We start from the raw sequence: 56,595 nt of genomic DNA on the forward strand, positions 1-56,595 counted from the left end.
TCCTCAAGACGGTCCGGAAACAGCGTCACCTGATCCCGGTCTACCCCTTCAATGAAACCTGACATAAATGCACTCCTGTATCGCAGGAAGCATACCATATCTGGAGGTTTTCACACAGCCTCGGCCCGTCTGCGAAGGTTTCATGACATTCGGGCCGGACTTGATCTGCGTCATCTTCGATCGGCGTGCCCTGCGGCCTGATGGACCCACACCCGAATCGAAGGAACCGTCCGATGCAGCAGAGATCCCTTTCGGCTTTGCACCACGCTGCGGCACAAGCCGCGCCGCCGGATCGGCAGCCCCCGATCATCGAGGTGCGCAACCTGAACGTCTGGTACGATACCACCCACGCGCTGACCGATGTCAGCTTTGACCTGTACCCGGGCGAGGTTCTGGCCTTCATCGGCCCGTCGGGCTGCGGCAAATCCACCGCCTTGCGGTCGCTGAACCGGATGCTCGACGACATCAGGGAGATCCGGATCGAAGGCTCGATCCGCATGGGGGGCCGCGACATCTATGCACCGGACATCGACCCGCCGGTCCATCGCCAGCGGTTTGGCTGGGTGGCGCAAAGCCCGAACCCGTTCCCCAGCAGCATCTATGAAAACGTGGCCTACGGCGCGCGCATCCACGGGCTGGCGTCGCGCCCCGGCGAGATGGACTCGCTGGTCGAAAGCTGTCTGCGCCGCGCCGATCTGTGGGACGAGGTAAAAGATATCCTGCATGCCGAGGCGGGTGGACATCTGTCGGTCGGCCAGCAGCAAAGGCTGGTCATCGCCCGCGCATTGGGGTTCGACCCCGAGGTTCTGCTGATGGACGAACCGACCGGCTCGATCGACCCGATCGCGACGAGGCGGGTCGAGCAACTGATCCTTGACCTGCGGGGCACCCATGCGATCATCGTGGTCACCCATTCGATGATGGAGGCGCGGCGGATCGCCGACCGGGTGGCAATGTTCTATCTGGGGCGTCTGGTCGAGATCGGGCCCGTCGCGCAGATGTTCGACCATCCGCGCGCGGTGCAGACGCAGAACTTCATCCACGGTCGCACGGGTTAGCGAGGCGCTGGCGCAGTCTAAAGCGCAGTCTCTGGCCAAGACTTCAACGCGCGCAAGGTGGGCGTCTTCTTGGACTGGTTTTCCGAAAAGGTGCGGAACATCCGGTCCAGAACCGCCACCGCTGCGGGCTGATTGGCGCCCTTGTTCAGCATCACACATTCGGCCTGGGTCGCGTTGGCGGCATCGGTCATTTCGCTGCGGGTGGGCAGACCATCCTGCACCAGCCCTTCAAGCACCTGCGTCGCCCAGATCGCCGGAACCTGAGCCGCTTCGCACAGCCACAGGATCTCTTGCTGGATTTCTGCGACGCGTTCAAACCCGATCTCCACCGCCAGATCGCCACGCGCGATCATTACCGCGAACGGTTGCCGCCCGGCCCCCTGCACGATGATGTCGGGAAGATTGCGCACCGCCATCGGGGTTTCGATCTTGGCTATCAGACCAAGGGTTTGCCAATCCGGCCGCCGTGCTGCCAGTTCCGCCTGAAAATCCGCGACCTGAACTGCCGTCTCGACAAAGGACATGCCCACAAGGTCTGCATTCAGTGCCACGAAGTCGAGGTCGCAGCGGTCTTTTTCCGTCAACGGGTCAAGTCCCAGATCGACACCCGGAAAGTTCATCCCGCGCTCCGGGGTCAGCTTGATACCCTTCAGTCGCCCGGACGTTATCGCGATCAGCACACCTTCCGTGGTGCGCGCGGTGATGCTGCCGCTCAGCTTGCCGTCATCCAGCGACACCAGATCGCCGATGGACAACCGGTCGATCACGCCTGACGGGGCGCAAGTGGCCTGAAACGGGTCGGACCTGTCGCGGTCAAGCCGATTTGCCAGCCACAGCGTATCGCCGACGTTCAGTCGGTTGGTCTTGGCCGGGGTGATGACATCCAGCGTGCGCACCTTGGGGCCTGCGATGTCCATCAGGACACGCAGGGACCGCGCCGAACCTGCCGCCCGCGCGTTGGCGATCATCCGCGCCCATTCGGCGGCGTCACCATGCCCGCAATTGATGCGCAGCACATCAGCCCCGGTCGCCACCAGACCCGCTATGATGCCCGGATCATCCGCCGCATTGGTGCCCAGGGTGGGTGTTGAGGCAGGTTAGCGTTGATACGCCCTGTCGCGCCGATAACGGTCACGCAACCGGAATTGCTGACCCATATCAAGACGGCGTGCACGGCTTTGCTGCAATCTGTGACGACTGGAAGCCTTCATCAGACGGCACTGGCGAAACACCGAGTGCGCGAAACGTAAGGCGAACGGGGGTTGGATTTGGGACCAAACTCGCAACGTCGGCGCCATCTGCTCAGAACGTGCGCCATGACTCTGGGGGCGGCCGCGCTTGGGTTTGGCGCGGTCTTGCGAGCCTTTAGTCCCGGTGCGCCTGCAGGGCTGCTGGACGCCGAAGGTCGCCCCATTCTCGGAAGCCTGTCTGAAAAGGTCTTTGTCCAGATCAATGGCACCCGGCAAGGTATGATCATCCAGAGCATGGATGTCACCCACCCCGTCCTTCTGTTTCTGCATGGCGGCCCCGGCATGCCGGAGTTTTTCCTGAACACCACGCATCCCGCCGGTCTGGAACGGGATTTTACTGTCGTCTGGTGGGACCAGCGTGGTGCGGGCCTGTCCTATGATCCGGACATTCCACCGGACAGCATGACCGTAGCGCAGATGATCGCAGATACCGTTGCGGTCACGCAGTATCTGCTGGGGCGGTTCGGGCAGGAGAAGGTCTATCTGCTGGGCCACTCCTGGGGCAGTTTTCTGGGGCTTCAGGTCGCAGCGGCGGCACCGGAGCTGTTTCACGCCTACATCGGCATGGGTCAGGTGTCGTTTCAGTTGCGCTCGGAAGTCGCAGCGCATCGGATCATGACGGACCAGTATCGGGCGCGCGGCGACGAAAACATGGTGCGAAGGTTGGAGGCGGCTCCGGTCAGCATGGCGCAGGGACTGTCAGCGGCCTATCTGCACTTGCGAGACGACGCGATGCACGGGCTGGGGGTGGGAACCACGCGGGACATGGCATCGGTCATCAGCGGGGTTTTCGTGCAGGTCTGGCAATGCCGCGCCTATACCTTGCGCGAAAAGATCGGGATCTGGCAGGGCATGCGGTGGTCGCGAAACCTTCTGTGGGAGGACTTCATTGCAACCGATCTGTCAACAAGGGTTCGCGCGCTAGCAGTGCCGATGTATTTTTTCACCGGCCGCCATGATCTGACGGCGAACCATAACCTAGCGGCTGAGTTCTTTGACAGGATCGACGCGCCGGTGAAGGGGTTCTACACCTTCGAAAATTCCGCCCACAGCCCGGTGTTCGAAGAACCGGCGCGCGCCCGCGAAATCCTGCGGACCGACGTTTTGGCCGGAAAGACCAGCCTTGCCGACCCCAGGCCCGGGAATTGACGGGCAATGCTCGTACCAAAACGGCCCCTGCCTGATGTGCATCAACGACGGATGCCCGGCGTCTTGTCATGTTCCGCCTGAACCATACAAGGGATTCCGCCATGCTCCGCTCGCTGATTCTGACCGGCCTGTTGCTGGCCGCACCGGCATTTGCCGAAACCACAGCCTTGACCATCGCACAAGACCGCTATGAGGCGGGAAGTGCCTTGCGCTTTGACGGACCCGAGGTCGCCGATCTGTTCATGGCGGGCAACCGGGTGGTAGTGGCAGCCCCGGTTGGCGGCTCGGCGCATCTGGCCGGGCGGCGGGTCACAGTTGAATCGGCGGTGGCTGGCGATCTGTTTGCTGTGGGCTATGATGTGACCGTCAGCGGCGCGGTGGGCGGCGATGCGTCGGTCAGCGGATACGAGATCACGCTGGGCGGCGTGACCGGCAACCTGCGCGCGGCGGGGGCCGAAATTCAGGTCGGCGCGGTCGGCGGCTATGCCCTGATCACCGGGGCAGAGGTGACCCTGCAAGGCGCTATCGCCGGCGATGCGGTACTGGTGGCCGACGAGATCGACTTCGGGCCGGGCGCATCGGTGGCGGGGGCGCTGACGATCTACGCCGAAGACCCGGCCAATGTAACCGTCCCGGAAAGCGTCGCCCCCGCAGCGCGGGTCAAGATCGAGACACTCGACAGCTATGACACCGGCGATTGGGAGCACCGCATGCCAGTGCGGGTGTCGTTCTGGAGCGTGGCTTCCGGGTTCCTGATGGGCGTGCTGATCTCGGGTCTGATCGCGGCGCTGGTCATCGCGGTGGCCCCCAAGGCCGTGCAGGACCTGCGGCAACTGGCGCTGGCGCATCCGGGGCGGGCGATTTGGTCAGGGTTTCTGGTGACCTCGGCGCTGGCCGGATCGGGCTTTGTGCTGATGCTGACGATTGTCGGCGTGTTCCTGCTGCCGGTCATGCTGGCGATCACGGGACTGGCGATCGTTGCAGGCTATGCGTTGGGATCCTATATGCTGGGGGTCGGGCTGTGGCTGGCCGGCGGTTGGAAAATGCCCGACGGCGTGCCGGGCAAGTTCGGTCTGGCGTGCCTCGGGGCTGCGGTCGCGGGGGCAGCCTGGGCGGTGCCGGTGGCAGGCTGGTTTTTTGTGTTGGGCCTGACCATGCTGGGCATCGGCACGCTGGCGGCCTTTGTGTTGCCGGGCAACCTGCTGTTGCGCCGCGCGGCGGTGATGTCGTGAACCGCCGCCTGTTGATCGGCGGGGCGGCGGCCCTCGGCCTGACAGGTGCGGGTTGGGCAGGGTGGCGCCAGATGGGGACGGCCTCGGACATGGCCGGTTTTGCCGCGTCGCTGCGACAGGACCTGCCCGCAACGCCCGGCGCGCGCGATCTGATCCGCTATGCCACGCTCGCCGCAAACAGCCACAACACGCAAGCCTGGCGGTTCCGCGAAAGTCCGTCGGGCATCGACATTGTGCCCGACGCGGCACGGCGCACCCCGGTGGTGGACCCCGACGATCATCACCTCTTCATCAGCCTCGGGGGCGCTGCCGAGAACCTGACCCTTGCGATGGCGGCGCGCGGTCAGGGCGGCGAGGTGATGTTCGACCCGACATCTGGCTCCCTGAGCCTGCCTTACGGCACCACGCGCACACCCGATACCGCGCTGTTCGACGCAATCCCCGCCCGGCAATCCACCCGGTCCGACTACGACGGCACCCAAATCAGCCCGGCCGATCTTGGCCTGCTTGCCGCTGCGGCGACAATGCCGAGGGTCGATCTGGTCCTGATCACGCAAGCAAGCCAGATCACCCGCCTGAGTGATCTGGTCATCGCCGCCAACACCGCCCAGATCGCCGACCCGGCCTTTGTGGCGGAACTGAAACACTGGCTTCGCTTCAGCCCGCGCGCGGCGATGACTTCCGGCGACGGCCTATATAGCGCCGCCAGTGGCAGCCCGGCGCTGCCCGATTGGCTCGGCCCGCGCCTCTTCGATGCCGTGTTCACCGCCAGATCCGAGAACGCAAAGGTCGCACGCCAGATCGCGGCATCCGCCGGGATCGCGGTGTTCGCAGGGGCGGCCGCCGATCCGGCGCACTGGGTGCAGGTCGGCCGCGCCAGCCAGCGCTTTGCCTTGCAGGCGACGGCACTCGGGCTGAAATGCGCCTACCTGAACCAGCCGGTCGAGGTCGCGGACTTTCGCGCCGAGCTTGCCGATCTGGTTGGTCTGCCCGGTCGCAGACCCGACCTGCTGATGCGGTTCGGGCGGGGACCGATGATGCCCTATTCCGCCCGCAGGCCGGTCGGGGCCGTGATGACATGACCCGGCGCGGCCGGACGCCCGCTGTCGTCGCGGCAATGGCGTCCGGGGCCTGTCTCACAGGGTGGCAGTTCGGGGTGAAGCGAAGCCGACCGTTCCGACCCGGAGACAGATGATCCCTGACGACCCCAATCACCCTATTGCCAACTGGCGGCGGGACTTTCCCGAACTGTGAACCGAAAGTATTCCCATGATCGCCACCACCGAAACCCGTCCCGAAATTCCCGTTGAAGTTCGCGACCTTGCTCTGCGGCTCGGTGCCGATCCGGTGCTGGGGAACCGGACGGTTTCCTTGGCCCAGAGCGGCCAGATGCGGCTCAACCTGACATCAGACCGCTGGTTGGCCTTCACCGCACGACAAACGATCTCGATCACCTCCTGCGATTTCGACTGGCAGGCGCGGTTTCAGCCGCTTGGCCTGCTGCGGGTTGTCGATGCGCTGCAAGATGGCAAGGGCCGGCTGGAGGCAACGGCGCTCGGGTTCATTCCCGTGATGCGGGCAAGGCCCGGCCCTGCGCTGACACGGGGGGAACTCATGCGCTATCTTGCCGAACTGGCGTATGCGCCCGACGCAATGCTGCACAATCCCCACCTGCGCTGGCGTGTAGAAAATGCCGACACCCTTCATGTTGCCGCGGGCTCCGGCGATACCGCCGCCGAAGTCAGGCTGTCGCTTGGCCCGGACGGCCGCATTTCAAGCATCTTCGCCGCGGAGCGGCCGCGGTCAGCAAAGCCTCCTGTCCTGCCGACGCCGTGGCTTGGTGCCTTCTCGGACTATCAGCAACGCGAGGGCCGGTGGGTTCCGTTTTCCGGTCAAGTTAGCTGGCAGATCGATGGGACGGAAAAGGCCTACTGGCGAGGTCGGTTGACAAAATGGAGTCTTTGCCAATCGCCTTTGCCTGACTGACGCTGGCGTTTCAGAACTCAGGCAACGGGGTTGCATCGCGGGGACTGTGAATTGTCTTTCGCAAAAAGCCTTGTCCGTTAGACCGGGGCTCAAGTGCAGCAATGCAGAGTCAGGCGCGAAAGACCGCTTTGGCCAAATGCCGCAACGCCGCTGCCGCGCTGCCGTCAGTCAGCAATCCGCCCACTGCGTTGATGGTTACTTGGCGAAGGACGCTCTGAAGATGCGCTACATCAGCTGATGGGTCGGGAGACCGGGCTCTTGTTTAGCACCTGTTCGATGTTCTGGCTCCACGCCGCTTTGAACGCTGGATCCGAGGCAAACAGCTTATAGAGCTCCAGCTCGTCCTTCCGCCTTTTCAGCATCACGTCCTGCAGCATCTTTTCCAATGCGAGGCCACGATTGTAGGGGTCAGCATTGTCCTCGTACTTGGCGGTGTAGTCCGGGTGAGCGCGGATGCTGTTGACGATATTGACGAATTTCACGCGTTGCTCCTCTGGCGTCGCACTCCAACCCTGAAACCACCGCTCGTTGAAGCTGCGAATGATGTCATCAAGATGGTCGGTTTCCGGATCGCCGTCGCGGTTGCCACGCGGGTTGGGGTTTTGCGGAGTCAGTTCCGTATCGGACGCATCAAGACCGATTTCATGGTTCAGCTTTGTGCGCTCCAGTCCGTAGGATGACAGATCAACAGCCTCCAGCAGTTCATCAAGCATGTCTTGGTTGGGATCCTTGATCTTGAGTTTGGGGATCAGGAACTTCAGCAGCCAGAACAGCTTTTCCCATTCCAGCACTTCAAACGGGATGATCGACGCCATCTGACCGTAGATTTTCACGAACTGTTTGGCCTTGATCTTGAAGTCGATCTTCTCGGCGTCAGGCAGCTCCAATTCGGCGTTGAAACGGTTGGCCGCGATATCGATGATCGGGCTGAGGGTCTGGGCATCTTCACCGGCAAAATATCGGGTCACGAAGTCTTCGACCTCCTGCCACTCGTACACCCCCACCTCGTCCAGTGCGTCCTTCAGCTCGTGCAACACGTTGACATCGGTCGCCTCGGACAGCGTGGTCACGGTGTAGAATGGGTCGAAGGCCGTCTTGATGTCATCGACGCTGTTGAAAAAGTCGAGGATGAACAGATCCTCCGTCCGCTTGCCCAGCTTCGGGGCCGAACGGTTGAGGCGGGACAGTGCCTGGACGGCCAGCACGAACTGCAGCTTTTTGTCCACGTACATCGCGGTAAGCTTGGGCTGGTCGAACCCAGTCAGATGCTTGTTCGCCACGATCAGCAGCCGATAATCGTCGGTGTCGAACTTGTCCCGCGTTTCGCTTTCGGGAAAGCCGTACATGTCGGCTTCGGTGTATTTCACACCATCGACGGTCTTTTCGCCCGAAAAGGCGATCAGCGCCTTGAACGGGTTTCCTTGCGCATCAGGCAGCTTGGTCACCGCCTTGTAGTAGCGGATCGCGGCTTCGATGTTCTGGGTGATGATCATCCCCTTGGCCTTGCCGCGCAGCTTCTTCGTGTTCACGACCTGCGGGATGAAATGGTCCAGCATGATCTCGGCCTTGGTGTTGATCGTGTGCTGGCTGCGTTCGACATAGGGGCCGTCGCCGACCGGGGCGGGCGCGCCTGCAAGCTCTTCGGTCGTATGGCCGGTCAGGTGTTTCTGAATGGCCTGTTCAAGTGCGACTTCGCGTGTGTTGCTGACCATGCTACCCCCTAAATGACTTTGATCTTGCCGGTGACGGCCGCGTTGATCAGGCTGGTCTTGAATTCCTTGAGCGCCGCGATCTGGCGTTCCTTGATCGCGATGCCGTCTTCGATCTTCTGGGACGCTTCATCAATATGCGCGACAATGGCCCGTTGTTCTTCGATTGGCGGCACTATAATGAACATTTTACCAAGGTGAGATGGGCCATAATGCGCAATGGTGCTTCCAGCTTTAAGCAGTTCAACCTGTGTGTCGAATGAAGGAGAAGCAAGAAAGTGCTCGAAGAATCGCTTTAGAAGTAAATCCATATCCCTTATTCGTAGTCTCATAAGGCCTGTGTATAGAACAGAACCCGCAGCCTCTTTTCCTACCTCGGCAACCAATCCAGAGGATGCGCTGCCGCTAATTACCAGATCACCTTCCTCAATCAGAAAGTGATTCCATTTTCGGCGCACTTTTGCTGGGTCTAAATAGTTACACCCTTCAAGTGTTACGACGCTTGTTTTTGCGCCAGAAATTCGGATTAGCGGCACTCCGTCATTATGGAAATCAACCGCCATGATTCCCGGACCCTCTTGGACAAAGACTTCCTTGGTGAAACGCTTGATTTCCCAATGCGCAGGGATTTGGCCGATCCAGTCGATGCCGCTGTCTTTCATCGGGGCAGCGGGGTTCAGGCCGCGGGTAACGGCGTCCTGGATGATGATCTGCCGTCGCTCGCGCAGCAGCGCGATCTGGTCTTCCTTGATCTTCACCGCCCCGTCGATCTTGGCGCATTTGTCATCAAGGAACGCCGCGATCGCACGCTGTTCCGGAAGCGGCGGGACCAAGAGGGGAATTTCCCGCATCCGTGACTTGTTCAGATCCCACTGACCGATACGCACACCATCTGATGCTGACCCGAAAAACGAGACATAAAGCTTGCTCCGGATCGCACGGTTGAAGAAACCCGGGTCTATCTCTTTGATGAAGTCGAAAATGAAGTAGGCGGGGCTGACGATTCCGGTGTGTTGGGAAACGCCGTATGACCCTTGCCAGGCCTTCATTTTGTTCATGTCGAACTGTCCAGCGCGCAACACCTTGTAGCCGCTGAGGTCGTCTGGAATGAAGTTGTGGTTGCTCTCCTCGTCATCGAGATCGCGCTCGATCACAGTCGCGATGACTTGTGGTTCATCAACAAAGATGTTGCGTGTAGCCGCTCCGGACTGTTCATGTTCATGTTCATGTTCATGTTCATGTTCATGTTCATGTTCATGTTCATGTTCATGTTCATGTTCATGTGAGCTGAGGAGCACGCACCGTCGCCTGCAAAAATTAAAGGTCATAAATATTGACCTATTTGCGATGGGTAAAGCCCGGCCCCCGCAACCTTCCCCCGACCTGCGGGGAAGGTCCCTTCGCTGCCACGCCTTGTATCCGCGCGATACCTTTTATCGGGGGCCAGCCGCCTTCCCTCGGGCTTTTCACCCGACCCGCTTCCCGCTGTTCGGCACTGGCGGTCCCCGGTAGCGTTTGCGGTTGCTCGCGCGTCGCAATTCTCCGGTGGGTTTTAGTTGTCGCGTTTCTGAGTGGGTCCAGAAGGAGCCGAGTCCACTCGGGATGGGGTAGTCCCCAAGACGTCATCACCCACATTTTTCGGGGAGGGGCAGCCCCGTGGATCAGAGATCCCCCGCTTGTCGTGCCCGCGGTCATAGGCTTTGGCCATCTTCATGCGCGAGGCCGGAATGATCCACAGGCCTGCACGAAGGTCGAACTCCTCCCATCGTGCCTCGCGGACTTCACCGGACCGCGCAGCCGTCAACACAAGAAATTCAAGAGCCAGCTTTGTTGAGCGGCTGTCTTTGCCCTCGATCCGTTCCCCGGCGCGGAGTTTTTCAAGCACGTTATACATCGCCGTCAGCGTCAGCTTGGGGTGTTGCGCCTGCTGCCGCTTGCGATGCGCGTCAAGGTCTTCGCCGAGTTGGCGGAGGCGGGCTTTGAGGGGTTCGGAGGGGGTTGGGAAGGGAAAGGGGTCGAAGCATACTGAATGATTGTAAACGGGCCTATCTTCGAGTGTGCCACCGGACGCCACCGCCCACAGAACATGGAAGCGACTAGATAGCACTGATAAAATCCATGCGTCTTCACATGCAATAATTCTCAATTTTTGGTCAGGCAACAACGCTCCCGGCAGAAAGCTAAATGTGCGATGTTTTGAAGTTTCAATGGTCGCAATGAAGCGAGAAAGACCTTTCTGGGCATTCCGAAGGTCCATGTTGCTGCGGCGATGCAGCCACCATTTTTCGCGCAAGTCTTGATCGCGATTTGCGGCTCTAAAGGGCTTCACCGTATCTGAAAGCCATTGATACACGGCAGGCGCAGACTTTCTTAATTCTACCTCTGTCATAGGAAACGCGTCGATCACAAAGCGATTTAGTTTCCCTTGAATAAGTTGTTTGCCGTTGCTGTAAGGGCGCAAAATTGAGTTGGGCACATAGTCATAGGGCGAGATTTTCCGCGCAGTTTCTTCGGACACAACCATTCCCTCGCCATGTGGAATTACGCCCATGAAGCCAAGCTGATGATTGCTTTGTAGCTTTTTGCTACCAGATACATCCGTACCCACCTGAAGGTTAGAAAATACTGTTCCGCGCTGCATATTCAGAGACACGTCGCGGCCCTCATTTGCGTCGGCAGTTTTTGACTCGGTCGCCACGGTGAACAGGCGGCCCTCATCGCGACCTTTCTCAGCCACCGTCATTGCAATCCGAACGGCAGCGCCATCGCCAGCATCAACCCAAGGGTGGTCGGGGATCGCAAAGATCAGGCTGGCCGGGTTTTTGGGATCGCTCAGATGCGTCTCCAGCACTTTACGATTAAAAGCCATAGTGATTGAGTTGGTGGTGATCAGCCCAAAGCGACGGCAACCTTTTCCCTTGGCGGGGGCGAAGGAACGGGCGGCCAAAGCGGCCTTTTCCCACCAATACATCACGAAATCAGCGGATTCCGGCATCCTAAGCGTCAACACCATGCCGACAGAGCCGCGATTGGCGACAGCGCCTCAACTCGGCAGGATTTCGTCTCACAGATGGCGAAACCAATGAAAAAAGGGCTGTAGCAATGCCTCAGCCCTCAGCGATTGGTGATGGTGGTGGAGTGTCAGGCGGGCGGGCGGCGCTAAACCAATTCTGCGGCGGTCCCCCATGCAAGCGAGACGTTGACCAATCGTGAAATGACAGCATTACTCGCCGCATCGGTATGCGAGGGGCTTTCATGACGCCGCAGGACTTCATTTCCAAGTGGCGCAACGTCGAACTGAAGGAACGCACCGCCAGCCAGTCGCATTTCCTCGACCTCTGCCGTCTGCTGGAGATCCCCGACCCGGTATCCGCAGACCCCAAAGGCGAATGGTTCACCTTCGAGAAAGGCGCATCCAAGACCACGGGGGGCGAAGGCTGGGCTGATGTATGGCGGCGTGACTGCTTCGCCTGGGAATACAAGGGCAAGAACAAGGATCTCGACCGTGCCTTTGCCCAGCTTCAACAATACGCAATTGCGCTGGAAAATCCGCCGCTGCTGATCGTGTCCGACATGGATCGCATCCGCATTCACACCAACTGGACGAACACCGTCCAGAAGGTTCACACCATCGCGCTGACAGACCTGACCGATGCGGCAACCCGTGATCTGCTGCGGTCCTGCTTCCTTGACCCGGAACGCCTGAAACCTGCCAAGACCCGGCAGGTGCTGACCGAGGAAGCCGCCCAGCGGTTCGCGACCCTCGCCCAGCGCCTGCGCGGACGGGGCCATGACCCGCAGCAGGTGGCGCATTTTGTCAACCGGCCGGTGTTCTGCATGTTCGCTGAGGACGTGAACCTGCTGCCGGGCAAGATGTTCGCGCGGATGATCGCCGCTGCCCGCCCCAAGCCCGAAACCTTTGCGCTTCACGCCAAGACCCTTTTCGCTGCCATGAAGACCGGGGGCATGGTGGGGTTTGAGCCCGTCGAATGGTTCAACGGCGGCTTGTTCGATTCCGATGATACCCTGCCCCTGACATGGGAAGACCTTGATGACCTGATCCGCGCCTCAACCCTCGACTGGTCCGATATTGACCCGTCGATACTGGGCATGCTTTTCGAGCGCGGACTTGATCCGGACAAGCGCAGCCAGCTGGGCGCGCATTATACCGACCGTGACAAGATCATGCAGATCGTGCGCCCGGTGATTGTGGATCCGCTGGTGGCCGAATGGGAGGAGGTCAGGGGCCGGATGGCTGACCTGATCGAACAGGCGCCGCGCACCACAAAGGACAAACTGCTGGTGGGCCGCGAACTCGCCGCCCGCACAGTCGCGTTCAATCAGGCCGAGGCGCTGCACAAGAGTTTTCTGGAACGGCTGCGCGCCTTCCGCTGGCTTGATCCGGCCTGCGGTTCCGGCAACTTCCTGTATATCGCGCTGCTGGAACTGAAGAATATCGAACACCGCTGCAATCTGGAGGCCGAGGCGCTGGGCCTGCCGCGTGCCTTTCCCACTATCGGCCCCGAGGCGGTGCTGGGGATCGAGTTGAACCCCTATGCGGCGGAACTGGCCCGCGTGTCGGTCTGGGTCGGCGAGATTCAGTGGATGCGCCGCAACGGGTTCGAGGCGGCAAAGAACCCGATCCTGCGGACGTTGGACACGATTCAGAACCGGGATGCGGTCCTGGGGCCGGAAGGTGGCCCCGCTGAATGGCCGCGCGCCGATGCGCTGGTCGGCAATCCGCCCTTCCTTGGCAACAAGAAGATGATCGCGGGTCTGGGTGAGGCCTACACGCTGGCCCTGCGCCGCGCCTATCCGGATGTGCCGGGTGGGGTCGATCTGGTCGCCTATTGGTTCGCCCGCGCGTGGCAGCAGATGCAGGCGGGGCAGGTGACGCGGGCGGGTCTGGTCTGCACCAACTCGATCCGGGGCGGGGCGAATCGGGCGGTGTTGAAGCCGATTGTGGAGGGCGGGCGGATTTTCGAGGCTTGGGCGGATGAGGCTTGGACCCTGGACGGCGCGGCGGTGCGGGTGTCGATGGTGTGTTTCGACGGCCAAAATGGGGGAAGCGCGAGGATGGACGGAACTGTCGTTGTGCGCATTTTTTCAGACCTAACTGGCCTACAGGACGATCTGACCGCATCATCCCAAGTCGAAAACAACTCGGACCTCTGTTTTCAAGGCATGAAATTTGTTGGACCATTTGACGTGCACGCACCTCTCGCAAGACAGTGGCTTCGAATGCCGAGTAATCCAAATGGGCTTTTCAACCAAGAGGTTGTTCGCCGCTGGAAGACCGGGATTGATTTGACGCGACGCCCAGTAGAGCGGTGGATCGTTGATTTTGGGACTGAACTGACCGAGGTCCATGCAGCACTCTTCGAAGCCCCCTTTGAGTATGTGAGAGAAAATGTGAAGCCGAGCCGATTGCGGGTCGCTGACGATGGAGAGTTTGAAGTTCGACGGGAAAACCACCGACAGAATTGGTGGCGCTACGGTGAAGCAAGACCGGGGTTGAGGAAGAAAATCTCTGGATTGGAGCGCTACATCGCCACTCCGGAAGTGTCAAAGCACAGGTTCTTTGTCTTTCTTGAGTTAACGGAGGTTCCGGCAGGTTCAATTTACGCCATCGCCCGAGATGACGACACGACCTTCGGCATCCTTCATTCCCACGGTTTTGCGTAAGCTATGGGGCCCAAAAGCAGGCAATCCGGCAGAGGTGAAGGCCGTTTTCGTCACTTCACGGATTTTGCCCGCGTTGCCATAAATCTCGCGCGACAGGCCAAGACAGGCAGCCTTGGGGATCGCATCGTTTACCTGACCCCGCAATAATGGAAAACTCAGCAACCCCACCCCTGACACGCCTGCCTGAAATGGCGGTCCGATGGCTGGGATCACGCTGCGCCCAAACGTCCATCGGCACGCGGTTGCGCGTGCGGGGGCGAAGGGCCAGCTTGGCGACGCTTTCTTGCCGCGCGCCAATGTGACGGCCGCCACGGTTCGAACACCAAGAACCGGGTCGGCAAACTGGATGCGGGCCGCGGTATCGGCAACAACCTCTGGCGGCCAGAACACACCTATGGGCGGCTGAACGAGGCAGCAGGATGTGCCCGGTTCAGCGCCGCCCGCAGCGCGGCGATATCCTCGCGCATCACCGCATGGCCCGCGCCCGGATAGACCTGCACCTGCACCCCGGCCCCCATGGCGCGCAGGGCGGTGGCCGTATCCTCCACCCGTTTCAAGGGGATATGCGGATCGCGCTGGTGCACTGACAGCCAGACCGCTGTGCCATCACGCCTGCCCGGATAATCCAGCACCTTCGGCCCATGGCCATACAGCGCCGCATCCGCCCCGCCCGGTGCATCCTCCACACCCACCAGCCCGCCGGAAAAGCCGAACACACCGGCCAGACCGTCACCATCGCGGGCAAAAGCCTCCAGCGCCAGACAGGCGCCCTGGCTGAAACCGGCCAGCCAGATGCTGCTGCGGGGCAGGCCGTCAGCCTCCAGCGCCGCCACGGCGTCGCGCACCACGGCCAGACCGCGCGCCAGATGCGGTTCCATCTGTGCCGAGGGGGCCAGAAAGCTGGACGACCACCAACTGTTGCCCTGCGCCGTCGGTGCCACGGCGGCCACATCCGGCAGCGCCGCATGGGTCAGCAGGCCAAGGATGTCCTGCGCATCCCCGCCCCGCCCGTGCAGCAGCACAAGCCCCGCCTGTGCCGCCGCGCCCTTTGCCCCCGAACGGATCACGAGGCCACCTTCAGCGGCGGCAGCACCTGTTCGATCCGGCCCCGGTGCGCCTCATATTTCGGCGGCAATTTCAGGGCCTGCCCCAGCGTCGCTACCGGCTCGTCCACCGCAAAGCCGGGGGCGTCGGTGGCAATTTCGAACAGCACGCCGCCGGGCTCGCGGAAGTAGATCGCGTTGAAATACTGCCGGTCGATCACCTCGGTGGTGCGATGGCCCACGGAAGCCAGCTTTTCCTGCCAGCCGTGCTGTTCGTCCTGCGTGCGGGCGCGGAACGCGATATGGTGGATGGTGCCCGCGCCCGGGCGCCCCGGTGCCGCGGCATCCTTGCGGATGATGTCCACGATATTGCCCGCCGCATCGCCGGTGGCGATCAGGCGCAGCCGCTCGCCACCCTTGAACGCTTCGGTCCCGCCATCGGCATAGCCGAACACATCGCTCAGCAGCCGCGCCGTGCGGCTTGGGTCTTTCTCCCACAGCGTCACGGAATGAAACTCATGCGGCACAGCGCCCGGGCGGGCGGTTTCCACCAGTGCCACCGGCGCGCCATCGGGGTCGCGCAGCGTGATCACCCGCTGGCCAAAGCGAACCTCAGGCCCGGCAAAATCCACCGCCGCCAGCGCCAGCCCTTCCATCACCGCATCAAACCGGCCCTCGGGCACGGCATAGGCGAATGCGCTGGCCATGCCCGGCCCGGCGCGGCCCGACCCCGCATCGGCAAAGGGGAAAAACGTCAGGATCGTGCCGGGGCTGCCGGTCGCGTCGCCGTAATACAGGTGATAGGTGCCGGGGTCGTCAAAGTTCACCGTCTTTTTCACCAGCCGCTGTTGCAGCACGCGGGTGTAAAAGCTGACATTGGCCTGCGCCGGGCCGGAAATGGCCGTGACGTGGTGGATACCGGGAATGCGGGTCATGATCTGCCCTTTCTGGGTGTGACCGAAGTGGGGGGGGCGGGAAAGCCGCCGTTATTCTGCTTTATCTGGGGCCTGTGGCGATTCCTGCAAGTTTGCACTGGCATCCTGTGGCGGACAGTCATTGTGCGCCAACGCACGGAACTCGGGATTTCCCGCCCACTGGACCGGCGCAGGGCAGGCGGCTATAAGGCCAACATGCTGCATCAAACCGCGATCCTTCATCGAATTACCGGCCCGGCGCGCTGACACTGTTCAGCCGCCGGGACTGAATGCTTGGGCGCTTGACCCCGCGTCGCGCCACCCCATCCCTTCCATCAAGGACCGCATCCGATGTGCGCCGATACCACCACGCCCGAAACTTCTGACGTTGATTACCGCGACACCGTTTTCCTGCCGGAAACCGATTTTCCCATGCGCGCCGCCCTGCCGCAGCGTGAACCCGAATGGCTGGCGCGGTGGGAACAGATCGGCGTCTACGACCGCCTGCGCGAAAAGCCGGGCCGCAGGCCGTTCACGCTGCATGACGGCCCCCCCTATGCCAACGGTCATTTGCACATCGGCCACGCGCTGAACAAAGTGCTGAAGGACATGGTGGTGCGCAGCCAGCAGATGATGGGCAAGGACGCCCGCTATGTGCCCGGCTGGGATTGCCACGGCCTGCCGATCGAGTGGAAGATCGAGGAGCAATACCGCGCCAAGGGGCTGAACAAGGACGATGTGGATATCGTCGCCTTCCGCCAGGAATGCCGCAAATTCGCCGAAGGCTGGATCGACGTGCAGCGCGAGGAATTCAAGCGGCTGGGCATCACCGGCAACTGGGCCGATCCGTATCTGACGATGGACTACCACGCCGAGGCGGTAATCGCGGCGGAGTTCATGAAGTTTGTCATGAACGGCTCGCTCTATCAGGGCTCCAAACCCGTCATGTGGTCGCCGGTCGAGAAGACCGCGCTGGCCGAGGCGGAGGTGGAGTATCACGACCACACCTCGCATACGGTGTGGGTGCGGTTTAAGGTAGTGCAGACCGGAGCCTCTGGCGGCAACCTTGATGAAGTGAACGCGCGGGCGTCCAACTTGTCAGGGGCTAAAGTTGTCATATGGACGACAACTCCATGGACGATCCCACAAAATCGCGCTGTTTCCTACGGACCGAGCATCCCCTACGGGCTATACGAGGTTATAGGCCGCCCGGAGCAGTCCACGGCCGTTATCGGAGAACGCCTTGTCTTGTCTGACGCGCTCGCAGTTCAGGTCATGGCGGCAGCAAAGCTCGACGATACCATGTATCGCCGCATATCCGATGTAACACCTGATGAATTGGGGCATGTCACCCTCGCCCACCCCTTCCGCGCCATCGAAGGCGGCATGGGCGAATGGGATTTCGACGTGCCGATGCTGCCGGGTGATCACGTCACCGACGATGCGGGCACCGGCTTTGTCCACACCGCCCCGAGCCACGGCGATGACGACTATCAGATGTATCTGAAGTTCAAGGACGATTACCCCGACTTCAAGCTGACCTACAACGTCGAACCCGATGGCTCCTACCGCGCCAACCTGCCGCTGTTCGGCGGCCAGGCGATCCTGACGCCCGAGGGCAAGGAAGGCCCGGCCAACGTGTCGGTCATCAAGCAACTGGCCTACACGGGTGCCCTGTTCGCCAAGGGCAAGCTGAAACACAGCTATCCGCATTCCTGGCGCTCCAAGGCCCCGCTGATCTACCGCAACACCCCGCAATGGTTCGTTGCCATCGACAAGCCGCTGGATGACGGGCTGACCACCTACGGCGAAACCATCCGCAAGCGCGCGCTGATGAGCATCGACCAACTGGTGCAATGGACGCCGCAGACCGGCCGCAACCGCCTCTACTCGATGATCGAAGCCAGACCCGACTGGGTTCTGTCAAGACAACGCGCTTGGGGCGTGCCGTTGACCTGTTTTGTGAAGAACGGCGCGCAACCCACCGATGCCGACTATGTTTTGCGCGATGCGCAGGTGAATGCCCGCATCCTTGCGGAATTCGAGGAAAACGGCGCGGATGTGTGGTATGTGCAAGGCTTCAAGGAACGCATCCTTCAGGGCCTGCATGATCCTGCCGCCTATACGCAGGTGTTCGACGTGCTGGATGTGTGGTTCGACTCTGGCTCCACCCACGCCTTCGTTCTGCGCGACCGCAAGGATGGCAGCGAGGACGGCTTGGCCGACCTCTATCTGGAGGGCACCGACCAGCACCGCGGCTGGTTCCATTCGTCAATGCTGCAAGCCTGTGGCACCAAGGGCCGCGCGCCCTATCGCGGTGTTCTGACCCACGGTTTCACGCTGGATGAAAAGGGCATGAAAATGTCCAAATCCCTGGGCAACACCGTGGCCCCGGAAGAAGTCATCAAGGAATACGGCGCCGATATCCTGCGGCTGTGGGTGGCACAATCCGACTACACGATCGACCTGCGCATCGGGAAGGAAATCCTGAAAGGCGTGGCCGACAGCTATCGCCGCCTGCGCAACACAATGCGTTTCCTTGTGGGCAACCTCGCGGGTTTCACCGATGCCGAAAAGGTGGCACCGCAGGACATGCCGGAACTGGAACGCTGGGTGCTGCACCGCCTGGCCGAACTGGACCGCGAGGTGCGCAAGGGTTACGCGGCCTACGACTTCCAGGGCGTGTTCCAGAAGCTGTTCACCTTCGCCACCACCGATCTGTCGGCGGTCTATTTCGACATCCGCAAGGACGCGCTCTATTGCGACGCCCCGGGCAGCCTGCGCCGCCGTTCCACCCGCACGGTGATGGATATCGTGTTCCACCGGCTGACGACCTGGCTGGCCCCGGTTCTGGTGTTCACGATGGAGGATCTGTGGCTGGCCCGCTTCCCCGGCGCGGATTCGTCGGTGCATCTGCAAGACATGCCCGACACGCCCGCCGACTGGCTGGATGAACCGCTGGCGGCCAAATGGGCGCAACTGCGGCAGGTCCGCCGCGTGGTCACGGCGGCGCTGGAGGTGCAGCGCACCGCCAAGGTCATCGGCGCAAGTCTGGAGGCCGCGCCGGTGGTGCATGTGGCCGATACCGCGATCCTCAGCGCCCTGAAATCGCTGGATTTTGCCGAGCTTTGCATCACCTCGTCGCTTCAACTGACCGCCGATCCGGCCCCGGACGAGGCCTTCCGCCTGCCCGATGTGCCGGGCGTGGGCGTGGTGTTCGAACTGGCCGAGGGCGAAAAATGCCAGCGCTGCTGGCAGATCCTGCCGGATGTGGGCACGCACAAGCACCCGCATACTTGCGCGCGCTGCAATGACGCCCTCGGATGAGGCGATAGCCGCGGCGCTGATGGATATGGCACACCGGCGGGGCAGGGGGAAAACCTTCTGCCCCTCGGACACCGCCCGCGCATTGGCGGCAGACTGGCGGCCCCTGATGCCCGACGTGCGCCGCGTGGCGGGACGGCTTCAGCAAGAGGGATCGTTGCAGGCGTCACAGCGCGGCCGACCGGTTGATCCGCAATCGGCATCGGGGCCGATCCGGCTGTCATTGCCCTGAAGCAATTGCTCCAGATCATCCCGCATCAGGCCGATGTCGCGCAGCAGATGGTCATCGGCGCGGTGCAGCAACGGCCCAAGCGACTGGTGGCGCTGCCACAGGGCACAAAGGCGGGAAAGCGCGAACATGGCAAACCTCCGGCAAAGAAGCCCCATCTGCACCCGGCGCTTGACATAAGACAAACGAATAGCACTGATAGGATCCATCGCCTCCGTTGATGGCATGCCATGACCATTCCCCTCGACAGCGACCTGATGCGCGCCTTTCTGGCCGTTGCCGATACCGGCAGCGTGACCGGGGCCGCTGACCGCATCGGGCGCACGCAATCGGCGGTGTCGATGCAGATCCGGCGGCTGGAGAACAGCCTTGGCCAAAGCCTGTTCCTGCGCCTGCCGCGCGGTGTGGCGCTGACCGCCCGGGGGCAGCAACTGTTGCCCTATGCCCGCCGCGTGGTGGGCCTGCTGGACGAGGCAGCCGTGGCGCTGCGGGTCAAACCGCTGACCGGCCCGGTGCGGGTGGGCATTCCGGACGAATATTCCGGCTCTGTCCTGCCGCGCGCCCTGGCCGCCTTTGCCGAACGCCACCCCGGGGCCCAGGTGTTCATCCGCTGCGACCACTCCGCCCCGCAGTTGCAGGCGCTGGCACGCGATGAGATCGACCTCGCCGTGGTCTATGACTGGCATTATGTGGAGGAGGGCGAACTGCTGGGCATCGATCCGACGGTCTGGGCCACATCCGTTGCCCATGGCCAGCATCTGCGCAGCCCGGTCCCGGTTGCCATCTACTTCCGGTCAGACTGGTGCCGCGATTTTGCGCAACGGTCGCTGGATCAGCAGGGCCTGCGCTGGCGGGTGGCCTTTGAATGCGACGATGCGGGGGCCATGCGGGGCGCGCTGCAAGGCGGGCTGGCGATTGCGCCGATCTCGCGCAGCACGATCCCAGAAGGCTGCCGGGAACTGACGGCGGCAGACGGCTTTCCCGGTGTGGATTCCGCGCGCGTGGTTCTGCGCCGCAACCCGAACGGGTCATCCCCGGCAATCGACGGCATGGCCGACATGCTGCGCGCGGCGTTCCGCCCCTTGGCACAGGCCCCGCGATGAGCCCGGGCCCCGCGATGATCCGGCAGGCCAGCTTCGCCAGCCCCTTCGGCCCCCTGACCCTGACAGAAGAGGACAGCCGCCTGACCCGCCTGCGCTGGGCTGGCGATGGTGCCGATACCTCGCCCCTGCTGGACGATGCCAAGGTCCAGCTTGCCGCCTATTTCGCGGGGCGGCTGACGGAATTTGCCCTGCCGCTGGCCCTGGGGCAGGGGTTTCAGGCGCGGTTTCTGGCCGCGCTCTGCGCCATTCCCCATGGCGAAACCCGGCGCTACGGCGATCTGGCAAAGGAATTGGGCGTGTCCGCGCAGGCCATCGGGCAGGCCTGCGGGGCCAACCCGCTGCCCATCCTGATCCCTTGCCACCGGGTTCTGGGGGCGCAGGGCCTTGGCGGCTTTTCCGCGCCCGGCGGGATCGAAACCAAGGTGGCCCTGCTGCGCCATGAGGGTGCGGCATCGCTTCTGCTCTGACCCCTTCCCTCATTTTCTGTCCACAAATATCCCACGGGAGGGGTCGGGGGAGGGTGTGAAACCCTCCCCCGCGGCCGGCCAGGGCCGCGCAACAGGCGCGGTCGCAGCACGTGGGCCTCGCGCAATTGCTGTCCGGGCCAACACGCTGGCCCTTGGTTGCCGCGGTGGTGGTGATGTGCGAAATCCCGGTCCTCTTCGCGGTGCGACGGGCGTTCGGCGAAGGTCTGTCACCGAAAAAGGCCATGCATGCGGGGCTGATCGTGGCGGGAGTGTTCCTGCCGCGTCTGCATCACCTGTGCATCATCGGTGCACGGGAATCACGCGGTCTTGCGCGGCGGGATCAGCTGCTGCGCCACCCCCGCGACACAAAGGTAGATCGAGGTGATCACCAGCCCCCAATGCGCCCAGCTTTGCGGGTGGAAATCCACCCAGGCCGCCCAGCCCGCGCAGACCACCCAGGCCAGCGCCATGGGCAATGTCACCCACCGCCAGCGCGCCGTGCGCACCGGATGCACGAATTTCAGATTGGTGAACATCGCCACGGTCAGCGCCAGCACGATGCCCAGGATCACCGTTTCGGACGGGGTAACGGCAAACAGCACCAGCACCACCATGTTCCAGCAGGCAGGAAAGCCCGCAAAGGAGTAATCCTTTGTTTTCATGCGCGTATCGGCAAAATAGATGACGGACCCATAGACGATGACGATGATGGCGATCCAGCCTTCCCAGCCGTCCAGCAGGCCGGATTTGAACAGCGCATAGGCCGGGATGAACACATAGGTCAGATAATCGATGATCAGATCCAAAAGCACGCCGTCATAGGTGGGCCAGTTGGTGCGCACGTCATAGCGCCGGGCCAGCGGGCCGTCGATGCCATCGACAATCAGCGCAAGCACCAGCCACAGGAACATCAGATCCCATTTGCCCTCGACCGCGGCCAGCATCGCCAGCATCGACAGCACCGCGCCGGTGGCGGTCAAAAGGTGGACGGACAGGGCTTTCAGGCGTGGTGTCATCACGGGCTATTGATCCGATTCAGTAGAAATTGCAAGCTGTTAGGCGCGGGGATGGGCGCGGGCGTAAACCTCCATCAACCGGGCGGTATCGACGGCGGTATAGGCCTGGGTGGTGGAAAGCGACGCATGGCCCAGCAGTTCCTGAATGGCCCGCAGATCGCCGCCCGCGTTCAGAAGATGCGTGGCAAAGGAATGCCGCATCGCATGTGGCGTGGCCGTGGCGGGCAGGCCCAGCTGGTTGCGCGCCTTTTCCATCACCAACGCAATCTGGCGCGGGTTCAGCGCGCCGCCGCGCGCCCCGCGAAACAGCGGTTCACCGGCGGCAAGGTCAAAGGGGCAAAGGGCGGCATAACGCGCCACCGCGGAACGCGCGACCGGCAGCACCGGCACCAGCCGTTCCTTGCCGCCCTTGCCGGTGATGCGCAGGGTGTCGGGCAGCGGATGGGCCGCGCCGGTCAGGCCCAAAGCCTCGGATATGCGCAGGCCGCAGCCGTAAAGCAGGGTCACAACCGCTTGATCGCGCGCGGAAATCCAGTCTTCCGCCCCTTGTTCGCCCACGGTGCCGATCATCGCGCGCGCCGCATCGACGGCCAACGGGCGCGGCAGCTTGCGGCGGAACTTCGGGCTGCGGGTGGACAGGACCGCCGTGGCATCGGCGCCGTCACGTTCCGCCAGCCAGCCGGTAAAGCCCTTCACCGCCGACAGTGCCCGCGCCAGCGACCGCGCCCCCACACCCCGGGCGCGTTCATGCGCCATCCAGGCCCGCAGATCGGCATGGGGCAGGGTGATCAGCGCGGCCAACCCCTCGGCCCCGCCGCGATGCTGGGCCATGAAAGCCAGATACCCCGTGATATCCGTGGCATAGGCCTTCACGGTGTTTTCTGCCGCGCCATTCAGAACACGCAGATGGTCCAGCCATTCCGCCATGGCGGCCCGTGCGGCAGGCGCGATGGCAAGGCTCACGACAGCCAGCGGCGCATTGTCCGCTCGAACACTCCGGCGAAAAATGCCAGCAGATCCGTGCCTTGGGTGGGTTTGAAATGATGCGGGTCTTCGGCCCCCATCACCAGCATGCCGGGCAACCGCCCCTTGCCGAAATCCAGCCGCATCAAGGCCTCGGACCGGATCCACGCCGCACGGTCGCCATAGATCTGGTCGGAACTGGGGATGGTCTGGCGCAGCGTCACGGGCCGCAGCGGCACATTGCGCCCGCCCGCCAGATACTCGGCCACAAAGCCCGGCTCGGCCACGAACAGCACATCACCCAACCGCCTCAGCGTCGGGTCTTCGGCGCTTTGCACCGATTCCAGCACCAGCCGGATGCAATCCACCCGCAGGGTCTGCGCCACCTCGCCGCCCAGCGAGATCAGGAAATCCTCGAAACTCAGCGGGTCCAGCATCTGCAACAGCGCGCGGTGGACCTGATTGGTGCCGGCAAGGTTTTCATAGGCGGCGGCGATGACGGAACGGTGCGTATCCTCCAGCCGGTCAAGGCGGCTTTCCAGCCGTTCCATCGCGATGCCGCGCAGATCGACGATATTGCTGCCCATCGCACGCTCGTTCGCGGCGATCAGCGCGCGCATCAGATCATGATCCTCAAGGATCACCTCGGGTTCGGCAAGTATGCGGTCTCGCAGGTCGGGTTCGATCATGGGGCCTACCGCTTGTTCAACTGCGGGTGACAGTATCAAGACTGTGACGGAATATCTTGTGCTTTTTTCGCAATGCGCTGTGGCCGAAACAGTCAGGTGTGGCAATCACCCCGCACCGCCACCAGCCCGGCCCCCGCCGCCAACGGAACGGCCCGCCCTTTGCAGGCGGGCCGCAGGGTGTTTGCAGGCGACCGGCAATCGGGTGTCAGATGATCTTCTGCCCGGTCTTGGCCCAGTCTTTCATGAACTGTTCCAACCCCTTGTCGGTCAGCACATGGCTGGCCAGCCCCTTGATGACGGCGGGCGGCGCGGTGATCACATCGGCGCCGATCAGCGCGCATTGCGTGACATGGTTGGCGGTGCGGATCGAGGCGGCCAGGATCTGCGTCTTGAAGTCGTAATTGTCATAGATGGTGCGGATGTCGCTGATCAGGTCAAGGCCATCAAGGTTGATGTCATCAAGCCGCCCGATGAAGGGGCTGATGAACGTGGCCCCGGCCTTGGCTGCCAGCAGCGCCTGATTGGCGGAAAAGCACAGCGTCACGTTGACCATGAACCCGTCGTTCGACAGTGTCTTGCAGGTTTGCAGCCCGGCCCAGGTCAGCGGCACCTTGACGGTGATGTTCGGCGCGATCTCGGCCAGTTTGCGGCCCTCGGCGATCATGGCATCTGCCTCCAGCGCCACGACCTCGGCCGATACCGGGCCGGATACGATGGAGCAGATTTCCTTGGTCACTTCCAGAATGTCGCGGCCCGATTTCAGGATCAGCGAGGGGTTGGTGGTGACGCCGTCCACCATGCCCAGATCATTCAGTTCCGCAATCGCGGCGACATCGGCGGTATCGACAAAGAATTTCATCGGGCGTTCCTATCCTCGGCAGGGGTGTTGCGGCGGGTGCCGGGGGTGTAATAGCGCAACTGGCCGCGCGGGGAAAGACTTGTGCGGCCAGACGGGCGGTGCGGCGACAGGCGGGAAAGCGAGGCGCGGGTGACGGGGCAATTTGCCGAAGGGGCGCTGGTGGGCGTGCTGACCACACAGCCTTTGGGCCGCGTGCTGGATTACCGCGCGCCCGAGGGCGGCTGCGCGCTTGGCGATTTTGTCGAGGTGCCGCTGGGGCCGCGCCGCGTTCTGGGCGTGGTCTGGGGCGGGCCGCAGGGCGGGTTTGACCCGGCGAAATGCCGCCCCATCGGACGCGTGCTGGATGCTCCGCCGATGCGCGATGAGATGCGCGCCTTTCTGGCACGGGCCGCCGACTATACGCTGACGCCGCTGCCCGCGATGCTGCGGCTGGCCACCCGCGCACCGGGGCTGGGCGACCCGCCCGCCACGCGGCGCGTCTACCGGCTGGGGGGCGACGTGCCTGCGCGGGCGACCGAGGCGCGGCTGCGGGTGCTGGATGTGCTGCGCGCCTATGGCGGGGCGGCGGTGACGCTGGCCGAACTGTTGGCCGAGGCCGGGGTGGGGGCCTCGGTGGTCAAGGGGTTGGTGAAAACTGGCGCGGTGGTGGAGGAGGACGCCCCACGCGATCTGCCCTATCCGCCGCTGAACCCTGACCGGCAGGGGCCGCGCCTGATGGGCGATCAGGTGATGGCGGGCGATGCACTGGTGGCGGCGGTGGCGATGGGCGGCTATGGCACGACGCTGCTGAAAGGCGTCACCGGGTCTGGCAAGACCGAGGTATATCTGGAGGCGGTGGCCGAATGTCTGCGGCAGGGGCGGCAGGCGTTGGTGCTGTTGCCCGAGATTGCCCTGACGGCGGAGTTTCTGGAACGGGTGGAGGTGCGGTTCGGTGCCCGCCCCGCCGAATGGCATTCCGGCGTGACGATGACCGAACGGCGACGGCTGTGGCAGATGGTGGCGGCGGGGCAGGCGGGGTTTGTGGCGGGCGCGCGGTCGGCGCTGTTCCTGCCATTCCGCGACCTGGGGCTGGTGGTGGTGGATGAAGAGCACGACACCTCCTACAAGCAGGAAGAAGGGGTGCTTTACCATGCGCGCGACATGGCGGTTCTGCGGGCGGCGATTGCGGGCTGTCAGGTGATCCTGGCCTCGGCCACGCCATCGCTGGAAAGCTGGGCCAATGCCGAGGCGGGCAAATACACGCGGCTTGATCTGGGCGCGCGGTTCGGCGTGGCGGAACTGCCCGACATGCGGGCCATCGACATGCGCGGCGAAAAACTGCCTTCCGACCGCTGGATTTCCGAACCCCTGGCGCGGGCGGTGGATGCGCGGGTGGCGGCTGGCGAACAGGCGCTACTGTTTTTGAACCGCCGCGGCTATGCGCCCGTCACCATCTGCCGGGCCTGCGGGCATCAGGTCGGCTGCGACGATTGCGATGCGCGGATGGTGGAACACCGGTTTCTGAAACGCCTTGTCTGCCACCAGTGCGGCGCGACCAAACCGATGCCGCTGGCCTGCCCGTCCTGCAAGGTGGAGGGGCGCATGGCCCCGGTCGGACCGGGGGTGGAGCGGCTGGCCGAAGAGGTGGCGGCGCGGTTTCCCACGGCGCGGGTGGCGGTGCTGTCGTCGGATCTGTTCGGTTCCGCGCGGGCGTTGAAGGAACAGATCGGCGCGATTGCGGCCGGCGGGGCGGATATCATCATCGGCACGCAGATCGTGGCCAAGGGGCACAACTTTCCGCTGCTGACGCTGGTGGGGGTGATCGACGCCGACCTTGGCCTGCAAGGGTCTGACCTTCGCGCGGCGGAGCGCACGTTCCAACTGATGCGGCAGGTGGCGGGCCGGGCGGGGCGGCGTGACAAGCCGGGGGTGGCATTGCTGCAAAGCTATCAGCCCGAACACCCCGTCATCCGCGCCATTCTGGGCGGCGATGAAGAGGCCTTTTGGCGGGCCGAGGCGGATGAGCGCCGCATTGCCGGTGTGCCGCCCTACGGGCGGATGGCAGGCATCATCCTGTCCTCGCCCGATGTGGCGCAGGTGTTCGATTTTGGTGCCGAACTGGCGCGGCGCGACGGGCCATTGCGCCGGATCGGGGCGCAGGTGTTCGGGCCCGCCCCCGCGCCGATTGCCCGGGTGCGCGGGCGCCACCGGGTGCGCCTGCTGGTGAAGGCCGACAAGGGCGCGCCCTTGCAGGCGGCGCTGGCCGAATGGGTGGCCCAGTTGAAACAGCCCGCCAACCTGCGGCTGGCCATCGACATCGACCCGCAGAGTTTTCTGTAAGGGTTTCGCCGCAACCTTGGGCGTTGGGCCAAAAATTTCCGGAAATTTTTGCAAGATTTTTTCGAAAAAATCTTGGGTGCCCGTCCTGCAAGTGCCACGCTCAACTCTTGCGTTATCGAACTGGCGGGGTGCGGCGGGCTGCCCTATATCTGGTCGAGCAACGGAGGGTCTGACATGTTCCTGCTGAACCGCAAGAAATCTGAAATGGTGACGGCCGAGGCGGCGCTGAAGGGCCGCGCGATGCCGATCCCCACGGCCGCCACGCATTTCCTGTCGGGCCTGCCGCTGAAATCGCCGGTGCCCGAGGGCATGGCCGAGGCGATGTTCGGCATGGGCTGTTTCTGGGGGGTGGAGCGGAAGTTCTGGCAGGCGCCGCGCGGCATCTGGCTGACCATGGTGGGCTATGCGGCGGGACATACCCCGAACCCGACGTATCAGGAGGTCTGCACCGGCCAGACCGGGCATAACGAGGTGGTGCGCGTGATCTATGACCCCGCCGTGCTGCCCTATGAAGGTGTGCTGAAACTGTTCTGGGAAAACCACGATCCCACGCAGGGCATGCGGCAGGGCAATGACATGGGCACGCAATATCGCAGCGGCATATACACCTACTCGCCCGAGCAGGCGGCGGCGGCTGAATCGTCGCGCGCCGTGTATCAGGCGGCGCTGAGTGCTGCGGGCCGCGACCGGATCACGACCGAGATCATTCCCGCGCCGGAATTCTACTATGCCGAGGATTACCATCAGCAGTATCTGGCGAAGAACCCCGGCGGCTATTGCGGGATCGGCGGCACTGGCGTGACCTGCCCGATCGGCACCGGCGTTTCCGCCTGAGCGCGCCGCCCCGGGTGCTGGATGTCATCATCATCGGGGCGGGGCCTGCGGGCGCAGCGGCGGCGGTGACGGCCTGCCGCAAGGGCCTGACGGTGGCGCTGATCGACAAGGCGCGCTTCCCGCGCGACAAGCTGTGCGGCGGTGGCATCACCGGGCGCAGCCGCGCCTATATCCACGAGATTTTCGGGGCAACCCTGCCGCCCGGCATGGCGCTGGAATCGCGCAGGGTGCGCATCATGGCGGGGACGGTGGTGCTGGGAGATCTGGCGGATGCACCTCCGCTGCATCTGACCATGCGGGTGGATTTTGACGGCTGGCTGCACGGGCTGGCCATTGCCGCCGGCGCGCAGGACTTCACCGGCCAGCGCATCGCGCGCATTGACCCTGCCTTGCCTGCGGTGACGCTGGAGGATGGCCGCCACCTGACCGCGCGGGTGCTGATCGGGGCGGATGGCGTGAATTCGATCACCGCCAAGGCGCTTCATGGCCGGGCCTATGACCCCGACCGCATCGGTTTTGCGATGGAGGCCGAGGTGCCGCATGATGCGCCCCCCGCCGACCCGGTGGTCGAGATCGACATGGCGGCGGTGGCCTGGGGCTATGGCTGGTCCTTTCCCAAGCGCGGCAGCGTCACGCTGGGCGTGGGCGGCGTGCATGGCCGCAACCCGAAAATGCAGGCGCGGCTGGCGGATTATCTGGCGCTGCACGGGCAGGCGGCGGATGATCTGCGCTGCAAGGGGGCGTTTTTGCCCTTTGGCGATGCGCGCCAGCCTCCGGGCCGGGGGCCTGTGCTGCTGGCGGGCGATGCGGCGGGGCTGGTTGATCCGCTGACCGGCGAGGGCATCGCCTGGGCGATGAAAAGCGGGCAACTGGCGGGGCGTGCGGCGGCGGCGGCGATTGCGGCGGGCCATCCGGGGCAGGCCTTTGCGCGCTATGATGCGGCGCTGGCCCCGGTGGCGGCGGAAATGCGCCACGCCCGGCGGTTGCGCGCGCTGGTCTATCATCCGCTGTTGCGGGGGCGTTTCCTGCGCAGTCTGGCGCGGCAGCCGGGCGTGCAGCGCCGGTTTCTGGCCTTGCTGGCGGGGGAACGGGATTATGCCGACATGCGCTGGTCCAGCTTTGCCCGCCAGATCCTGCGGGTGATCACCGGGGGGCGGGCGCTGCCGCGCGGGTGACAGCCCCGGCAGGCTTGACGCCAGCCGGGGCGGGGGCTATCGCCGCCCTGCCACGCCCCCTGACAGGATATAGCCATGCCCACCTATTCCGCGCTGACCACCCTGCCGGGGCAGGATGCCGCCGAAGGCCTTGCCGAAGCGATGGAGCGGATGGTGCCCGAACCCACCGGCGTGGGCGTGTTCGAGATCGAGGACGGGTCGGGCCTGTGGGAAGTCGGCGGCTACTTTCTGGAAGCGCCGGATACGGTGACGCTGGAACTGCTGGCCATGGCCTTTGGCGCGCGGCCCTTTGCCCTGTCGGAACTGCCCGAGATTGACTGGGTGGCCAAGGTGCGGCGCGAATTGTCGCCGGTCGAGGCCGGGCGTTTTTATGTTTATGGCAGCCATGATGCCCATACCGTGCCCGAAGTGCTGGCGCAGGGTGGCCGCGTGCCCTTGCAGATCGAGGCGACGGTGGCCTTTGGCACCGGGCACCACGGCACGACGCTGGGCTGTCTGCGGGCCTTTGACCGGCTGGCGGATCAGGGTTTCAGCCCGGCAAAGGTCGCCGATATCGGCTGCGGCACGGCGGTGCTGGGCATGGCGGCGGCGGCCATTCTGCCCGATGCGCTGGTGATCGCATCCGACATCGACGAGGTGGCGGTGGATGTGGCACTGGCCAATGTGGCGATCAACGCGCTGGAGGGCCGGGTGGAGTGTTTCGAGGCTGCGGGTTTTCAGCACCCGCGCTATGCCGAGGTGACGCCCTTTGATCTGGTGTTTGCCAATATCCTGAAAGGCCCGCTGGTCGAACTGGCCCCCGACATGGCGCGGCATGTGGCACTGGGCGGCATTGCCATTCTGTCGGGCCTGCTGGTGGTGCAGGCCGAGGCGATAACGGCGGCCTATGCCGCTGTCGGCTTCACGCTGGATCACCGCGAGGATCTGGGCGAATGGGCGGCGCTGACGCTGCGGCGCGGCTGACCCTGGGTCAACCGACGGGCAAAATGCCCTAGAATCGCCATTTTTCGGGCGTATCAGCGCCTTTGGCGGGGGCCTTACGCAATCCGGGTGTCGATCATGTCCGATCCCAATCTGCGGGATTTTTACGGGCGCGTGGCGCGTATCGAACAGGCCCATTCTGCCGGCATGGGGTTCGAGGCCGAAGGGGCGCTGGGCCGCTCACATTACCGCCGTCCCGACCGCTCGCGCCGCGGTTTTGTGAAACCGTTGCTGCTTGTGCTGCTGTGCGGGTTCGGCATGAAGGCGACGATCCACTACAAGGTGGGTGCCGCCAGTTATGACGCGCGGGTGACGGCGCTGAAGGCGGGCGAGGGGTTTGACCTTCTGGGTGCCGCGCTGATGCAGGCCGATCCGGTGACGGTGTTTCTGTCAGCTCAGATCGCGCGGGGTGTCGCGGCGCTGGAGCGGCAGGCAGGGGCCTGATGGAGCCTGAAATCAAAAGGCCGCCCCGGTTTCCCGCTGCGGCCCTGATCGGCTGATGTGTTTCGCCCTTTGGGGCGCGACAGGTCAGATGCTGTCGATGTCGCCCCGGCACAGGCCGATGTCGTCCAGTTCGCGGTCCGACAGTTTGCACAGCGCATTGCGCGTCACGCGGGCGTCGTTCCAGGCGGCGAGGGCGGCAAAGGTGCCACCGACGATTTGGACAAAGCGGAAGGTCGAGATCGCGCCGAACGGCGCCGGGCGGGTCGTATTGACGGCGGCCATGGCGGTTATCCTTTTTAAACTGCGTGTTTTTGAAGCGTTCCTGCTTCGTGATTGCCAAATAGGCGTGCTGGGAAAGAATCACAATCCACAGTCGCAGCATGCCCGCCCTGCGGAAAACGCATGCCTCGGTTTCACAAAAATGCCATGATTTCAGGGGTTTTCAGCCGATCACGCGGAATGTGTCGCAATCCGATCGGCGAGTGTCGCCTTTCCTTTGCGGCCGCAGCCTGCAAACCCGCTGTGCGTGATAGGGCGCGGAAAGAAACTGGCGGATGTTCTTGCTTCGTGCTAGTTGTGAAAAAAGAACAGGGGGCAGGATGCGCGTTTTGGGAATTGACCCGGGTTTGCGCAACATGGGTTGGGGCGTGATCGACGTGGCGGGCGCGCGGCTGACCCATGTGGCGAACGGCATCTGCCATTCGGAAACTGGCGATCTGGCCGGGCGGCTGTTGAGCCTGCATGCGCAGTTGACCGCCGTGCTGGCCCGCTTTGCCCCCGATGCGGCAGCGGTGGAGCATACGTTTGTGAACAAGGACGCCGTGGCCACGCTGAAACTGGGGCAGGCGCGGGGCATTGCCCTGCTGGTGCCCGCGCAGGCCGGGCTGACGGTGGGGGAATATGCGCCGAATGCGGTGAAGAAAACCGTGGTGGGCGTGGGCCATGCTGCCAAGGTGCAGGTCGATCACATGGTGCGGCTGCATCTGCCCGGCGTGGTGATAGCCGGGCCGGATGCCGCCGATGCGCTGGCGGTGGCGATCTGCCACGCGCATCATGTGCAATCCTCGGGGCGGCTGGAGGCGGCTGTTGCGCGTGCGGCGGTTTCAAAGGTCGGGGGGGCGCGGCGATGATCGGCAAAATCTCGGGCCGGATCGACTATCGCAGCACCGACCATGTGCTGATCGACGTGCGCGGGGTGGGCTATCTGGTCTATGTGTCCGACCGCACGTTGGCCAGCCTGCCGGGGCCGGGCGAGGCGGCGGCGCTTTATACCGAGCTGATCGTGCGCGAGGATCTGTTGCAGCTGTTCGGCTTTCCCACGCTGCTGGAAAAGGAATGGCACCGCCTGCTGATGACGGTGCAGGGTGTGGGGGCCAAGGCGGCGCTGGCCATTCTGGGTGCCTTGGGGGCCGAGGGCACGGCGCGGGCCATTGCCTTGGGCGATGCCCGGGCGGTGCAGGCCGCACCGGGGGTAGGGCCGAAGATCGCGCAGCGCGTGGTGCTTGAACTGAAATCCAAGGCGCCCGGCGTGATGGCGCTGGGCGGTCGGATGAGCGTGGTGGCCGAAAACGACGATGTGGTGGAGCCTGCCCCCTTGGCGCCCCGCCGCGCCGCGCCCAAAGCCACCCCCGCCACCAATCGCGCGGCCTTTACCGCCGATGCCTTGTCGGCGCTGACCAACCTTGGCTATCAGCCCGGCGATGCGGCGCAGGCCGTGGCGCAGATTGCGGCGGAAACCCCCGAGGCGGATACGGCGACGCTGATCCGCCTGTCGCTGAAACTGCTGGCACCGCGCAACTGACAGCGCGGTGAGCGCCGCTTGCACCACCCGGCCCTGCATCCCATATCGCGCCTGACGGGAATGGAGGCGGCAATGGGTTACATGCGCACGGCAATTCTGATGGCAGCGATGACGGCGCTGTTTCTGGGGCTGGGGATGCTGCTGGGCGGCACGACAGGCGTGGTGATCGCCTTTGCCGTGGCGGCGGCGATGAACGCCTTTGCCTTCTGGAATTCCGACAAGGCCGTGTTGCGCATGCATAATGCGCGGGCGGTGGATGCGCGCAGCGCCCCCGCGCTGGTGGGCATGGTGCGGGATCTGGCGGCGCGGGCGAACATGCCGATGCCTGCCGTTTACATCATCGACACCGACCAGCCCAACGCCTTTGCCACCGGGCGCAACCCGGAAAACGCCGCCGTTGCCGCCACCACCGGCCTGATCGCCCGCCTGACGCCCGAGGAACTGGCCGGTGTGATGGCGCATGAACTGGCGCATATCAAGAACCGCGACACGCTGCTGATGACCATCACCGCCACCTTTGCCGGTGCGATTTCCATGCTCGCGAACTTTGCGCTGTTCTTTGGCGGCGACCGCGACCGGCCCGGCGGCATCATCGGCACGATCGCCCTGATGATTCTGGCCCCGCTGGCGGCGGGTCTGGTGCAGATGGCCATCTCGCGGTCGCGCGAATATGAGGCTGACCGGATCGGGGCCGAGATTTGTGGCCAACCATTGTGGCTGGCCGCGGCTCTGGGCAAGATCGAGGCCTTTGCGCAGCGCATCGACAACCACGCGGCGGAACGCAACCCGGCCACGGCCCATATGTTCATCATCAACCCGCTGCATGCCCATGCGCATGACCGGCTGTTTGCCACGCATCCCAACACCGCCAACCGGATTGCCGCTTTGCAGGCGATGGCGGGGCAGGCGGGGCCGCGCATGACGCAACCGGGGGCCGCACCCTCGCGCATTCCGGCGGTCAGGCGCCGCCGTTCCGGGCCTTGGACCTGATACGCGGCACCTGACACTTCGCCCCTTGCGCGGCGGCGCGCGTTCGGGGATTGTTCCGCCATGACAACCCCTGACCCTACCCTGCGCGCCGAGGCGCTGCCCGAAGATGCGCCCGATCTGGACCGCGCTTTGCGCCCGCAATTCCTGTCGGAATTCGTGGGGCAGGCCGAGGCGCGGGCGAATTTGCGCGTGTTCATCGAATCCGCCAAGATGCGGGGCGAGGCGATGGACCATACGCTGTTCCACGGCCCGCCGGGGCTGGGCAAGACCACGCTGGCGCAGATCATGGCGCGGGAGCTGGGCGTGGGGTTTCGCATGACATCCGGCCCGGTGCTGGCCAAGGCGGGCGATCTGGCGGCGATCCTGACCAATCTGGAACCGCGCGATGTGCTGTTCATCGACGAGATTCACCGCCTGAGCCCCGTTGTGGAAGAGGTGCTTTACCCGGCGCTGGAGGATTTCGCGCTGGATCTGGTGATCGGCGAGGGGCCTGCGGCGCGCACGGTGCGCATTGATCTGCAACCTTTCACGCTGGTGGGCGCCACCACGCGGCTGGGCCTGCTGACCACGCCGTTGCGCGACCGTTTCGGCATCCCGACCCGGCTGGAATTTTACACCGAGGATGAACTTGACCTGATCGTCACGCGGGGCGCGCGGCTGCTGGGCATCCCGTCGGACCCCGAGGGCACGCGCGAGATTGCCCGGCGCGCGCGGGGCACGCCGCGCATCGCGGGGCGCCTGTTGCGCCGCGTGGTCGATTTCGCGCTGGTCGAGGGCGACGGGCGGCTGAGCCGCGCCATCGCCGACCGTGCGCTGACCCGGCTGGGGGTGGACCATCTGGGGCTGGACGGGGCCGACCGGCGCTATCTGACGCTGCTGGCCGAGAATTACGGCGGTGGCCCGGTGGGGGTGGAAACCATCGCCGCCGCTCTGTCGGAAAGCCGCGATGCGGTGGAAGAGGTGATCGAGCCTTTCCTGCTGCAACAGGGCCTGCTGATGCGCACCCCGCGCGGGCGGATGCTGGCGCAAAAGGCCTGGCGGCACCTGGGGCTGGAGGCACCGCGCGGGCAGAACGACCTGTTCGGCTGAGGGGTTTGCACAAAACTCTTCGAAGAATTTGCAAGGATTTTCAATAATCCTTAGGCTCCGCCTGGGGGCATTGCTGCACGCGCAGATCGTGGCGGTTGAGGTTGCGGGAAAAATTTTCTATGCCTCTGGCGGGGATATCATTGCCAAGATGAAAGGGCCGCCCATGACGCCGGACAAGGTTCAGGCGCTGTTTACCCGCAGCGATGGCAGCTATCTGTGCGCGCGCTGGGGGCGGCCCATCGTGCCGGTGATCTTCGGGGTCGAGGATGCCACGCTGTCGGTGTTCAAGGGCGCGATCGAGGCGGTGGTGACGCTGGCCGGGCACCGCATGGCCGAGACCGACCCCGAACTGGGGGCCAATCTGATGGTGTTTTTCTGCCGCGACTGGGCGGAACTGGCGCAGGTGCCGCATCTGGACCGGCTGGTGCCCGATCTTTTCGGGCTGTGCGCGCGGCTGGAGGATGCCGATGCCAACCAATACCGGATTTTCCGGTTTGAGCCTTCGGGGGCGATCCGCGCTGCATTCGTGTTCCTGCGGATGGATGCCCATCTGGCCGCCGTGCCCGCCGAGGCGCTGGCGCTGAGCCAGGCAGTGCAGGTGATCCTGCTGTGGTCGGACCGCGCGTTCACCGATGTCTCGCCGCTGGCGCAGGCGGGGGAAACGCTGATCCTGCGGCCCGAGATTGCCGGGATGATCCGCGCGGCCTATGACCCGGTGTTGCCGCCGGTGGCGCAGGACGCCAGCCATGCGCTGCGACTGGCCGCGCGGTTGGGGCCGGGGCCGCACTAGCCTTCGCACGTTTCTGGCCTTCGTGAAACCGACGTGAACAGGCGCTATCACCTGACGCGAACGACCGCGATCCGCCATCAGCTTGGGACGCGGGGCGATGTGTGCAGAGGGAAGATCATGGCGGGCGACACTTCACTTGGCATGGCGTTGGCTGCAATGGCGCCAGCCGATCACAAGGCCCAGCCTGCGGGTGGCGCCGATCCTGATCACTCCCATGCGGCGGAACACGGAAAGGCGTTGGGCGATGTGCTTGCAGCCCTGCGGGGCAGCGCGCCCAGCGGATCCCGGACAGAACCCCGGATATCCGACTACCTGCTTGGGCCGATGCTGTTTTATGCCGCGCTGACGCCGGATGCCTCTGCCGCCAACATGTTGCCCGGTGTGCAGGGCTGGTGCGACCTGATCCGCGCAGATGCCGCAGGCCGGGCCGCCGAACCCGCCAACAACTGACCGCAGCGGGCGGCAACACGGCTCTTGCAGGGCGGAAAGGCTGGGCTTAGGCAGGCGTCACCTCAGTCGCGGTGCCACCATGACCCACAGCCTGACCCTGCGCGTCTACTACGAAGACACCGATCTGGCGGGCATCGTCTATTACGCCAACTATCTGAAGTTCATCGAGCGGGGCCGCAGCGAATGGTTGCGCCGGCTGGGGTTCGATCAGGCGCGGCTGAAGGCCGATGCGGGGTTGGTCTTTGCCGTGCGGCGGCTGGAGGCGGACTATCTGCGCCCCGCCCGGTTTGACGACCTGCTGGCGGTGGACACCCGGCTTTTGACCCTGACCGGCGCGCGGATCGTTCTGGAGCAATATGTGCGGCGCGGTGATGAGCGGCTTTTTGCCGCGCATGTCACGCTGGCCTGCCTGAATGACGCGGGTGCGCCCGCCCGGATGCCCCCCGCCCTGCGCGCTCTGCTGGCACCGCCCGCCGCCTGAGGCCAGCCCTGCTTGGCCCCGGGCGCGGTAATCCGCCCATTGCGGCAGCAGCAGGGCCGATATGCGGCCATGGATGGCCATGTTGCAGAGTTGTGTTGGCATTCCCCCTAAAAACCGGATAGAATCACCTGTAAGAACGGCCCCAGAACGGCCCAAACAAGAGCAGGCATATGGAAACGGAAACCCTTGCGATGGCGCAGGAGATTGATTTCTCCCTGCTTTCGCTTTTTGCGCGCGCCACCTTGACTGTGCAGGTCGTGATGATCCTGCTGATGGTCATGTCTTTCTGGTCATGGGCGATCATCATTCAGAAGCACATCGCCTTCCGGCTGGCCCGGCGCGAGGCGGCGGTGTTTGATCGTGCCTTCTGGTCGGGCGACCCGCTGGACGAACTGTTTGAAAAGATCGGGCCAGAGCCCTCGGGCGCGTCGCAGAAGATTTTTGCAGCGGGCATGCTGGAATGGCGGCGCAGCCACCGGCAGGATGGCGGGCTGATTGCGGGCGCGCAGGCGCGGATCGACCGCAGCATGGATGTGGCGATCAACAAGGAATCCGAGCGGCTGAACAACGGTCTGTCGTTTCTGGCGACCACCGGTTCCACCGCGCCCTTCATCGGGCTGTTCGGCACGGTCTGGGGCATCAAGCATGCGTTCGAACAGATCGCCATCAGCCAGAACACCAACCTTGCCGTCGTGGCCCCCGGCATTGCCGAGGCGTTGCTGGCCACGGGCATCGGCCTTGTGGCCGCTATCCCGGCGGTGGTGTTCTACAACAAGCTGAACTCTGACTCCGAGCGGATCATCGGCGGGTATGAGGCTTTTGCCGACGAATTCGCCACCATCCTCTCGCGCCAGCTGGACGCCTGAGATGGGGGCCGGGGTCGTCAAGAAATCGGGCGGGGGCGGGCGGCGCGGGCGGCGGCGCGGCCATTCCGCCGCGATGTCGGAAATCAACGTCACGCCTTTTGTGGATGTGATGCTGGTGCTGCTGATCATCTTCATGGTGGCGGCCCCGCTGTTGACCGTGGGCGTGCCGATCCAGTTGCCGGAGACGGCGGCCTCGGCGCTGCCGACCGAGCAGGAAGAACCGCTGACCATCACAATGGTGGCCGATGGCCGCCTGCTGATCCAGAACACCGAGGTGGTGGAAGGCGAGCTTATTCCCAAACTGCGCGCCATCGCGGCGGAACGCACGTCGGACAAGGTGTTTCTGCGGGCTGACGGGGCCATCCCCTATGAGCGTGTGGCGCAGCTGATGGGTGCGCTGAACGCGGGCGGCTTCAACAGCATCGGTCTGGTGACGGATACCGACGGGCCGAGCTTCGGCGGCGACGGCGGCTGAGGCGGCATGAACACGGGCACTCTCCTCTCCGGCATCGGGCATCTTAGCCTGATCCTCTGGGCGCTGTTTGGCGGGCTGTTCCTGCGGCCCAACGATGCGCCCGAGGTGGCGGTGTCCGAGGTTTCGCTGGTCACGTCTGCAGAGTTTGATGCTTTGTCGGGCGCGGCCCCCGCCGTGCCGACGCCATCACCGACGCCTGCCGAAGAGCCCGCCGAAGCGGCGGTAGAGGCCCCCGCCCCGGTGGAGCCAGAGATCGAGGCCCCGGCCCCGGTGGAACCCGCGCCAGAGCCTGAACCCGCGCCAGAACCCGAACCTGCCCCCGCGCCCGAACCTGCCCCCGAACCTGCGCCGGAGCCCGAACCCGCGCCCGTGGTCGAGGAGCCCGCCCCCGCGCCCGAACCAGCCCCCGCGCCCGAAGTGGCCCCGCAGCCCGAGCCCGAGGTTGTGGCCGTGCCAGAGCCGCCCGCGCCCCCCGCTGCGGTGGACCAGCCGGTGCTGGCCCCCAGCGCCAGCGTGCGCCCGCAGCCGCGCCCCGCGCCGCGCGTGGCCCCCGTGCCCGCCGAGGCTCCCGAACCCGATGCGCAGGTGGCCGAACAGCCCACGCCTGCGGTGACACCCGATGCGACGCCCGACACGCCCCCCGAAGTTGTCGAGGAAGAGCGCCCCGAAGCCGCCCCGGAAGAGGCCACGACCGAAGTGGTGACAGAGGCGACCGAAACGGAAGAGGTGGCCTCACTGGCCCCCACATCCTCGACCCGCCCGCGCGCCCGGCCCGCCCGGGCCGCAGCCGCCCCTGAACCGGATGAAGAACCCGCCGAAGACACGCCGCCCGCCGATGATACGGCAGAGGCCGATCGCGCTGCCGCCGAGGCCGAGGCGCGCGCAGAGGCTGAGCGTGCAGAGGCCGAGGCTGAAGCCCGTGCAGAAGCCGAGGCTGCGGCCCGCGCTGAAGCCGAGGCGGATGCACAGGCGCAGGCCGTGGCCGAAGCGGCAGCCGCCGCTGCTGCTGCCGCCGCGGCCGAGGCCGCCAGCACCCCCGCGCCAACCGGCCCGCCGATGACATCGGGCGAAAAGGATGCGCTGCGCGTGGCCGTGCAGGCCTGCTGGAACGTGGGTTCTTTGTCGTCCGAGGCGCTGCGCACCACCGTTACCGTGGCCGTGACCGTGGCGCAGAACGGCATACCCGATGCCAGTTCGGTGCGCATGATCGAATTCGAGGGCGGGACCGAGGCCGCAGCCCGACAGGCTTACGAGGCCGCCCGGCGCGCAATCATCCGCTGCGGGGCCTCGGGCTTTCAGCTGCCGCCCGACAAATATGACCAGTGGCGCAACATCGAAATGGTGTTCAACCCCGAAAGGATGCGTGTGAAGTGACCCGCCGCATCGCCCTCCACAGCCTTTTTCCGGCCCCCGAAACCCGGGGCCGGTCTCGCGCGTTACATAGACGGCCTATACCCGCCATGACCCCCGCCACGCCCAAGTGGCCCTCACCAGAGAGCATGAGGATCCGATGACCCTGTTCCGAACCCTCACCCCCGCGTTTCTGCTGGCCTGCGCCCTGCTGACGGGGCAGGCCGGTCTGGCACAGGCCCAGAACGGCCCGCTGCGCATCGAGATCACCGAAGGCGTGATCGAGCCCTTGCCCTTCGCCGTGCCCGATTTCATCGCCGAAAACGGGGCTGCGGGCGAATATGCCGCCAATATTGCCAGGGTGATCGCATCAGATCTGGCGGGCACCGGGCTGTTCCGCGAAATTCCGGCCTCGGCCCATATCTCCCGCGTCACCAGCTTTGACGCGCCCGTCGCCTATGCCGACTGGAAGGCGATCAACGCGCAGGCGCTGATCACCGGCGCGGTTTCAGCCTCGGGCGACCGGATCGTGGTGAAGTTCCGGCTGTTCGATGTCTATTCCGGTCAGCCGCTGGGCGAGGGGCTGCAATTTGCGGGCACCACGCAAAGCTGGCGGCGCATGGCGCACAAGGTGGCCGATGCCGCCTATTCGCGCATCACTGGCGAAGGCGGCTACTTTGATAGCCGCGTGGTGTTCGTGGCGGAATCCGGGCCGAAGAACCAGCGCGCCAAACGGCTGGCGGTGATGGATTACGATGGCGCCAATGTGCAGTATCTGACCGATTCCGCGTCACTGGTGCTGGCCCCGCGCTTTTCGCCCACCGGCGACCGCATCCTGTTCACCTCCTACCAGTCTGGGTTTCCGCGCATCTATGTGATGGATGTGGCATCCGTGCAGGCGCGGGGGCTGGATGAACAGCCGGGCACCATGACCTTTGCCCCGCGTTTTGCCCCCGACGGGCGCACGGTGGTGTTCAGCCTGGAGCAGGGCGGCAACACCGACATCTACACGCTGGACAGCCAGACCGGAAACCGCCAGCAGCTGACCAATTCCCCCGCCATTGAAACCGCGCCCAGCTTCTCGCCCGATGGCAGCCAGATCGTGTTTGAATCCGACCGTTCCGGCACCCAGCAGATCTATGTCATGCCTGCGGGCGGGGGCGAGCCGCGCCGGATTTCCGGCGGGGCGGGGCGCTATGGCACCCCGGTCTGGTCGCCGCGCGGCGACCTGATCGCCTTCACCAAACAGAACGAGGGCCGCTTTCACATTGGCGTGATGCGCACCGACGGGTCGGAAGAGCGGCTGCTGACCGCCTCGTTCCTGGATGAAGGCCCGACATGGGCACCGAACGGCCGAGTGATCATGTTTACGCGCGAATCCGCAGGCGCAGGCGGGCAACCGGCACTTTATTCGGTGGATATCTCTGGCCGCAACCTGCGGCAGGTCAGCACCAATGGCCCGGCATCCGACCCCGCATGGTCGCCCCTGCTGCCGTAACGCCTTCCGCGCGCCCTGATTTTCAGGGCGGCGCAAACCTGTTATCCTGCGGGCCAACGCGGACCGCGCTTGAAAAGGACGCCATTCATGACCCTTCTTCCCAAAGCCCTGCTTCTTGTCGCGGCCCTTGGCCTTGCAGCCTGCAACAACCCTGACCGTTTCGGCGCGGGCGGTGCCGGGGGGGCCGGTGGCGCAGGTGGCGGTCTGGGCGCAGGCGGGATCGACAGCACCGGCCTTGGCGGCGCGGGCGACCCCACCTCGGTGGCCTATTTCCAGCAGACGCTGGGCGACCGGGTGTTCTTTGCGGTGGACCAGTCAAGCCTTTCCGACACTGCGCGCACCACGTTGCTGGGGCAGGCGCAATGGCTGCAAACCAACAACGATTATGCCATCATCATCGAGGGCCACGCGGATGAGCAGGGCACCCGGGAATACAACCTTGCCCTGGGCGCGCGCCGCGCATCTGCGGTGCAGGATTTCCTGATCTCGCAAGGTGTTGCGGCGGGCCGGATGCGCACCGTCAGCTATGGCAAGGAACGCCCGATCGAAGTCTGTTCCACCGAAGACTGCTATTCGCGCAACCGCCGCGCCGTGACGGTGCTGTCGATGGGCGCGGGGGCCTGACCGGATGACCCTGCTGCGCACGATCTTGCTGCTGCTTGTGCTGCTGCCCGGCGCTGCGCTGGCGCAGGACCGGGCGCAGACCCTGGCCGACATCCGTGCCGAGCTGACGGCGCTGAACGCCGAGTTCAACGCGTTGAAACAAGAGCTTGTGACCACCGGCGCGGCCACCAGTGGCGCAGCCGGCGGTTCGGCCCTGCAACGCATGGACACGATGGAGGCGGCGCTGACCCAGCTTACCGCCAAGACCGAGGCGCTGGAGTTGCGGCTGAACCGCGTGGTCAGCGACGGCACCAACCGGATCGGCGATCTGGAGTTTCGCGTGGTGGAACTGGAGGGCGGCGATCTGGCCGCGGTGGGCCAGACGCCGCCGCTGGGCGGCACCGATGGGGTCATACCCTCGCCCATCACCCCGCCCGCAACGGGTGGCGCGGAGCTTGCCGTTGGTGAACAAGCCGATTTTGACCGGGCCAGGGAGGTGCTCGGTCAAGGTGACTTTCGCACCGCCGCAGACCTCTTTGCGGCCTTTGCTACGACCTACACGGGCGGCCCCCTGACCTATGAGGCGCATTTCCTGCGCGGCGATGCGCTGTCGGCGCTGAATGAAACCGCCGCTGCCGCCCGCGCCTATCTGGAAAGCTTTTCGGGTGCCCCCAGTGGTCCCCGAGCGCCAGAGGCGTTGCTGAAACTGGGGCAGGCTTTGGGCAGGCTTGGCCAGACGCCCGAGGCCTGCGTGACGCTGGCCGAGGTGGGCGTGCGTTTCCCCGGCGACATCAGCGCGACCAACGCGCAGATCGCCATGCAGGGGCTGGCGTGCCAGTAAAGGGCGACTGGCCGCTGGATCAGGGCCGCGATGTGGATCTTTTGCTGGCGGCGCGTGATGCGTTCCCGACGCAAGGGCATGAAACGGTTGCAGTTGCAGTATCGGGCGGTGGAGATTCCATCGCCCTTTTGCATCTGATGCACCGCGCCGCACCCCATGCCGGGTGCAGCGTTTGCGCCATGACCGTCGATCATGGGTTGCGGGCAGAATCGGCGGCCGAGGCGGACGGGGTGGCGCGGTTCTGCGCCACGCTTGGCATCGCGCATCGCACCCTGCGCTGGGATCATGGGGCCATTGCGGGCAACCTGATGGATGAGGCCCGCAAGGCCCGCAAGCGGTTGATGGCCGACTGGGCCGCGGCGCATGGGATTTCGCGCATCGCCCTGGGCCACACGGCGGATGACGCGGCAGAGACTTTCCTGATGGGGCTGGCGCGCGCGTCGGGATTGGACGGTCTGGCGGGCATGCGACACCTTTGGCGCGAGGATGGCGTGCAATGGGTGCGTCCGCTGTTGGGCCACAGCCGGGCAGAATTGCGCAATTACCTGCGCCGCCATGGCATTTCCTGGGTCGATGACCCCACCAATGAGGATGACACCTACACCCGCATCAAGGCGCGCAGGGCACTGGTTGCATTGGCACCGCTGGGGATCACGGTCAAAAGCCTGACACAGACGATGGAAAACCTGTCTCTGGCGCGGCATGCGCTGCGCGACACGCTGCATGCGGCGGTCAGGGCGCATGTGACGGTAAGTGCTGCGGGGGCCGTGGAGATTGGCCGCGCGGCGTTTGACGCCTTGCCGATCGACCTGCAAAGGCGGTTCTTGCAGGCGGCGATCGGGTGGCTGTCGGGTGATGTATACCCGCCACGCAGCGCCAAGCAGGCCACGTTGGTGCTTGCCCTGCGGCAGGGTCGCGATGCCACGCTGAACGGTTGCCGCTTTCGCAGCACATCCGATGCGATCCAGATCCTGCGGGAACCAAAAGCCGTGGCAAGCCTGACCGGCGATACCGTCGCATTGTGGGACAACCGCTGGCGCCTTGACGGCCCGCATGCGCCGGGTCTGGTGGTGCGGGCGCTGGGCACCGACGGCCTTGGCCAGTGCAAGGACTGGCGCCATACCGGCCTCAGCCGCGATGTGCTGCTGGTCACGCCCGGTGTCTGGCAGGGCGAGACGCTGCTGGCCGCCCCGCTGGCCGGGCTTGAAAACGGCTGGAAGGCGCGCATTGTCGCGCCCTTCGCCAGTTTCGTGCTATCGCATTGAACCCGCCGCGCTAATCTCTATGTTGTAGCCAAGGCTGCGGCAGGTCCGCGGCACGGCACCGTAAGGGAGAGATTCGTGGGTAACGCACGAAACATCGCATTCTGGGTTGTCCTGTTCCTGCTGGTTCTGGCGCTTTTCAACCTGTTCAGCGGCGGGCAGACCACCAGCGCCTCGCGCAGCATATCCTATTCCGATTTCATTCAGCGGGTTGATGCGGGCGAAGTCGCCTCTGTCACGCTGGATGGCGAGCGGGTGATGGTGCGCGGCAAGGACGGCAACCAGTTCGTCGCCATCAAACCCGAGGGCGAGGAAATCACTGACCGGCTGATCGCCCAGAACGTCGAGGTGCGGGCCGAAGCGCAGGAGCAATCCGGCTTCTTCTCGCTGATCTCGCTGTGGCTGCCGTTCCTTGTGCTGATCGGCATCTGGATTTTCTTCATGAACCGCATGCAGGGCGGCGGGAAGGGCGGGGCGATGGGCTTTGGCAAGTCGCGCGCCAAACTGTTGACCGAAAAGCATGGCCGCGTAACGTTTGACGACGTGGCAGGCATCGACGAGGCCAAGGAAGAGCTTGAGGAAATTGTTGAATTCCTGCGCAACCCGCAGAAATTCTCGCGCCTTGGCGGCAAGATCCCCAAGGGCGCGCTGCTGGTCGGCCCCCCCGGCACCGGTAAGACATTGCTGGCCCGCGCCATCGCGGGCGAGGCTGGCGTGCCGTTCTTCACGATCTCGGGTTCCGACTTTGTGGAGATGTTCGTAGGTGTGGGCGCATCCCGTGTGCGCGACATGTTTGAACAGGCCAAGAAAAACGCCCCCTGCATCGTGTTCATCGACGAGATTGACGCCGTGGGCCGTGCCCGTGGCGTGGGCATCGGCGGCGGCAATGACGAGCGTGAGCAGACGCTGAACCAATTGCTGGTCGAAATGGACGGGTTCGAGGCGAACGAGGGCGTCATCATCGTGGCGGCCACAAACCGCAAGGATGTGCTTGACCCCGCGCTGCTGCGCCCGGGCCGGTTTGACCGCACGATCCATGTGCCGAACCCCGACATCAAGGGCCGTGAAAAAATCCTTAACGTGCATGCCCGCAAGACCCCGCTGGGGCCGGATGTGGACCTGCGGGTGATCGCGCGCGGCACGCCGGGCTTTTCCGGTGCCGATCTGATGAACCTGGTGAACGAGGCGGCGCTGCTGGCCGCGCGCATCGGGCGACGGTTCGTGGCGATGGTGGATTTCGAAAACGCCAAGGACAAGGTGATGATGGGGGCCGAGCGCCGCTCTATGGTGCTGACCGCCGATCAAAAGGAAAAGACGGCGTATCACGAGGCGGGCCATGCCATCGTCGGCATGAACATGCCGAAATGTGACCCGGTGTATAAAGCCACCATCATCCCGCGTGGGGGTGCCTTGGGCATGGTCGTCAGCCTGCCCGAGATGGACCGGCTGAACATGCACAAGGACGAAGGTAAGCAGAAGATCGCTATGACCATGGCGGGCAAGGCCGCCGAGATCATCAAATATGGTGAGGAAGGCGTGTCCTCCGGCCCCTCGGGCGATATTCAGCAGGCATCGGCGCTGGCGCGGGCCATGGTGATGCGCTGGGGCATGTCGGACGCCGTGGGCAACATCGACTATGCCGAGGCGCATGAAGGCTATACCGGCGGCACCGCAGGCTTTTCGGTGTCGGCGGAAACCAAGACGCTGATCGAGGCCGAGGTCAAGGCGCTGATCGACGAAGGCTATGCCACCGCCTACCGCGTCCTGACCGAAAAGGCTGACGATTTCGAGCGTCTGGCCAAGGGCTTGCTGGAGTATGAGACCCTGACCGGCGATCAGATCCGCCGCGTGGTGGCGGGCGAAAAGCTTGACAGCGATGACGAGGCCGACAAGCCGTCGTCTGGCGGCGGTCTCAGCAGCATCGTGGCTGTGCCCAAGACCAAACCCCGGATCGTGCGGCCCGATGGCGGGCTTGAGCCCGAGCCTTCAGCCTGAGGCGCGTTTTGCACGCTGAACAGAACGACTGGAACCCCGAAACCTATGGCAGGTTTCGGGGTTTGCGTCTGCGCCCCGCGCTGGATTTGCTGGCGCAGGTGGGGCCGCTGCCCGATGGCGATGTGATCGACCTTTGCTGCGGCGATGGTGCGGTTGGCCCGGCGCTGGCGGCGCGCTGGCCTGACCGGCGGCGCGTTGGGCTTGACGCCTCGCCCGCCATGCTGGAACGCGCGGATGAGACCGGGGCCTATGCCGCCCTCGTCGAGGGGGACGCCGCGCTGTGGCACCCCGAAGCCCCGCCCGCGCTGATCTTTTCCAATGCGGCGCTGCACTGGTTGCCCGACCATGCCACGCTGATGCCGCGTCTGGCGGGCTGGCTGGTGCCCGGCGGCATGCTGGCCGTGCAGATGCCGCGTCAGTTCGGCGCGCCTTCGCACCGCTTTCTGCGCGACATCGCGGCGGCGATGTTCCCCGACCGTTTCGATGCCGGGCCGGAAGAGCCGCCGGTGCGGTCTGCCCAGCATTACTGGCAGATGCTGGCCCCGCTGGGCCAGGTGCAGGCCTGGGAAACCGACTATGTGCAATACCTTGGCCCGGCGAGTGATTCCCATCCGGTGCGGCGGTTCACCGAAAGCACCGCGATGCGCCCCTATCTGGAATGCCTGAGTGCGGCCGAGGCCGCCGCCTTTACCGCCGCCTATGACACGGCGCTGTCAGCCGCCTATCCGCTGCTGGCCGACGGTGGCGCGCTGTTTCCCTTTCGCCGCTGCTTCTTTACCCTGATGGTCTGACATGCCCGCAATCATCCCTACTGGCTTTTCCGGCACGATCACCTGGCTTGGCCATGTGCCCGACCGCGACGCTGCGCTGCAATCACAGCCGCAGGATGCGCTGATGGCACGGTTCAGCGGGCCCGAGGGTGAGGCGCATGGCGGGCTCACACGCCCCTCGTGCAGCCGGGTGATGGCGCTTTACCCGCGCGGCACGTTGATTGCCAATGTGCGGCAGTTTTCCGTGCTGTCCGCCGAGGAGCTGGCGGAAACGGCGGCTGAAATGGGGCTGGCGGCGCTGGACCCTGCCTTGCTGGGGGCCTCGCTGGTCATCTCGGGCATCCCCGATTTCAGCCACCTGCCACCCTCCAGCCGGTTGCAGGCCGAAGGTGGCGCGACGCTGGTGGTGGATATGGAAAACCGCCCCTGCACCCTGCCTGCCCGGCCCATCGAGGCGGCGCATCCCGGCCATGGCAAGCGGTTCAAACCGGCAGCCGAGGGGCGGCGCGGCGTGACGGCCTGGGTCGAGGCCGAAGGGATGCTGCGGCTGGGCCAGCGTGTATCGCTGTTCATCCCCGACCAGCCGGTCTGGGCGCATCTGGAGGCCGCCCGGCAGGGCTGACCGGTTTCGTTCGCCGCCCGGTTTTTCATCACTCCCCCGCGAAATTCTTCTCTGTGGCGCGGATTTCCCGGCTATCAATGGGAAAACCGCCCGGGGGGAATGATGGGTTTCACATCCGACATCGAGATTGCGCGCGCAGCCAAGAAAAAACCGATCCAGGCGATCGGCGCGGCCCTGGGCATTCCGCCCGATGACCTGATCCCTTATGGCCATGACAAGGCCAAGGTCGGCGCCGCCTTCATCAAGGGGCTGGCGGGCCGCCCCGATGGCAAGCTGATCCTTGTCACCGCAATCAACCCCACCCCGGCGGGCGAGGGGAAAACCACGACCACCGTGGGTCTGGGCGACGGGTTGAACCGCATCGGCAAGAAGGCGGTGGTCTGCATCCGCGAGGCCAGCCTTGGCCCCAACTTCGGCATGAAGGGCGGGGCGGCAGGCGGCGGCATGGCGCAGATCGTGCCGATGGAAGAGATGAACCTGCATTTCACCGGCGATTTTCACGCGATCACGTCGGCCCATAACCTGCTGTCGGCGATGATCGACAACCACATTTACTGGGGCAATGAGCTGGGCATCGACACCCGCCGCATCGTCTGGCGCAGGGTGATGGACATGAACGACCGCGCGCTGCGCGATGTGGTGGTATCCTTGGGCGGTGTGCCCAACGGCTTTCCGCGCCAGACCGGGTTTGACATCACCGTGGCATCCGAGGTGATGGCGATCCTGTGCCTGTCGCGCGATTTGGAAGATTTGCAGGCGCGGCTGGGCTCCATCGTGGTGGGCTATACCCGCGACAAGCAGCCGGTGCATTGTCGCGACCTGAAGGCAGATGGCGCGATGACCGTGCTGCTGCGTGACGCGATGCAGCCAAATCTGGTGCAAACGCTGGAAAACAACCCCGCCTTCGTGCATGGCGGGCCATTTGCAAATATCGCCCATGGCTGCAACTCGGTCATCGCCACCACCACGGCGCTGAAGCTGGGCGAATATGTGGTGACAGAGGCGGGCTTTGGTGCCGATCTTGGCGCGGAAAAGTTCTTTGACATCAAATGCCGCAAGGCGGGGCTGCGGCCCTCCGCGGCGGTCATCGTGGCCACGGTGCGGGCGATGAAGATGAACGGCGGCGTGGCAAAGGCCGATCTTGCGGCAGAAAACGTGGCGGCGGTGCAGGCGGGCTGCGCCAATCTGGCCCGGCATATCGAAAACGTGCAGGGCTTTGGCGTGCCGGTGGTGGTGGCGATCAACCATTTCAACGGCGACACGGCGGCAGAGATTCAGGCGGTGAAAGATCATGTGGCGGGGCTGGGGGCTGAGGCCATTCTATGCCGCCACTGGGCCGAAGGCTCGGCGGGTATTGAAGACCTCGCGCGCAAGGTGGTGGAACTGGCCGAAAGCGGCGTGGCCGATTTCCACCCGCTTTACCCTGATGCCATGGGGCTGCTGGAAAAGATCGAAACCGTGGCCACCCGCATCTACCGCGCGGCAGGGGTGCAGGCCGATTCCGCGATCCATGAGCAACTCAGGGCATGGGAGGCGGCGGGCCACGGCCATCTGCCGGTCTGCATGGCCAAGACTCAATACAGTTTCACCACCGATCCCACGGTGCGGGGTGCCCCCACCGGCCACATCATTCCGGTGCGCGAGGTGCGGCTGTCGGCGGGGGCCGGGTTCGTTGTGGCGATCTGCGGCGAGATCATGACGATGCCGGGCCTGCCCCGTGTGCCCTCGGCCGAGGTGATCCGGCTGAACGATCAGGGCCATGTGGAGGGGCTGTTCTGAACCTGCGGCCTCCCGGCCCCTTGACCCCGGCCGCTGCGCCAGCATAAGGCGCGGCATGACCGCCGGGAAAGGGATGCGATGCAGGCCCCGCAGGATTGCAAGGACATGACCCAGCTGCGTGCCGCGATTGACACGCTGGATGCCGAAATTGTCGCCGCGCTGGCCCGGCGCATGGCCTATATCGACCGTGCCATCGTGCTGAAACCCGGCGCAGGCCTGCCCGCGCGCATTGACGCGCGGGTCGAGGAGGTGGTGGCCAAGGTGCGCGGGAGGGCGATGGCCGAAGGGCTGGATCCGGCGCTGGCCGAAAGCCTGTGGCGGCGGCTGATCGACTGGTCGATCACCCGCGAAGAGGCGGTGCTGGGCAAGGGCCTGCTGCCGAAAAGGAGAGCGGAATGACAGCGCAAGTGATCGACGGCAAGGCTTTTGCCGCCCGGGTGCGGACAGATGTGGCGGCGGGTGTGGCTGTTCTGGCCGCGCAGGGCATCACCCCCGGTCTGGCCGTGGTCCTGGTGGGCGAAGATCCGGCCAGCCAGGTCTATGTCGGGGCCAAGGGCAAGCAGACGGTCGAGGTGGGCATGGCCTCTTTCGAACATCGGCTGCCCGGCGACACGCCCGAGGCCGATCTGCTGGCCCTGATCTCCCGGCTGAACGCCGATCCGAAAGTTCACGGCATTCTTGTGCAGTTGCCGCTGCCTGCTCATGTGAATGCCGATCTGGTGATCAACAGCATATCGCCCGCCAAGGATGTCGACGGATTTCACATATCGAATGTCGGCCTGCTGGGCACCGGGCAAAAATCCATGGTCCCCTGCACGCCCTTGGGCTGCCTTATGATGCTGCGCGACCACCATGGCAGCCTGTCGGGCATGAATGCGGTGGTGGTGGGCCGCAGCAACATCGTGGGCAAGCCGATGGCTCAACTGCTGCTGGGCGACAGCTGCACCGTCACCATTGGTCACTCCCGCAGCCGCGATCTGCCCGCGCTTTGCCGCACGGCTGACATTCTGGTGGCGGCGGTCGGGCGGCCCGAGATGATCACCGGCGACTGGGTGAAACCCGGGGCCACGGTGATCGACGTGGGCATCAACCGGGTGGAGCGTGACGGCAAGACCCGGCTGGTAGGCGATGTGCATTTCGAATCCGCCGCCGCCGTGGCCGGTGCCATCACCCCGGTGCCGGGCGGCGTGGGGCCGATGACCATCGCTTGCCTGTTGGCCAACACCCTGACCGCCTGCTGCCGCGCCCATGGCCTGCCCGAACCGCAGGGCCTGACCGTCTAGCGCCGCAACACGCCCGGCTTTGGGGCCATGCGCGGCATCGGCAGGGCCAGCGCCCGCGTGCCCGTCAGGATGGCCAGCGCATCGGCCCCCATCAACCCGGTCAGCACCGGATCATGGCTGGCCAGCCCGCCGGTATAGGCCCCATAGGCCGGCAGGATCAGCCGCTGCGCATCCAGCAGAAAACAGGGCCGGCTGCGCCCCGCCACGCTGGCCTTGGGGTGATAATGCCCTGAAACCTCGGGCGTGTCCGCCGTGGCGATATGCCGGAAGGTCAGCGCACCCAGCCGCAGCGCCGCCCGGTGGCTACCGCCGAAATCCTGAGGGGCCGGGTCGTGGTTGCCCAATATCCATGTCCAGTCCCGCCCCGCCATCAGCCGCAGCAGCCACAGCCGCGCCGCCTCGGGCAGGGCACCTGCCGCCGCCAGATCGTCGAAACTGTCGCCCAGACAGATCACCTGCCGCGCGCCCGTCGCTTCCAGATCGCTGTCCAGCCGCGCCAGCGTCGTCTCGGTGTCATAGGGCGGCAACAATGCCCCGCCGCGCCGCGCCAGCCGCTCGGCCTTGCCGAAATGCAGATCTGACACGCACAGCAGCCGCTGCCCGGGCCAGTGCAGCGCCCCCGAGGGCAGGGCGCGCAGCGCGACACCGCCAAGATGGAATTCAAGCGTGTTCATGCTTTGTATCTGCCCGACCGCTGCGTTCCGCGCAAGCCCCGGCTGCGCCTGCAAGCTGCTGTCACTCGCCAAATTCTTGCTGGCCCAAATATCCCCGCCGGAGGCCTCGCCATCAGCGACAGGCCGCAGCATCCGTGGCCGTCTCCCGGCAGGCCGCACGCGGGGGCTCGATGCCCCCGGGGGCGGCACCCCCGGCTCAGCCCAGCCCGGCCGCCTGCATCAGCCGATCCGCCGCCTCGGCCAGCAGCCTTTCGCGCGCCGCCCCCTCTACTGGCACCCGGCCCATTTCCAGGAAAAGCGGGGCGGCGAGCGGGGTCACGCGGTCCAGCCGGGCCATGTCGATACCGCCATCGGGGGCGGTGCCGATGCGCGCAAGCATCTCCTCCACCCGGCCGAAATCCACCAGACCGCGCATCGCCTCGTCCCGGGTGATGGTCAGCATCAGGTGGCCGGGGTCGTATTTCAGCAGCGTGTCATACAGGATGTCCGACGAAAACGTGGCCTGCCGCCCCGATTTGCGCCGCCCCTGATGGCTGCGCTCGATCAGGCCCGCGATGATCGCGGCGTTGCGGAAGGTGCGTTTCATCACCGCATTGCCCGAAAGCCACCCCTCCAGCCCGTCGCGCAGCCGGGCCGGGTCAAACAGCGGGGCCACATCGCGCACCGCATCCAGCCCCCAGATCAGCGTGGCATAATCGGTGGCGACAAAGCCCAGCGGGTGCAGGCCTTCCTCCTCCATCCGCTTGGTCAGCAACAGTCCCAGCGTCTGCTGCGCGTTGCGGCCCGCAAAACCGTAGACGCACAGATGCTCGCGCCCGTCATGCGGAAAGCTTTCCACCAGCAGCCGGTCGGGCTGTGGCAGGCGTGAAACCCGGCGTTGCAGCGCCAGCCAGGCGGCGGTATGGCCGGGCAGGTCGGGCCAGTCCGCCTGCTGAAAAATCCGCAGGATGCGCTGGGTCAGCAGGGTCGATGTTGCAAATTTCGTGCCGTTGAAGGTGGCCACCTTTGGCTCGCGCCCGGGCTGGCGCGTCACTTCCACCGTCATTTCGCGCAGCCCCTCATAGCGCACCACCTGCCCGCCGATCAGGAATGTGTCGCCCGGGGTCAGGGTGGCGGCGAAGCCTTCCTCCACCTCGCCCAGCGGCATGCCGCCCGCCCGGTTCTTCAGCCGCACCTTCAGGGTTTCCGTGTCGATGATCGTGCCAATGTTCTGCCGGATCACCGCCGCCGCGCGCGGATCGCGCAGGCCCCACAGCCCCCCACGCAGCATCAACCGCTGCCAGCGGTCATAGGCGCGCAGCGCATAGCCGCCGGTCGCCACGAAATCGAGACATTCATCGAACGCGGCCCGGCTGAGGCCCGCATAGGGGCCCGCCGTCACCACCTCGGCATAAAGCGCATCCGCCGCAAAGGGTGCGGCGCAGGCGGCCACTAGGATATGCTGGCACAGCACGTCACGCGGGCCCGGCCCGCGCGGCTCGCCATCCAGATCATGCGCCAGCACCGCCTCAAGGGCTGCGTGGCATTCCACCACCTCGAACCGGTTTGCGGGCACCAGCAGCGCCTTGGACGGCGCGTTGTAGCGGTGGTTGGCCCGCCCGATGCGCTGCACCAGCCGTTTCACGTTCTTCGGCGCGCCCACCTGAATGACCAGATCGACATCGCCCCAGTCGATGCCCAGATCAAGGCTGCCGGTGCAGACGATGGCGCGCAGGGCACCCGCCGTCATCGCGGCCTCCACCCTCTCGCGCTGCTCGCGCGCCAGACTGCCGTGGTGGATGCCGATCGGCAGGCCGTCCTCATTGGCCAGCCAGAGGTCGTGAAAGAAAATCTCGGCCTGCGCCCGGGTGTTATGGAAGATCAGCGTGGTGCGGTGCGCCTTGACCTGGTCCAGAATCGCGGGAATGGCATAGCGCCCGCCCCCCCCGGCCCAGGGCGGGGCATCGTCGGTCAGCAGCATGGAAATGTCGGGGTCAGGGCCGGGGTCGGCATGCAGCACGGTGCAGGGGTCGGGGTTGCGGGCCAAATAGCGGGCCAGTGCCGGCGGGTCTTCGACCGTGGCCGACAGGCCCACCCGGCGCAGGCCGGGGGCCAGCGCCTGCAACCGCGCGAGGCCCAGCATCAACTGGTCGCCACGTTTGCTTTCCGCCAGCGCGTGTATCTCGTCCACGATCACCCGTTGCAGGCCCGCAAAGATGCGCGGGGCGTCTTCATAGCTCAGCAGCAGGGCCAGACTTTCGGGCGTGGTCAGCAAGATATGCGGCGGGTCGGCGCGTTGGCGCCGCCGCTGGGTCTGGGTGGTGTCGCCGGTGCGGTCCTCGATCCGGATCGCCAGCCCGGCACCCTCGACCGGGCTGCGCAGGTTGCGCCTGATGTCGGCGGTCAGCGCCTTGAGCGGCGAGATATAGAGCGTGTGCAACCCCGGGCCGGGGGCCGCCCCCAGTTCGGCCAGCGTGGGCAGAAACCCTGCCAGCGTCTTGCCGCCACCCGTGGGCGCGATCAGCAGGGTTGCCGGGTCTGATGCCCGCGCCAGCATCTCCGCCTGATGCGGGTGCAGCGCCCAGCCCTTTGCGGCGAACCAGTCTGACAGGGAGGCGGGGAGTATGGCCATGGGCGATACCTAGCGCGGCGGGCCTTTGCGGGAAAGGCGCAAGGCTGCTGTTCGCGCGCGGCCAAGAATTTTCAGAAAAATTCTTGGCAAAAATCTTTGAAGATTTTTGGCCCGTGGCCACCCGCCACGCGTGCCCGTCTGGCCGGATGTGGAACCGTTCCGCCAATCGTGTCGCAGGGCCGGGAATCGCCTTGCCCTTCGCCCCGCCGCCGCTTACCGCTGTGCCCCATGAAAATACTGTTTCTGGGCGATGTGATGGGGCGTGCCGGGCGCGCGGCGGTGGCGGAACGGCTGCCGAAACTGCGTGCCGAGTGGGGCCTCGATTTCGTGGTGGTGAATGGCGAGAACGCCAGTTCGGGCGTCGGCCTGACGCCTGACCATGCCAAGGCGCTGCTGGCCGCCGGGGCCGATTGCGTGACGCTGGGCGACCATGCCTTTGACCAGAAGGACATGCTGCAATTCATCGAACAGGAACCCCGCATCCTGCGCCCCCTGAACTATGCCAAGGGTGCGCCGGGCAAGGGCGCGCGGCTGTTCACCGCACCCGGCGGGCGCAAGGTGCTGGTGGCGCAGGCGTTGGGGCAGGTGTTCATGAAGCGGCCCTTTGATGATCCGTTCAGTGCGGTGGATGCGGTGCTGCGCGCGCACCCCCTGGGCGGGCTGGCGCAGGCGGTGGTGCTGGACATGCATTGCGAGGCGACGAGCGAGAAGATGGCCATGGGCCATTGGTGCGACGGGCGGGCCACGCTGGTTGTGGGCACTCATACCCATGTGCCCACGGGTGACGCGCAGATACTGGGCGGCGGCACGGCCTATCAGACCGATGCGGGCATGTGCGGCGATTACAATTCGGTCATCGGCATGGAGAAATCCGAGCCGATGCGCCGCTTCATCACCGGCATGCCCAAGTCGCGGTTCGAGCCTGCGACCGGCCCCGCCACCCTGTCGGGGGCTTATGTGGAAAGCGATGACCGCACCGGCCTTGCCAAGCGGATCGCCATGGTGCGCATCGGCGGTTGCCTGCAAGAGTCGCACCCTTGAACCGTCTGGCCCTTGTGGCGGCGCTGCTGGCACTTGGCGCGGGCTGGGGCCTGACGCAACCCCTGGGCAAGATGGCGGTGGCCACGGGGCACCGGCATTTCGGGCTGATCTTCTGGCAACTGGTGGTGGGGGTGCTGGTGCTGGGGGCGATCGCGCTGGTGAAGCGCCGCCGCTTTCCGCTAACCGGGGCGGGGCTGCGGTTTGCGCTGGTCATCGCGGTGATCGGCACGATCATTCCCAATTCGTTTTTCTACTACTCCGTCGCGCATTTGCCAGCGGGCATCATGTCGATCCTGATTTCCATGGTGCCCTTGCTGGCCTTTCCCATGGCGCTGGCGCTGGGGATGGACCGTTTCAGCATGATGCGGCTGGCCGGGCTGCTTTGCGGTCTGATCGGCGTGGCGCTGATCACGCTGCCGCAGTCCAGCCTGCCCTCGCCCGGCATGCTGGCCTATGTGCCGCTGGCGCTGGTGGGGCCGCTGTTCTATGCGGCGGAAAGCAATTATGTCGCGCGCAATGGCACGGCGGGGCTGGATGCGGTGCAGGCGATGCTGCTGGCCTCGGCGGTGGGGGCGGTGATCGCGCTGCCGCTGGCACTGGGGTCGGGGCAGTTCATCGACCCGGTGTTGCCCTGGGGTCGGGCGGAATGGGCGCTGATCGCGTCATCCGCGCTGCATGCGGTGGTTTATGCCGGCTATGTGGCGCTGGCGGCCCGGGCGGGCGCGGTGTTCGCATCGCAGACATCCTATGTCGTGACCGGGGCCGGGGTGCTGTGGGCCATGCTGCTGTTGGGTGAAAGATTCAGCGTCTGGATCTGGGCGGCGCTGGCGGTGATGCTGGTCGGCCTCTTTCTTGTGCAACCGCGTGCGAAGGCGGCAGAGGCGGGTTGAAATCCGGCCCGCGCCCGTTAGACAGGCCGAGGCGCAATGAAACGGGAAACAGAATGATCGGCTTGGAACTGGCGCAGGAACATCAGGCGTATGTCGCCATTGCCATCATTCTTGGCATGCTGGTGTTGTTCATCCGCGAGACCTTTCCGGTCGAGGTGACGGCCATTGCCGGGGCGGCGCTGATGCTGGTGCTGGGCATCCTGCCGCAGGGCGAGGCGATGGGCGTGCTGGCCAACAACGCACCGTGGACCATTGCCGCCATGTTCATCGTGGTGGGGGCGCTGGTGCGCACTGGCGCGCTGGACTGGGTGACGCAACTGGCCAGCCATCATGTGATGGCGCGGCCCAAGGCCACCGTGGCCGTGCTTGGCATTGCCATCGTCGCGCTGTCGGCCGTGGTGAACAATACGCCCGTTGTTGTGGTTTTTCTGCCGGTATTCATGCAACTGGCGGCACAGATGCAGATCGCGCCGTCAAAGCTGCTGATCCCGCTCAGCTATCTGTCGATCATGGGGGGCACGATCACGCTTGTCGGCACATCCACCAACCTGGTGGTTGACGGTGTGGCGCGGTCTGCCGGGCTGGAGCCGTTCTCGATTTTCGAGATCACGCCCGTCGGTGTGCCGCTGGCGATCCTCGGCATGCTTTATCTGGGGCTACTGGGCAACCGCCTGCTGCCCAGCCGCGATTCCATGTCGGCGATGCTGAATGACCGGTCCAAGATGAAATTCTTTACCGAGGTGGCGTTGCCTGATGACAGCTCGCTGGTGGGCAAGAAACTGGAAACGGTGGATCTGTTCAAGCGTGGCGGGGTCCGCGTGATCGACGTGCTGCGGGGCGATGCGTCGCTGCGCCGCGATCTGGCGGCGGTGGAACTGGCGGCGGGCGACCGCGTGGTGCTGCGCACGCCGATGTCGGAACTGCTCAGTTTGCAAGACCACAAGGATCTGCGCGCGGTTGACAAGCTCAGCTCGGTGCAGACCAGCACGGTCGAGGTGCTGATCACGCCCGGTTGCCGCATGGTGGGTCGCAGCCTGGGCTCGATGCGCCTGCGGCGGCGCTATGGCGTCTATCCGCTGGCGGTGCATCGCCGCAACCAGAACATCGGGCGGCAGCTGGATGATCTGGTGGTGACGGTGGGCGACACGCTGCTGCTGGAGGGCCGGATGGAGGATATCCAGCGCCTTGCCGCCGACATGGACATGGTCGATATTTCTCACCCCACCGAACGCGCCTTCCGCCGCAACCGCGCGCCCATCGTGGTGGCGGTGCTGGCGGCCATCATCACCCTGTCGTCGCTGGATGTGGCCCCTATCGAGGTGCTGGCCTTCATCGGTGTGGCCATCGTGCTGGTGACGCGCTGCATCGACGCGGACGAGGCGTTTTCGTCCATCGACGGGCGGCTTCTGGGCATGCTGTTCGGGATGATTGCCGTGGGGCAGGGGCTGGAGCATTCGGGCGCTGTGGGGCTGCTGGTGGGTTATGCCGCGCCCTACATGACCGATCTTGCGCCCTGGCTGCTGATCTTTGCGGTCTATGCCCTGACCTCGACCCTGACCGAGCTTTTGTCGAACAATGCCGTGGCCGTGGTGGTGACACCGGTGGCCATCGGCTTGGCGCAATCGCTGGGCGTTGACCCGCGCCCGTTGCTGGTGGCGGTGATGATGGGGGCGTCGTTCGGGTTCGCCACGCCCATCGGCTATCAGTGCAACCTGCTGGTTTACGGCCCCGGCGGCTACAACTTCGGCGATTTCCTGCGGATCGGCGTGCCGCTGAACATTCTGATGGGCGTGGCCGCGGCCATCGTGATACCACTTGTCTACGGCCTTTGACCCAAGGATTGCGATGATGCGCCTGATGCTGCCCCGCCTTTCTGCCCTGATGGCTGTCCCCGTTCTGCTGGCCGCCTGCGCCACACCGCCTGCGCCGGTTGCGGCACGGCTGAGCACGGAAAACCTGACCGTCACCTTGTCGGACGGCACCGATTGCACCGCACCCGCCAGCC

At 65.0% G+C, this 56,595-nt stretch carries 54 protein-coding genes (1 of these 54 only partly in view); 39 read left to right on the forward strand and 15 right to left on the reverse strand.

Going from position 1 to position 56,595, the window contains the following annotated elements; translation table 11 throughout:
• Positions 1–257: 257 nt before the first annotated feature.
• Complete coding sequence (locus tag GEU84_RS17085; protein WP_420899289.1) at positions 258–1,058, forward strand: phosphate ABC transporter ATP-binding protein; 801 nt, start codon at positions 258–260, stop codon at positions 1,056–1,058.
• A gap of 17 nt (positions 1,059–1,075) precedes the next feature.
• On the opposite strand, the gene GEU84_RS17090 is transcribed toward GEU84_RS17085, so the two are convergent.
• A complete protein-coding gene (locus GEU84_RS17090) occupies positions 1,076–2,137 on the reverse strand; it encodes a pyruvate kinase (RefSeq protein ID WP_152828288.1) in 1,062 nt (353 codons plus the stop codon).
• Positions 2,138–2,527: 390 nt separating this feature from the next.
• Here GEU84_RS17090 and GEU84_RS17095 point away from each other — a divergent pair, with 390 nt between their 5' ends.
• The 4 genes from GEU84_RS17095 (at position 2,528) to GEU84_RS17110 (ending at position 6,675) form a co-directional block, all read left to right on the forward strand.
• Positions 2,528–3,457, forward strand: a complete 930-nt coding sequence (locus GEU84_RS17095) for an alpha/beta hydrolase (RefSeq protein ID WP_174539949.1) — start codon at positions 2,528–2,530, stop codon at positions 3,455–3,457.
• 101 nt (positions 3,458–3,558) lie between these two features.
• Entirely contained in the window at positions 3,559–4,689 is a 1,131-nt protein-coding gene (locus GEU84_RS17100; RefSeq protein ID WP_152828290.1) for a hypothetical protein, read from the forward strand.
• Positions 4,690–4,760: 71 nt separating this feature from the next.
• The gene (locus GEU84_RS17105) at positions 4,761–5,771 is read left to right on the forward strand and encodes an Acg family FMN-binding oxidoreductase (protein WP_152828291.1); all 1,011 of its coding nucleotides are present in this window, start codon (positions 4,761–4,763) and stop codon (positions 5,769–5,771) included.
• Between the two features lie 187 nt (positions 5,772–5,958).
• Entirely contained in the window at positions 5,959–6,675 is a 717-nt protein-coding gene (locus tag GEU84_RS17110) for a DUF6920 family protein (RefSeq protein ID WP_152828292.1), read from the forward strand.
• 230 nt (positions 6,676–6,905) lie between these two features.
• Here the strand turns inward: GEU84_RS17110 and GEU84_RS17115 are convergent, their stop codons facing one another.
• The 3 genes from GEU84_RS17115 to GEU84_RS21485 all read right to left on the reverse strand — a co-directional run bounded on the left by GEU84_RS17115 (position 6,906) and on the right by GEU84_RS21485 (position 11,397).
• Positions 6,906–8,387, reverse strand: coding sequence for a type I restriction enzyme subunit R domain-containing protein (locus tag GEU84_RS17115; RefSeq protein WP_217438603.1), 1,482 nt, complete (start codon positions 8,385–8,387; stop codon positions 6,906–6,908).
• A gap of 8 nt (positions 8,388–8,395) precedes the next feature.
• A complete protein-coding gene (locus GEU84_RS21480) occupies positions 8,396–9,682 on the reverse strand; it encodes a restriction endonuclease subunit S (protein WP_174539950.1) in 1,287 nt (428 codons plus the stop codon).
• A 254-nt stretch (positions 9,683–9,936) separates the two neighbouring features.
• Positions 9,937–11,397 carry a type IIL restriction-modification enzyme MmeI gene (locus GEU84_RS21485; protein ID WP_152828295.1) on the reverse strand — a complete coding sequence of 487 codons (1,461 nt, stop codon included), beginning with the start codon at positions 11,395–11,397 and terminating at the stop codon, positions 9,937–9,939.
• Positions 11,398–11,639: 242 nt separating this feature from the next.
• Between GEU84_RS21485 and GEU84_RS17130 the strand changes: the two genes are divergently transcribed.
• Positions 11,640–14,069: a class I SAM-dependent DNA methyltransferase gene (locus tag GEU84_RS17130; protein ID WP_152828296.1), complete on the forward strand. Its 2,430-nt coding sequence runs from the start codon at positions 11,640–11,642 to the stop codon at positions 14,067–14,069.
• Here the strand turns inward: GEU84_RS17130 and GEU84_RS17135 are convergent.
• Genes GEU84_RS17135 through GEU84_RS17145 form a run of 3 tightly spaced genes read right to left on the reverse strand, consistent with a single transcriptional unit; the run spans position 14,001 to position 16,047 of the window.
• Complete coding sequence (locus GEU84_RS17135) at positions 14,001–14,459, reverse strand: hypothetical protein (protein ID WP_152828297.1); 459 nt, start codon at positions 14,457–14,459, stop codon at positions 14,001–14,003. The genes GEU84_RS17130 and GEU84_RS17135 overlap by 69 nt on opposite strands.
• 2 nt (positions 14,460–14,461) lie before the next feature.
• Positions 14,462–15,136 (reverse strand): dienelactone hydrolase family protein, encoded by a 675-nt coding sequence (locus tag GEU84_RS17140; RefSeq protein WP_174539951.1) that lies wholly within the window; start codon positions 15,134–15,136, stop codon positions 14,462–14,464.
• Positions 15,133–16,047, reverse strand: coding sequence for a ring-cleaving dioxygenase (locus GEU84_RS17145; RefSeq protein ID WP_152828298.1), 915 nt, complete (start codon positions 16,045–16,047; stop codon positions 15,133–15,135). Before GEU84_RS17145 ends, GEU84_RS17140 begins: the two co-directional genes overlap by 4 nt.
• Before the next feature lie 330 nt (positions 16,048–16,377).
• On the opposite strand from GEU84_RS17145, the gene ileS reads away from it, so the two are divergent.
• Positions 16,378–19,353 carry an isoleucine--tRNA ligase gene (ileS, locus tag GEU84_RS17150; protein ID WP_152828299.1) on the forward strand — a complete coding sequence of 992 codons (2,976 nt, stop codon included), beginning with the start codon at positions 16,378–16,380 and terminating at the stop codon, positions 19,351–19,353.
• Positions 19,354–19,378: 25 nt separating this feature from the next.
• Complete coding sequence (locus tag GEU84_RS17155) at positions 19,379–19,582, forward strand: DUF3253 domain-containing protein (RefSeq protein ID WP_338144828.1); 204 nt, start codon at positions 19,379–19,381, stop codon at positions 19,580–19,582.
• On the opposite strand, the gene GEU84_RS17160 is transcribed toward GEU84_RS17155, so the two are convergent.
• Positions 19,492–19,710, reverse strand: a complete 219-nt coding sequence (locus tag GEU84_RS17160) for a hypothetical protein (RefSeq protein WP_174539948.1) — start codon at positions 19,708–19,710, stop codon at positions 19,492–19,494. The two genes, GEU84_RS17155 and GEU84_RS17160, sit on opposite strands and share 91 nt — an antisense overlap.
• A 99-nt stretch (positions 19,711–19,809) precedes the next feature.
• Between GEU84_RS17160 and GEU84_RS17165 the strand changes: the two genes are divergently transcribed.
• Together GEU84_RS17165 and GEU84_RS17170 are read left to right on the forward strand one after the other, a co-directional pair.
• Complete coding sequence (locus GEU84_RS17165) at positions 19,810–20,682, forward strand: LysR family transcriptional regulator (protein WP_152828301.1); 873 nt, start codon at positions 19,810–19,812, stop codon at positions 20,680–20,682.
• Entirely contained in the window at positions 20,679–21,149 is a 471-nt protein-coding gene (locus GEU84_RS17170; RefSeq protein ID WP_277604975.1) for a methylated-DNA--[protein]-cysteine S-methyltransferase, read from the forward strand. Before GEU84_RS17165 ends, GEU84_RS17170 begins: the two co-directional genes overlap by 4 nt.
• A 317-nt stretch (positions 21,150–21,466) precedes the next feature.
• Here GEU84_RS17170 and GEU84_RS17175 read toward each other — a convergent pair whose 3' ends face one another.
• The 4 genes from GEU84_RS17175 to fsa form a co-directional block, all read right to left on the reverse strand.
• Positions 21,467–22,165, reverse strand: coding sequence for a CDP-alcohol phosphatidyltransferase family protein (locus GEU84_RS17175; protein WP_152828302.1), 699 nt, complete (start codon positions 22,163–22,165; stop codon positions 21,467–21,469).
• 39 nt (positions 22,166–22,204) lie between these two features.
• The gene (locus GEU84_RS17180) at positions 22,205–23,128 is read right to left on the reverse strand and encodes a tyrosine recombinase XerC (protein ID WP_338144825.1); all 924 of its coding nucleotides are present in this window, start codon (positions 23,126–23,128) and stop codon (positions 22,205–22,207) included.
• Positions 23,125–23,817: a DUF484 family protein gene (locus GEU84_RS17185; RefSeq protein WP_152828303.1), complete on the reverse strand. Its 693-nt coding sequence runs from the start codon at positions 23,815–23,817 to the stop codon at positions 23,125–23,127. Before GEU84_RS17185 ends, GEU84_RS17180 begins: the two co-directional genes overlap by 4 nt.
• 205 nt (positions 23,818–24,022) lie before the next feature.
• Positions 24,023–24,676, reverse strand: coding sequence for a fructose-6-phosphate aldolase (gene fsa / locus GEU84_RS17190; RefSeq protein WP_152828304.1), 654 nt, complete (start codon positions 24,674–24,676; stop codon positions 24,023–24,025).
• A gap of 129 nt (positions 24,677–24,805) precedes the next feature.
• Here fsa and GEU84_RS17195 point away from each other — a divergent pair, with 129 nt between their 5' ends.
• From GEU84_RS17195 to GEU84_RS17215, 5 genes are all read left to right on the forward strand, one after another.
• A complete protein-coding gene (locus GEU84_RS17195; protein WP_174539952.1) occupies positions 24,806–26,995 on the forward strand; it encodes a primosomal protein N' in 2,190 nt (729 codons plus the stop codon).
• Positions 26,996–27,169: 174 nt separating this feature from the next.
• A complete protein-coding gene (gene msrA / locus GEU84_RS17200; protein ID WP_152828305.1) occupies positions 27,170–27,829 on the forward strand; it encodes a peptide-methionine (S)-S-oxide reductase MsrA in 660 nt (219 codons plus the stop codon).
• Between the two features lie 14 nt (positions 27,830–27,843).
• Positions 27,844–29,004, forward strand: a complete 1,161-nt coding sequence (locus GEU84_RS17205; RefSeq protein WP_174539953.1) for a geranylgeranyl reductase family protein — start codon at positions 27,844–27,846, stop codon at positions 29,002–29,004.
• A gap of 75 nt (positions 29,005–29,079) precedes the next feature.
• Positions 29,080–29,967: a 50S ribosomal protein L11 methyltransferase gene (locus GEU84_RS17210; RefSeq protein WP_152828306.1), complete on the forward strand. Its 888-nt coding sequence runs from the start codon at positions 29,080–29,082 to the stop codon at positions 29,965–29,967.
• Between the two features lie 96 nt (positions 29,968–30,063).
• On the forward strand, positions 30,064–30,429 hold the full coding sequence (locus GEU84_RS17215; RefSeq protein ID WP_152828307.1) for a hypothetical protein: 366 nt from the start codon (positions 30,064–30,066) through the stop codon (positions 30,427–30,429).
• A gap of 84 nt (positions 30,430–30,513) precedes the next feature.
• Here the strand turns inward: GEU84_RS17215 and GEU84_RS17220 are convergent, their stop codons facing one another.
• Positions 30,514–30,711 (reverse strand): DUF1127 domain-containing protein, encoded by a 198-nt coding sequence (locus tag GEU84_RS17220; protein WP_152828308.1) that lies wholly within the window; start codon positions 30,709–30,711, stop codon positions 30,514–30,516.
• Positions 30,712–31,028: 317 nt separating this feature from the next.
• Here GEU84_RS17220 and ruvC point away from each other — a divergent pair, with 317 nt between their 5' ends.
• The 20 genes from ruvC to folD all read left to right on the forward strand — a co-directional run bounded on the left by ruvC (position 31,029) and on the right by folD (position 49,374).
• Positions 31,029–31,559: a crossover junction endodeoxyribonuclease RuvC gene (gene ruvC, locus GEU84_RS17225; protein WP_152828309.1), complete on the forward strand. Its 531-nt coding sequence runs from the start codon at positions 31,029–31,031 to the stop codon at positions 31,557–31,559.
• Entirely contained in the window at positions 31,556–32,230 is a 675-nt protein-coding gene (gene ruvA / locus GEU84_RS17230; protein WP_152828310.1) for a Holliday junction branch migration protein RuvA, read from the forward strand. Before ruvC ends, ruvA begins: the two co-directional genes overlap by 4 nt.
• A gap of 72 nt (positions 32,231–32,302) precedes the next feature.
• The gene (gene htpX / locus GEU84_RS17235) at positions 32,303–33,220 is read left to right on the forward strand and encodes a zinc metalloprotease HtpX (protein WP_152828311.1); all 918 of its coding nucleotides are present in this window, start codon (positions 32,303–32,305) and stop codon (positions 33,218–33,220) included.
• 60 nt (positions 33,221–33,280) lie between these two features.
• The gene (gene ruvB / locus GEU84_RS17240) at positions 33,281–34,309 is read left to right on the forward strand and encodes a Holliday junction branch migration DNA helicase RuvB (protein WP_152828312.1); all 1,029 of its coding nucleotides are present in this window, start codon (positions 33,281–33,283) and stop codon (positions 34,307–34,309) included.
• 163 nt (positions 34,310–34,472) lie between these two features.
• Positions 34,473–35,099, forward strand: a complete 627-nt coding sequence (locus GEU84_RS17245) for a hypothetical protein (protein WP_152828313.1) — start codon at positions 34,473–34,475, stop codon at positions 35,097–35,099.
• Between the two features lie 117 nt (positions 35,100–35,216).
• Entirely contained in the window at positions 35,217–35,549 is a 333-nt protein-coding gene (locus GEU84_RS17250) for a hypothetical protein (RefSeq protein ID WP_152828314.1), read from the forward strand.
• Between the two features lie 79 nt (positions 35,550–35,628).
• Complete coding sequence (gene ybgC / locus GEU84_RS17255) at positions 35,629–36,030, forward strand: tol-pal system-associated acyl-CoA thioesterase (RefSeq protein WP_152828315.1); 402 nt, start codon at positions 35,629–35,631, stop codon at positions 36,028–36,030.
• 170 nt (positions 36,031–36,200) lie between these two features.
• The gene (gene tolQ, locus GEU84_RS17260) at positions 36,201–36,896 is read left to right on the forward strand and encodes a protein TolQ (protein ID WP_152828316.1); all 696 of its coding nucleotides are present in this window, start codon (positions 36,201–36,203) and stop codon (positions 36,894–36,896) included.
• Position 36,897: 1 nt separating this feature from the next.
• Positions 36,898–37,371 carry an ExbD/TolR family protein gene (locus GEU84_RS17265; protein ID WP_152828317.1) on the forward strand — a complete coding sequence of 158 codons (474 nt, stop codon included), beginning with the start codon at positions 36,898–36,900 and terminating at the stop codon, positions 37,369–37,371.
• Between the two features lie 6 nt (positions 37,372–37,377).
• The gene (locus tag GEU84_RS17270; protein ID WP_152828318.1) at positions 37,378–38,745 is read left to right on the forward strand and encodes a cell envelope biogenesis protein TolA; all 1,368 of its coding nucleotides are present in this window, start codon (positions 37,378–37,380) and stop codon (positions 38,743–38,745) included.
• Positions 38,746–38,881: 136 nt separating this feature from the next.
• Positions 38,882–40,219 carry a Tol-Pal system beta propeller repeat protein TolB gene (gene tolB, locus GEU84_RS17275; RefSeq protein ID WP_152828319.1) on the forward strand — a complete coding sequence of 446 codons (1,338 nt, stop codon included), beginning with the start codon at positions 38,882–38,884 and terminating at the stop codon, positions 40,217–40,219.
• An 87-nt stretch (positions 40,220–40,306) separates the two neighbouring features.
• Entirely contained in the window at positions 40,307–40,843 is a 537-nt protein-coding gene (gene pal, locus GEU84_RS17280) for a peptidoglycan-associated lipoprotein Pal (protein WP_152828320.1), read from the forward strand.
• Positions 40,844–40,856: 13 nt separating this feature from the next.
• A complete protein-coding gene (gene ybgF / locus GEU84_RS17285; protein WP_152828385.1) occupies positions 40,857–41,663 on the forward strand; it encodes a tol-pal system protein YbgF in 807 nt (268 codons plus the stop codon).
• Positions 41,654–42,928 (forward strand): tRNA lysidine(34) synthetase TilS, encoded by a 1,275-nt coding sequence (gene tilS, locus GEU84_RS17290; RefSeq protein ID WP_174539954.1) that lies wholly within the window; start codon positions 41,654–41,656, stop codon positions 42,926–42,928. Before ybgF ends, tilS begins: the two co-directional genes overlap by 10 nt.
• Positions 42,929–43,003: 75 nt before the next feature.
• Complete coding sequence (gene ftsH, locus GEU84_RS17295; protein ID WP_174539955.1) at positions 43,004–44,920, forward strand: ATP-dependent zinc metalloprotease FtsH; 1,917 nt, start codon at positions 43,004–43,006, stop codon at positions 44,918–44,920.
• A 62-nt stretch (positions 44,921–44,982) separates the two neighbouring features.
• A complete protein-coding gene (locus GEU84_RS17300; protein WP_277604976.1) occupies positions 44,983–45,711 on the forward strand; it encodes a methyltransferase domain-containing protein in 729 nt (242 codons plus the stop codon).
• Position 45,712: 1 nt separating this feature from the next.
• Entirely contained in the window at positions 45,713–46,312 is a 600-nt protein-coding gene (locus tag GEU84_RS17305) for an MOSC domain-containing protein (RefSeq protein ID WP_152828323.1), read from the forward strand.
• A gap of 102 nt (positions 46,313–46,414) precedes the next feature.
• Positions 46,415–48,091: a formate--tetrahydrofolate ligase gene (locus GEU84_RS17310; protein WP_152828387.1), complete on the forward strand. Its 1,677-nt coding sequence runs from the start codon at positions 46,415–46,417 to the stop codon at positions 48,089–48,091.
• Between the two features lie 78 nt (positions 48,092–48,169).
• The gene (locus GEU84_RS17315; RefSeq protein WP_152828324.1) at positions 48,170–48,490 is read left to right on the forward strand and encodes a chorismate mutase; all 321 of its coding nucleotides are present in this window, start codon (positions 48,170–48,172) and stop codon (positions 48,488–48,490) included.
• The gene (gene folD / locus GEU84_RS17320; protein ID WP_152828325.1) at positions 48,487–49,374 is read left to right on the forward strand and encodes a bifunctional methylenetetrahydrofolate dehydrogenase/methenyltetrahydrofolate cyclohydrolase FolD; all 888 of its coding nucleotides are present in this window, start codon (positions 48,487–48,489) and stop codon (positions 49,372–49,374) included. Before GEU84_RS17315 ends, folD begins: the two co-directional genes overlap by 4 nt.
• Here folD and pdeM read toward each other — a convergent pair.
• Positions 49,371–50,048, reverse strand: coding sequence for a ligase-associated DNA damage response endonuclease PdeM (pdeM, locus tag GEU84_RS17325; protein WP_152828326.1), 678 nt, complete (start codon positions 50,046–50,048; stop codon positions 49,371–49,373). The genes folD and pdeM overlap by 4 nt on opposite strands.
• Positions 50,049–50,244: 196 nt before the next feature.
• On the reverse strand, positions 50,245–52,659 hold the full coding sequence (locus GEU84_RS17330; RefSeq protein ID WP_152828327.1) for a ligase-associated DNA damage response DEXH box helicase: 2,415 nt from the start codon (positions 52,657–52,659) through the stop codon (positions 50,245–50,247).
• Between the two features lie 228 nt (positions 52,660–52,887).
• Here GEU84_RS17330 and GEU84_RS17335 point away from each other — a divergent pair, with 228 nt between their 5' ends.
• The 4 genes in view from GEU84_RS17335 to GEU84_RS17350 are tightly spaced (at most 53 nt apart) and all read left to right on the forward strand, a layout consistent with a single transcriptional unit that may run on beyond the window.
• Positions 52,888–53,700, forward strand: coding sequence for a TIGR00282 family metallophosphoesterase (locus tag GEU84_RS17335; protein ID WP_152828328.1), 813 nt, complete (start codon positions 52,888–52,890; stop codon positions 53,698–53,700).
• Positions 53,697–54,590, forward strand: coding sequence for a DMT family transporter (locus GEU84_RS17340; RefSeq protein WP_152828329.1), 894 nt, complete (start codon positions 53,697–53,699; stop codon positions 54,588–54,590). The genes GEU84_RS17335 and GEU84_RS17340 overlap by 4 nt, the downstream gene beginning before the upstream one ends.
• Positions 54,591–54,643: 53 nt before the next feature.
• Complete coding sequence (locus tag GEU84_RS17345) at positions 54,644–56,422, forward strand: SLC13 family permease (RefSeq protein ID WP_152828330.1); 1,779 nt, start codon at positions 54,644–54,646, stop codon at positions 56,420–56,422.
• Between the two features lie 13 nt (positions 56,423–56,435).
• Positions 56,436–56,595, forward strand: the 5' portion of a protein-coding gene (locus tag GEU84_RS17350) for a hypothetical protein (protein ID WP_174539956.1). Its footprint extends 221 nt past the window's final position; 160 of the gene's 381 nt are visible here — the first part of the coding sequence; it begins with the start codon at positions 56,436–56,438; its stop codon lies beyond the right edge, outside the window.

Source organism: Fertoeibacter niger, assembly GCF_009380135.2.
GTDB lineage: Bacteria > Pseudomonadota > Alphaproteobacteria > Rhodobacterales > Rhodobacteraceae > Fertoeibacter > Fertoeibacter niger.

Bases quoted from the DNA above. Each gene is read 5' to 3' on its own strand.
- GEU84_RS17330 (WP_152828327.1), bottom strand. From the start codon at position 52,659: ATGGCCATACTCCCCGCCTCCCTGTCAGACTGGTTCGCCGCAAAGGGC.
- GEU84_RS17215 (WP_152828307.1), top strand. From the start codon at position 30,064: ATGTCCGATCCCAATCTGCGGGATTTTTACGGGCGCGTGGCGCGTATC.
- GEU84_RS17165 (WP_152828301.1), top strand. From the start codon at position 19,810: ATGACCATTCCCCTCGACAGCGACCTGATGCGCGCCTTTCTGGCCGTT.
- GEU84_RS21485 (WP_152828295.1), bottom strand. From the start codon at position 11,397: ATGGTGTTGACGCTTAGGATGCCGGAATCCGCTGATTTCGTGATGTAT.
- tolQ (WP_152828316.1), top strand. From the start codon at position 36,201: ATGGAAACGGAAACCCTTGCGATGGCGCAGGAGATTGATTTCTCCCTG.
- GEU84_RS17335 (WP_152828328.1), top strand. From the start codon at position 52,888: ATGAAAATACTGTTTCTGGGCGATGTGATGGGGCGTGCCGGGCGCGCG.
- GEU84_RS17265 (WP_152828317.1), top strand. From the start codon at position 36,898: ATGGGGGCCGGGGTCGTCAAGAAATCGGGCGGGGGCGGGCGGCGCGGG.
- ruvB (WP_152828312.1), top strand. From the start codon at position 33,281: ATGACAACCCCTGACCCTACCCTGCGCGCCGAGGCGCTGCCCGAAGAT.
- GEU84_RS17345 (WP_152828330.1), top strand. From the start codon at position 54,644: ATGATCGGCTTGGAACTGGCGCAGGAACATCAGGCGTATGTCGCCATT.
- GEU84_RS17250 (WP_152828314.1), top strand. From the start codon at position 35,217: ATGGCGGGCGACACTTCACTTGGCATGGCGTTGGCTGCAATGGCGCCA.
- GEU84_RS17130 (WP_152828296.1), top strand. From the start codon at position 11,640: ATGACGCCGCAGGACTTCATTTCCAAGTGGCGCAACGTCGAACTGAAG.
- GEU84_RS17185 (WP_152828303.1), bottom strand. From the start codon at position 23,817: ATGATCGAACCCGACCTGCGAGACCGCATACTTGCCGAACCCGAGGTG.
- GEU84_RS17110 (WP_152828292.1), top strand. From the start codon at position 5,959: ATGATCGCCACCACCGAAACCCGTCCCGAAATTCCCGTTGAAGTTCGC.
- ruvA (WP_152828310.1), top strand. From the start codon at position 31,556: ATGATCGGCAAAATCTCGGGCCGGATCGACTATCGCAGCACCGACCAT.
- GEU84_RS17105 (WP_152828291.1), top strand. From the start codon at position 4,761: ATGGGGACGGCCTCGGACATGGCCGGTTTTGCCGCGTCGCTGCGACAG.
- folD (WP_152828325.1), top strand. From the start codon at position 48,487: ATGACAGCGCAAGTGATCGACGGCAAGGCTTTTGCCGCCCGGGTGCGG.
- tolB (WP_152828319.1), top strand. From the start codon at position 38,882: ATGACCCTGTTCCGAACCCTCACCCCCGCGTTTCTGCTGGCCTGCGCC.
- GEU84_RS17145 (WP_152828298.1), bottom strand. From the start codon at position 16,047: ATGACCCGCATTCCCGGTATCCACCACGTCACGGCCATTTCCGGCCCG.
- GEU84_RS17310 (WP_152828387.1), top strand. From the start codon at position 46,415: ATGGGTTTCACATCCGACATCGAGATTGCGCGCGCAGCCAAGAAAAAA.
- ybgC (WP_152828315.1), top strand. From the start codon at position 35,629: ATGACCCACAGCCTGACCCTGCGCGTCTACTACGAAGACACCGATCTG.
- ruvC (WP_152828309.1), top strand. From the start codon at position 31,029: ATGCGCGTTTTGGGAATTGACCCGGGTTTGCGCAACATGGGTTGGGGC.
- GEU84_RS17270 (WP_152828318.1), top strand. From the start codon at position 37,378: ATGAACACGGGCACTCTCCTCTCCGGCATCGGGCATCTTAGCCTGATC.
- pal (WP_152828320.1), top strand. From the start codon at position 40,307: ATGACCCTTCTTCCCAAAGCCCTGCTTCTTGTCGCGGCCCTTGGCCTT.
- GEU84_RS17160 (WP_174539948.1), bottom strand. From the start codon at position 19,710: ATGTTCGCGCTTTCCCGCCTTTGTGCCCTGTGGCAGCGCCACCAGTCG.
- GEU84_RS17175 (WP_152828302.1), bottom strand. From the start codon at position 22,165: ATGACACCACGCCTGAAAGCCCTGTCCGTCCACCTTTTGACCGCCACC.
- GEU84_RS17100 (WP_152828290.1), top strand. From the start codon at position 3,559: ATGCTCCGCTCGCTGATTCTGACCGGCCTGTTGCTGGCCGCACCGGCA.
- GEU84_RS17315 (WP_152828324.1), top strand. From the start codon at position 48,170: ATGCAGGCCCCGCAGGATTGCAAGGACATGACCCAGCTGCGTGCCGCG.
- GEU84_RS17220 (WP_152828308.1), bottom strand. From the start codon at position 30,711: ATGGCCGCCGTCAATACGACCCGCCCGGCGCCGTTCGGCGCGATCTCG.
- GEU84_RS17170 (WP_277604975.1), top strand. From the start codon at position 20,679: ATGAGCCCGGGCCCCGCGATGATCCGGCAGGCCAGCTTCGCCAGCCCC.
- GEU84_RS17305 (WP_152828323.1), top strand. From the start codon at position 45,713: ATGCCCGCAATCATCCCTACTGGCTTTTCCGGCACGATCACCTGGCTT.
- GEU84_RS17245 (WP_152828313.1), top strand. From the start codon at position 34,473: ATGACGCCGGACAAGGTTCAGGCGCTGTTTACCCGCAGCGATGGCAGC.
- GEU84_RS17210 (WP_152828306.1), top strand. From the start codon at position 29,080: ATGCCCACCTATTCCGCGCTGACCACCCTGCCGGGGCAGGATGCCGCC.
- GEU84_RS17155 (WP_338144828.1), top strand. From the start codon at position 19,379: ATGGCACACCGGCGGGGCAGGGGGAAAACCTTCTGCCCCTCGGACACC.
- GEU84_RS17095 (WP_174539949.1), top strand. From the start codon at position 2,528: ATGATCATCCAGAGCATGGATGTCACCCACCCCGTCCTTCTGTTTCTG.
- pdeM (WP_152828326.1), bottom strand. From the start codon at position 50,048: ATGAACACGCTTGAATTCCATCTTGGCGGTGTCGCGCTGCGCGCCCTG.
- fsa (WP_152828304.1), bottom strand. From the start codon at position 24,676: ATGAAATTCTTTGTCGATACCGCCGATGTCGCCGCGATTGCGGAACTG.
- htpX (WP_152828311.1), top strand. From the start codon at position 32,303: ATGGGTTACATGCGCACGGCAATTCTGATGGCAGCGATGACGGCGCTG.
- msrA (WP_152828305.1), top strand. From the start codon at position 27,170: ATGTTCCTGCTGAACCGCAAGAAATCTGAAATGGTGACGGCCGAGGCG.
- GEU84_RS17115 (WP_217438603.1), bottom strand. From the start codon at position 8,387: ATGGTCAGCAACACACGCGAAGTCGCACTTGAACAGGCCATTCAGAAA.
- ileS (WP_152828299.1), top strand. From the start codon at position 16,378: ATGTGCGCCGATACCACCACGCCCGAAACTTCTGACGTTGATTACCGC.